The 55916-nt window shown below is 69.1% G+C and carries 58 protein-coding genes and 2 tRNA genes (1 of these 60 running past the window's edge); 45 read left to right on the top strand and 15 right to left on the bottom strand.

Annotated elements, in window-relative coordinates; all coding sequences use genetic code 11:
- Both ABTX24_RS24385 and ABTX24_RS24380 read left to right on the top strand, forming a co-directional pair.
- On the top strand, nt 1-844 hold the 3' portion of the coding sequence (locus ABTX24_RS24385; RefSeq protein ID WP_350843294.1) for an endonuclease/exonuclease/phosphatase family protein. It extends 515 nt beyond the left edge of the window; the window shows 844 of its 1359 coding nt (coding positions 516-1359); the start codon falls outside the window, past its left edge; its stop codon occupies nt 842-844.
- 123 nt (nt 845-967) lie between these two features.
- Nucleotides 968-2161, top strand: a complete 1194-nt coding sequence (locus tag ABTX24_RS24380) for an acyl-CoA dehydrogenase family protein (protein WP_160027343.1) — start codon at nt 968-970, stop codon at nt 2159-2161.
- 88 nt (nt 2162-2249) lie between these two features.
- On the opposite strand, the gene ABTX24_RS24375 is transcribed toward ABTX24_RS24380, so the two are convergent.
- Nucleotides 2250-2627: a MerR family transcriptional regulator gene (locus ABTX24_RS24375; protein ID WP_160027345.1), complete on the bottom strand. Its 378-nt coding sequence runs from the start codon at nt 2625-2627 to the stop codon at nt 2250-2252.
- A gap of 102 nt (nt 2628-2729) precedes the next feature.
- Here ABTX24_RS24375 and ABTX24_RS24370 point away from each other — a divergent pair, with 102 nt between their 5' ends.
- From ABTX24_RS24370 to ABTX24_RS24320, 11 genes are all read left to right on the top strand, one after another.
- Complete coding sequence (locus tag ABTX24_RS24370) at nt 2730-3824, top strand: alkene reductase (RefSeq protein ID WP_350843291.1); 1095 nt, start codon at nt 2730-2732, stop codon at nt 3822-3824.
- Between the two features lie 178 nt (nt 3825-4002).
- A complete protein-coding gene (locus ABTX24_RS24365) occupies nt 4003-4173 on the top strand; it encodes a DUF5302 domain-containing protein (protein WP_160027349.1) in 171 nt (56 codons plus the stop codon).
- Nucleotides 4174-4229: 56 nt separating this feature from the next.
- On the top strand, nt 4230-5381 hold the full coding sequence (locus ABTX24_RS24360) for a hypothetical protein (RefSeq protein ID WP_350843290.1): 1152 nt from the start codon (nt 4230-4232) through the stop codon (nt 5379-5381).
- A gap of 32 nt (nt 5382-5413) precedes the next feature.
- Nucleotides 5414-6343, top strand: a complete 930-nt coding sequence (locus ABTX24_RS24355; RefSeq protein ID WP_350843288.1) for a glycosyltransferase family 2 protein — start codon at nt 5414-5416, stop codon at nt 6341-6343.
- Between the two features lie 55 nt (nt 6344-6398).
- Nucleotides 6399-7433 (top strand): MaoC family dehydratase, encoded by a 1035-nt coding sequence (locus tag ABTX24_RS24350; protein ID WP_350843286.1) that lies wholly within the window; start codon nt 6399-6401, stop codon nt 7431-7433.
- 10 nt (nt 7434-7443) lie between these two features.
- On the top strand, nt 7444-8238 hold the full coding sequence (locus ABTX24_RS24345; protein WP_160027357.1) for an SDR family oxidoreductase: 795 nt from the start codon (nt 7444-7446) through the stop codon (nt 8236-8238).
- A gap of 37 nt (nt 8239-8275) precedes the next feature.
- Entirely contained in the window at nt 8276-8830 is a 555-nt protein-coding gene (locus ABTX24_RS24340; protein ID WP_201451227.1) for a histidine phosphatase family protein, read from the top strand.
- Between the two features lie 61 nt (nt 8831-8891).
- Nucleotides 8892-9551, top strand: coding sequence for a DUF6758 family protein (locus tag ABTX24_RS24335; protein ID WP_160027361.1), 660 nt, complete (start codon nt 8892-8894; stop codon nt 9549-9551).
- 9 nt (nt 9552-9560) lie between these two features.
- Complete coding sequence (locus ABTX24_RS24330; RefSeq protein ID WP_160027363.1) at nt 9561-10436, top strand: PHP domain-containing protein; 876 nt, start codon at nt 9561-9563, stop codon at nt 10434-10436.
- Complete coding sequence (locus ABTX24_RS24325; RefSeq protein ID WP_160027365.1) at nt 10433-11032, top strand: MarC family protein; 600 nt, start codon at nt 10433-10435, stop codon at nt 11030-11032. Before ABTX24_RS24330 ends, ABTX24_RS24325 begins: the two co-directional genes overlap by 4 nt.
- A gap of 178 nt (nt 11033-11210) precedes the next feature.
- The gene (locus tag ABTX24_RS24320; RefSeq protein ID WP_350843283.1) at nt 11211-12200 is read left to right on the top strand and encodes a hypothetical protein; all 990 of its coding nucleotides are present in this window, start codon (nt 11211-11213) and stop codon (nt 12198-12200) included.
- 69 nt (nt 12201-12269) lie between these two features.
- Here ABTX24_RS24320 and ABTX24_RS24315 read toward each other — a convergent pair whose 3' ends face one another.
- Nucleotides 12270-13034: an SDR family NAD(P)-dependent oxidoreductase gene (locus tag ABTX24_RS24315; protein WP_350843281.1), complete on the bottom strand. Its 765-nt coding sequence runs from the start codon at nt 13032-13034 to the stop codon at nt 12270-12272.
- Between the two features lie 190 nt (nt 13035-13224).
- Between ABTX24_RS24315 and ABTX24_RS24310 the strand changes: the two genes are divergently transcribed.
- A complete protein-coding gene (locus ABTX24_RS24310) occupies nt 13225-13869 on the top strand; it encodes a L,D-transpeptidase (protein WP_350843279.1) in 645 nt (214 codons plus the stop codon).
- A gap of 6 nt (nt 13870-13875) precedes the next feature.
- Here the strand turns inward: ABTX24_RS24310 and ABTX24_RS24305 are convergent, their stop codons facing one another.
- Nucleotides 13876-15345, bottom strand: coding sequence for a DEAD/DEAH box helicase (locus ABTX24_RS24305; RefSeq protein ID WP_350843278.1), 1470 nt, complete (start codon nt 15343-15345; stop codon nt 13876-13878).
- 172 nt (nt 15346-15517) lie between these two features.
- Between ABTX24_RS24305 and ABTX24_RS24300 the strand changes: the two genes are divergently transcribed.
- Both ABTX24_RS24300 and ABTX24_RS24295 read left to right on the top strand, forming a co-directional pair.
- Nucleotides 15518-16219, top strand: coding sequence for a ferritin-like fold-containing protein (locus ABTX24_RS24300; RefSeq protein ID WP_160027375.1), 702 nt, complete (start codon nt 15518-15520; stop codon nt 16217-16219).
- Complete coding sequence (locus ABTX24_RS24295) at nt 16209-17270, top strand: C39 family peptidase (protein ID WP_350843276.1); 1062 nt, start codon at nt 16209-16211, stop codon at nt 17268-17270. The genes ABTX24_RS24300 and ABTX24_RS24295 overlap by 11 nt, the downstream gene beginning before the upstream one ends.
- Nucleotides 17271-17340: 70 nt before the next feature.
- On the opposite strand, the gene ABTX24_RS24290 is transcribed toward ABTX24_RS24295, so the two are convergent.
- The 3 genes from ABTX24_RS24290 to ABTX24_RS24280 all read right to left on the bottom strand — a co-directional run bounded on the left by ABTX24_RS24290 (nt 17341) and on the right by ABTX24_RS24280 (nt 18757).
- Nucleotides 17341-17652 carry a DUF1129 domain-containing protein gene (locus ABTX24_RS24290; protein ID WP_160027379.1) on the bottom strand — a complete coding sequence of 104 codons (312 nt, stop codon included), beginning with the start codon at nt 17650-17652 and terminating at the stop codon, nt 17341-17343.
- A gap of 152 nt (nt 17653-17804) precedes the next feature.
- Entirely contained in the window at nt 17805-18026 is a 222-nt protein-coding gene (locus ABTX24_RS24285; protein WP_091052608.1) for a DUF3107 domain-containing protein, read from the bottom strand.
- A 98-nt stretch (nt 18027-18124) separates the two neighbouring features.
- A complete protein-coding gene (locus tag ABTX24_RS24280; protein ID WP_160027381.1) occupies nt 18125-18757 on the bottom strand; it encodes a TetR/AcrR family transcriptional regulator in 633 nt (210 codons plus the stop codon).
- A 127-nt stretch (nt 18758-18884) separates the two neighbouring features.
- Between ABTX24_RS24280 and moeZ the strand changes: the two genes are divergently transcribed.
- From moeZ to ABTX24_RS24225, 11 genes are all read left to right on the top strand, one after another.
- Nucleotides 18885-20099: an adenylyltransferase/sulfurtransferase MoeZ gene (gene moeZ / locus ABTX24_RS24275; RefSeq protein WP_160027383.1), complete on the top strand. Its 1215-nt coding sequence runs from the start codon at nt 18885-18887 to the stop codon at nt 20097-20099.
- Nucleotides 20100-20240: 141 nt separating this feature from the next.
- A complete protein-coding gene (locus tag ABTX24_RS24270; protein WP_160027385.1) occupies nt 20241-20531 on the top strand; it encodes a hypothetical protein in 291 nt (96 codons plus the stop codon).
- Complete coding sequence (locus ABTX24_RS24265) at nt 20528-21160, top strand: class F sortase (RefSeq protein WP_350721132.1); 633 nt, start codon at nt 20528-20530, stop codon at nt 21158-21160. Before ABTX24_RS24270 ends, ABTX24_RS24265 begins: the two co-directional genes overlap by 4 nt.
- A gap of 60 nt (nt 21161-21220) precedes the next feature.
- Nucleotides 21221-22090, top strand: coding sequence for a S1 family serine peptidase (locus ABTX24_RS24260; RefSeq protein ID WP_350843274.1), 870 nt, complete (start codon nt 21221-21223; stop codon nt 22088-22090).
- Nucleotides 22091-22111: 21 nt separating this feature from the next.
- The gene (locus ABTX24_RS24255) at nt 22112-22432 is read left to right on the top strand and encodes an MGMT family protein (RefSeq protein ID WP_160027391.1); all 321 of its coding nucleotides are present in this window, start codon (nt 22112-22114) and stop codon (nt 22430-22432) included.
- Nucleotides 22432-23097, top strand: coding sequence for a lysophospholipid acyltransferase family protein (locus ABTX24_RS24250; protein WP_160029466.1), 666 nt, complete (start codon nt 22432-22434; stop codon nt 23095-23097). The genes ABTX24_RS24255 and ABTX24_RS24250 overlap by 1 nt, the downstream gene beginning before the upstream one ends.
- A 73-nt stretch (nt 23098-23170) precedes the next feature.
- On the top strand, nt 23171-23869 hold the full coding sequence (locus ABTX24_RS24245; protein ID WP_350843272.1) for a hypothetical protein: 699 nt from the start codon (nt 23171-23173) through the stop codon (nt 23867-23869).
- A complete protein-coding gene (locus ABTX24_RS24240) occupies nt 23850-24299 on the top strand; it encodes a cupin domain-containing protein (RefSeq protein ID WP_350843271.1) in 450 nt (149 codons plus the stop codon). The genes ABTX24_RS24245 and ABTX24_RS24240 overlap by 20 nt, the downstream gene beginning before the upstream one ends.
- A 3-nt stretch (nt 24300-24302) precedes the next feature.
- Nucleotides 24303-24605, top strand: a complete 303-nt coding sequence (locus ABTX24_RS24235) for a DUF1905 domain-containing protein (protein WP_350721139.1) — start codon at nt 24303-24305, stop codon at nt 24603-24605.
- Nucleotides 24606-24638: 33 nt separating this feature from the next.
- Nucleotides 24639-27857 carry an ATP-dependent helicase gene (locus ABTX24_RS24230; protein WP_350843269.1) on the top strand — a complete coding sequence of 1073 codons (3219 nt, stop codon included), beginning with the start codon at nt 24639-24641 and terminating at the stop codon, nt 27855-27857.
- A 20-nt stretch (nt 27858-27877) separates the two neighbouring features.
- Complete coding sequence (locus ABTX24_RS24225) at nt 27878-31090, top strand: ATP-dependent helicase (protein WP_350843267.1); 3213 nt, start codon at nt 27878-27880, stop codon at nt 31088-31090.
- A 621-nt stretch (nt 31091-31711) separates the two neighbouring features.
- On the opposite strand, the gene ABTX24_RS24220 is transcribed toward ABTX24_RS24225, so the two are convergent.
- A complete protein-coding gene (locus ABTX24_RS24220) occupies nt 31712-33517 on the bottom strand; it encodes a hypothetical protein (RefSeq protein ID WP_350843265.1) in 1806 nt (601 codons plus the stop codon).
- A gap of 37 nt (nt 33518-33554) precedes the next feature.
- Between ABTX24_RS24220 and nudC the strand changes: the two genes are divergently transcribed.
- The gene (gene nudC / locus ABTX24_RS24215; protein WP_350843263.1) at nt 33555-34466 is read left to right on the top strand and encodes an NAD(+) diphosphatase; all 912 of its coding nucleotides are present in this window, start codon (nt 33555-33557) and stop codon (nt 34464-34466) included.
- A gap of 6 nt (nt 34467-34472) precedes the next feature.
- On the opposite strand, the gene ABTX24_RS24210 is transcribed toward nudC, so the two are convergent.
- Nucleotides 34473-34718, bottom strand: a complete 246-nt coding sequence (locus ABTX24_RS24210) for a mycoredoxin (protein ID WP_091051217.1) — start codon at nt 34716-34718, stop codon at nt 34473-34475.
- Between the two features lie 91 nt (nt 34719-34809).
- Between ABTX24_RS24210 and ABTX24_RS24205 the strand changes: the two genes are divergently transcribed.
- The 4 genes from ABTX24_RS24205 (at nt 34810) to ABTX24_RS29670 (ending at nt 37924) form a co-directional block, all read left to right on the top strand.
- Nucleotides 34810-36861 carry an ATP-dependent DNA helicase UvrD2 gene (locus ABTX24_RS24205; RefSeq protein ID WP_350843261.1) on the top strand — a complete coding sequence of 684 codons (2052 nt, stop codon included), beginning with the start codon at nt 34810-34812 and terminating at the stop codon, nt 36859-36861.
- A 138-nt stretch (nt 36862-36999) separates the two neighbouring features.
- Entirely contained in the window at nt 37000-37215 is a 216-nt protein-coding gene (locus ABTX24_RS24200) for a hypothetical protein (RefSeq protein ID WP_160027406.1), read from the top strand.
- A 104-nt stretch (nt 37216-37319) separates the two neighbouring features.
- Complete coding sequence (locus tag ABTX24_RS24195; RefSeq protein ID WP_141802912.1) at nt 37320-37619, top strand: WhiB family transcriptional regulator; 300 nt, start codon at nt 37320-37322, stop codon at nt 37617-37619.
- The gene (locus tag ABTX24_RS29670; protein WP_502890790.1) at nt 37529-37924 is read left to right on the top strand and encodes a putative WhiB-interacting protein; all 396 of its coding nucleotides are present in this window, start codon (nt 37529-37531) and stop codon (nt 37922-37924) included. The genes ABTX24_RS24195 and ABTX24_RS29670 overlap by 91 nt, the downstream gene beginning before the upstream one ends.
- 109 nt (nt 37925-38033) lie before the next feature.
- Here ABTX24_RS29670 and ABTX24_RS24185 read toward each other — a convergent pair whose 3' ends face one another.
- Complete coding sequence (locus ABTX24_RS24185; protein WP_350843259.1) at nt 38034-39680, bottom strand: GMC oxidoreductase; 1647 nt, start codon at nt 39678-39680, stop codon at nt 38034-38036.
- Nucleotides 39681-39807: 127 nt separating this feature from the next.
- Here ABTX24_RS24185 and ABTX24_RS24180 point away from each other — a divergent pair, with 127 nt between their 5' ends.
- The 3 genes from ABTX24_RS24180 (at nt 39808) to ABTX24_RS24170 (ending at nt 41631) form a co-directional block, all read left to right on the top strand.
- Entirely contained in the window at nt 39808-40908 is a 1101-nt protein-coding gene (locus tag ABTX24_RS24180; protein ID WP_350843257.1) for an NAD(P)H-dependent amine dehydrogenase family protein, read from the top strand.
- The gene (locus ABTX24_RS24175; protein ID WP_350717394.1) at nt 40905-41387 is read left to right on the top strand and encodes a carboxymuconolactone decarboxylase family protein; all 483 of its coding nucleotides are present in this window, start codon (nt 40905-40907) and stop codon (nt 41385-41387) included. The genes ABTX24_RS24180 and ABTX24_RS24175 overlap by 4 nt, the downstream gene beginning before the upstream one ends.
- A gap of 79 nt (nt 41388-41466) precedes the next feature.
- The gene (locus ABTX24_RS24170) at nt 41467-41631 is read left to right on the top strand and encodes a hypothetical protein (RefSeq protein WP_168381087.1); all 165 of its coding nucleotides are present in this window, start codon (nt 41467-41469) and stop codon (nt 41629-41631) included.
- Between the two features lie 2 nt (nt 41632-41633).
- On the opposite strand, the gene argS is transcribed toward ABTX24_RS24170, so the two are convergent.
- From argS to ABTX24_RS24155, 3 genes are all read right to left on the bottom strand, one after another.
- A complete protein-coding gene (gene argS / locus ABTX24_RS24165; RefSeq protein WP_350843322.1) occupies nt 41634-43331 on the bottom strand; it encodes an arginine--tRNA ligase in 1698 nt (565 codons plus the stop codon).
- A gap of 158 nt (nt 43332-43489) precedes the next feature.
- Nucleotides 43490-44263 (bottom strand): hypothetical protein, encoded by a 774-nt coding sequence (locus ABTX24_RS24160; protein WP_350843255.1) that lies wholly within the window; start codon nt 44261-44263, stop codon nt 43490-43492.
- 205 nt (nt 44264-44468) lie between these two features.
- Nucleotides 44469-44627, bottom strand: coding sequence for a DUF5679 domain-containing protein (locus ABTX24_RS24155; protein WP_091051197.1), 159 nt, complete (start codon nt 44625-44627; stop codon nt 44469-44471).
- Between the two features lie 554 nt (nt 44628-45181).
- Here ABTX24_RS24155 and ABTX24_RS24150 point away from each other — a divergent pair.
- Both ABTX24_RS24150 and ABTX24_RS24145 read left to right on the top strand, forming a co-directional pair.
- A complete protein-coding gene (locus ABTX24_RS24150; RefSeq protein WP_350843253.1) occupies nt 45182-46207 on the top strand; it encodes a PHP domain-containing protein in 1026 nt (341 codons plus the stop codon).
- A gap of 11 nt (nt 46208-46218) precedes the next feature.
- A complete protein-coding gene (locus ABTX24_RS24145) occupies nt 46219-46764 on the top strand; it encodes a M48 metallopeptidase family protein (protein ID WP_141795322.1) in 546 nt (181 codons plus the stop codon).
- On the opposite strand, the gene ABTX24_RS24140 is transcribed toward ABTX24_RS24145, so the two are convergent.
- Complete coding sequence (locus tag ABTX24_RS24140; RefSeq protein ID WP_350843251.1) at nt 46683-47342, bottom strand: dihydrofolate reductase family protein; 660 nt, start codon at nt 47340-47342, stop codon at nt 46683-46685. The two genes, ABTX24_RS24145 and ABTX24_RS24140, sit on opposite strands and share 82 nt — an antisense overlap.
- A 65-nt stretch (nt 47343-47407) precedes the next feature.
- Between ABTX24_RS24140 and ABTX24_RS24135 the strand changes: the two genes are divergently transcribed.
- Complete coding sequence (locus tag ABTX24_RS24135) at nt 47408-48274, top strand: AraC family transcriptional regulator (RefSeq protein ID WP_350843249.1); 867 nt, start codon at nt 47408-47410, stop codon at nt 48272-48274.
- Here the strand turns inward: ABTX24_RS24135 and ABTX24_RS24130 are convergent.
- Entirely contained in the window at nt 48271-48810 is a 540-nt protein-coding gene (locus ABTX24_RS24130) for an NUDIX hydrolase (protein ID WP_350843247.1), read from the bottom strand. The genes ABTX24_RS24135 and ABTX24_RS24130 overlap by 4 nt on opposite strands.
- Nucleotides 48807-50141, bottom strand: coding sequence for a zinc-dependent metalloprotease (locus ABTX24_RS24125; RefSeq protein ID WP_160027426.1), 1335 nt, complete (start codon nt 50139-50141; stop codon nt 48807-48809). The genes ABTX24_RS24130 and ABTX24_RS24125 overlap by 4 nt, the downstream gene beginning before the upstream one ends.
- A 56-nt stretch (nt 50142-50197) precedes the next feature.
- On the opposite strand from ABTX24_RS24125, the gene ABTX24_RS24120 reads away from it, so the two are divergent.
- From ABTX24_RS24120 to ABTX24_RS24090, 7 genes are all read left to right on the top strand, one after another.
- Nucleotides 50198-50635, top strand: coding sequence for a molybdenum cofactor biosynthesis protein MoaE (locus tag ABTX24_RS24120; protein WP_160027428.1), 438 nt, complete (start codon nt 50198-50200; stop codon nt 50633-50635).
- Nucleotides 50636-50670: 35 nt separating this feature from the next.
- Nucleotides 50671-50907 (top strand): hypothetical protein, encoded by a 237-nt coding sequence (locus tag ABTX24_RS24115; RefSeq protein WP_160027430.1) that lies wholly within the window; start codon nt 50671-50673, stop codon nt 50905-50907.
- Between the two features lie 33 nt (nt 50908-50940).
- A complete protein-coding gene (locus tag ABTX24_RS24110) occupies nt 50941-51987 on the top strand; it encodes a YlbL family protein (RefSeq protein ID WP_350843245.1) in 1047 nt (348 codons plus the stop codon).
- Complete coding sequence (locus ABTX24_RS24105) at nt 51984-52595, top strand: PPA1309 family protein (protein WP_201451229.1); 612 nt, start codon at nt 51984-51986, stop codon at nt 52593-52595. The genes ABTX24_RS24110 and ABTX24_RS24105 overlap by 4 nt, the downstream gene beginning before the upstream one ends.
- Nucleotides 52592-55492, top strand: coding sequence for a UPF0182 family membrane protein (locus ABTX24_RS24100; protein WP_350843243.1), 2901 nt, complete (start codon nt 52592-52594; stop codon nt 55490-55492). Before ABTX24_RS24105 ends, ABTX24_RS24100 begins: the two co-directional genes overlap by 4 nt.
- Before the next feature lie 55 nt (nt 55493-55547).
- Nucleotides 55548-55621: transfer RNA gene (locus ABTX24_RS24095), tRNA-Met, on the top strand.
- A 160-nt stretch (nt 55622-55781) separates the two neighbouring features.
- Nucleotides 55782-55888 (top strand) — tRNA-Met (locus ABTX24_RS24090).
- The last annotated feature ends 28 nt before the right edge of the window (nt 55889-55916 follow it).

Here is a 55916-nt window from a genome sequence, read left to right as displayed (position 1 = left end):
CGGCGACCTGGTCCGTCCCTCGGCCCGCGCGCTCAACGTGCTCGTCAAGGCGCTGGCCAGACGCGGCCCGGTGATGGTGGGCGGCGACCTGAACGTGCAGTACGAGGGCTCTCGCTACCCGAGCGACATCTTCGCCGCGCAGCACCTGACCCCGAGCTACGACGTCACTCAGCAGGTACCGGTGACGCACGGCCGGGCCTCGACCATCGACTACGTGCTCGCTCGTGGGATCGCGCGGTTCGCCACCGGCAACCAGCGCGCCTTCGGGCTCGAGTCCGACCACCACGCGGTACGCGTCGACTTCTCGCCGCTGCCGGTCACCTCCACTGAGGGCTCCTCGCGGGTCAGGTTCGGGCCGGGTGTCGTGGTCACCGACCCGGGACTGAGCACCGCCGAGGAGCAGAGCGTGCTGCGTACGGTCCTGAAGTCGGTCAACAGCACCAAGCGGGGTCAGGTCGTCCACCTGGCCACCCGTGCGCTGTGCAACGCCAAGGTGCTCCGGGCGCTGAAGCGGGCCAAGTCGCGTGGGGCGCAGGTCCAGGTCGTCACCGCGGAACGGACCACGACCGCCGAGATGCGCTCGCTGCAGCGCGTCCTCGGCAAGGACGTGAACAAGGAGAGCTGGGCCGTACGGCGCCCGAGCGGCTATGACCGCGCCGGCCTGAGGGCGACCGTGCTGCTGATCAGCAGGACCGGTGCCACCCCGGCGTTCGCCTTCAGCTCCAGCACCCAGATGTCCACCTCGGCCGGCTCCGGGAAGCGGTCGGGCTACGTGAGCGTCACCAGGGCGTCGTACGACAAGCTCTTCAAGCCGTTCTTCTCGGCAGTCGGACGGCGGGTTTGAGCGACGTAGGATCGCGGTGTGGTGGGAGTCACCCTGTCCCCGATGGTTACTGATTGGTAACCTGCCGCAGTGACACGTCGTGGTGGTCTCGACAGGCTCGACCACCGAGAGTAGGAGTGAAGCATGGGTCGCCTTGCCGAGACCGAAGGTCTCACCGATATTCAGGAAGAGATCCTGAAGACCGTCCGTCAGTTCGTGGACGAGAAGGTCATTCCGGTGGCCCAGGAGCTGGAGCACGCCGATGAGTATCCGACCGAGATCGTCGAAGGTCTCAAGGAGCTCGGCATCTTCGGTCTGATGATCCCGGAGGAGTACGGCGGGCTGGGTGAGTCGCTGCTGACCTACGCGCTGTGCGTCGAGGAGATCGCGCGCGGTTGGATGTCGGTCTCCGGCGTCATCAACACCCACTTCATCGTGGCCTACATGCTGATGCAGCACGGCACCGAGGAGCAGAAGCAGAAGTACCTGCCGAAGATGGCCACCGGCGAGGTACGTGGCGCGTTCTCGATGTCCGAGCCCGGTCTCGGCTCGGATGTGAGCGCGGTGTCGACCAAGGCGACCAAGCTCGAGGACGGGTCCTACAGCATCACCGGCCAGAAGATGTGGCTGACCAACGGTGGCTCCTCGACCCTGGTCGCGGTGCTGACCAAGACCGATGAGGGCGCCGAGAGCGTCTACAAGAACATGACCACCTTCCTGGTGGAGAAGACCCCGGGCTTCGGCGAGACCGCGCAGGGCGTGACCGTGCCCGGCAAGATCGACAAGATGGGCTACAAGGGCATCGACACGACCGAGATGATCTTCGAGGGTCACAAGATCTCGGCCGACCAGATCCTCGGTGGCACCCCGGGCAAGGGCTTCTTCCAGATGATGGACGGTGTCGAGGTCGGCCGGGTCAACGTCGCCGCCCGCGCCTGCGGCCTGGCGATCCGTGGCTTCGAGCTGGGCATCGCCTACTCCCAGCAGCGCCAGACCTTCGGCAAGAAGATCGCCGAGCACCAGGCCATCCTGTTCCGTCTGGCGGAGATGGGCACCAAGGTCGAGGTCTCCCACAACATGATGGTCCGCGCCGCGCGTCTCAAGGACACCGGCAAGCGGATGGACGTCGAGGCCGGGATGGCCAAGATGGTCGCCTCCGAGTACGCCAACGAGGTCGTCGAGGACTCCTTCCGCATCCACGGTGGCTACGGCTACTCCAAGGAGTACGAGATCGAGCGCCTCATGCGCGAGGTCAAGTTCATGCTCATCGGTGAGGGCACCAGCGACATCCAGAAGATGATCATCGGCCGCTCTCTGCTCAAGGACTACAAGTCCTGAGCCTCCGGCGACCCCTTCCGCCGAATCTGTAGAAGTGGGCGACGAAACTGTGGTTTCGTCGCCCACTTCTGCTGTCTCGGCCGGTCGGTCAGCGGGCTGAGTCGCTCGCGAGGGTCGCGTTGTGGCGGCGGTTCGTGGCGATCAGCTCATCGAGCATGTCGCGGGTCCGGAGCAGGTCCTCGATGTGGGCGCTGAGCCGGTCACGCTCGCCGACCATCATCTCGAAGGCGGCCTCGGAGGTGTCGGAGCTCGGCCGGTCGACGCAGGGGAGGACCTCGCCGATCGTACGGCTCGAGAGTCCGCCCGCGTAGAGCCGCTGGAGGAGGATCACCCGGTCGACGGCCGCCTCCGGATAGTGCCGCTGCCCGCTGCTGCTGCGCTCGGACTCGAGCAGCCCCTGCTCCTCGTAGTAGCGCAGCGAGCGGACGCTCACGCCTGCTCGCCTCGCGAGCTCGCCGATCCGCATCGAACCCCTCCTGGGTGATCTCCGGCACAAGACTTGCCTCTGACGTCAGTGTCAGGTTCTAGCGTACGTGGCGACCCACTGTCACTCCCAAGGAGCTCACCGGTGACCAGCCTCTTCGACCGCCACCACCTGGGCCCGCTGACGCTGCCGAACCGGATCGTGATGGCGCCGATGACCCGCGCCCGAGGCACTGCTGACGGCCTGGCGACGCCGTCGATGGCGACGTACTTCGCTCAGCGGGCGACCGCCGGCCTGCTCATCTCCGACGGGATCGCTCCCAACACTGTCGGCACCTCGAACCCCAACACCGCCGGGCTGCGTACGGACGCGGAGGCCGCCTCGTGGCGGCAGGTCACCGACGCCGTCCACATCAACGGTGGCCGGATCTTCGCCCAGCTCATGCACGGCGGCCGGGTCTCGCACGAGTCGATCTCGGGCCTCCGGCCGGTCGCCCCGTCCGCTGTCGCGTTGGCGACCGACGTCTTCACGCCGACCGGGCCTCTGCCCGCACCGGTGCCGCGTGCCCTGGAGACGGCTGAGGTCGCCGAGCAGGCCGAGTCGTACGCCGAGGCCGCCCGCCGCGCGGTCGGCGCCGGGTTCGACGGGGTCGAGCTGCACGGGGCCAACGGCTACCTGATCAGCCAGTTCCTCTCAACCAACGCCAACCTGCGCACCGACCGCTACGGCGGCTCGGTGGCCAACCGGATCCGGTTCGCCGTCGAGGCGGTTGCGGCGACGGTGGACGCCGTCGGCGGCGACCGCGTCGGCATCCGGCTCTCGCCCGGCGCCGGGCTCTGGGACGTTACCGAGCCCGATCATGCCGAGGTCTATGCGGCGCTGCTCACCGAGCTCAACCGGCTCGGGCTGGCGTACGTCCACATCGAGGCCACCACCGACGAGGCGACCATGCTGGACCTGCGCAAGCGGTGGGACGGGACCATGATCGTCAACCCGAGCTCGTGGCTGACCCGCGGCGCGGCGCCGTTCGGGGCCAGGCCGACAGACCTGGCCTCCGCGGACCGCTGGCTGGGGTTGGGTGCCGACCTGGTGAGCTTCGGCCGGGCGTACCTCGCCAATCCGGACCTCGTCGAGCGCCTTCGTCGTCGGCTTCCCCTGGCCGAGGCCGACCCGGCGACCTACTACGCCGGCGGCGATGCCGGCTTCCTCGACCTCCCGGCCCATCACCACGTCGCCTGACTCGTCTCGATCGAGTCCGCACGAACGGGCGCCGAATCCGTAGTTGTGGGCGACGAAAGTAGACCTTCGTCGCCCACAACTCCGGTCTCGTCCGGAAAAACTGGGGATTCGTCGGGGCGGGTGTCGTAGGTTGGTCGTTACCCGACCTACGACTCACAACGCCGAATTAGGGAGAGCGATGACCAACGACGATCTCAAAGCCAAGATGCGCGAGGCGCTGGAGAAGAAGAACAACCACGACCACGCACGCGCCGAGAGCGCGGGGGCCAAGGAGAAGGCGCACGGGTCCGAGGTGGTCGGTGGCGCGCCGAAGATGCACCGCCGGAAGGCGGGCGGCGGCGGGTCCTGACGCTACGATGCCCCCTCGGGGGTGTCGGGTCGGTCTGGTCGAGAGGTAACGAGAAGTTGGCGCGCCGGGTAGTGCTCCATGTCGGGGCGATGAAGTCGGGGACGACCTATCTGCAGGGTGCCCTTTACAAGAACAAGGCTCTCCTCGCGGAGCGTGGGTTCCTGGTCCCCGGCGCGCGCTGGCGCAACCAGATCGAGGCCGTGCTCGACGTGAAGGGCCGCCGGAAGCACCCGCAGGGCAACTCGGTCGCCGGGGCCTGGGATCGTCTGGTCGCCGAGGTCGACGAGTGGGACGGCACGGCGCTGATCTCCGTCGAGCTGCTGGCGCCGGTCGGCCCGGAGACGGTCGAGCGGGTGGCGACGAGCTTCACGGGCGTGACCCCCGAGATCGTGCTCTCGCTGCGAGACATCAACCGGCAGATACCGTCGATGTGGCAGGAGCTCGTCCAGAACGGCGTGGACTGGACCTGGTCGGACTTCCTCACCTCGGTCAACAAGAGCCGTCCGGGCTCTCCCGAGCGCCGTCACTCCGGCCCCGGCAAGCGGTTCTGGTCCGAGCAGGACATGGTCGCCATCGCCCGGCGCTGGGCCCAGGCCGGGCCTCTGCACCTGGTCACGGTTCCGCCTCCGGGCAGCCCGGCGACCCTGCTGCTGGAGCGTTTCGGTGTGGCGATGGGCTTCGATCCCGAGGGGATGAAGAGCCCGCCGCCGAAGAACACCTCCCTCGGCTCCGCGACCGTCGAGGTGCTGCGCGGCCTCAACGCCGAGCTGGACCGGCGTGGCCTGGCCTACCCGGCGGCGATGGGGCTGCGCAAGCACGTTCTCGGCAAGCGGCTGATGCCCGAGCTGACGGTCGACGACCCGCGTATCGGGCTCCAGGCACCGCGCTGGACCGCCTCGTTCACCCGTGACCAGGCTGCCGAGCTGAGCGGTCTGGACGCGACCATCCACGGGGATCTCGATGACCTGGCCCCTGTGGACGTACGCGGGATCGACCCGCGCAAGGTCACCGACAAGCAGGTTCGAGACGCCGCGGTGGCTTCCTACGCGGCGCTGCGTACGGACCTCGACAAGAAGCTCGCCGACCCGACCATCCCTGGTGAGGCCATCGACCCGGGGGAGGGCCGCAAGGCCCCGGCGCGCGCCGTCTCCGCCCTGGCCGACCTCGTGGAGTGGTCCGTCCGGCGAGAGGAGCTGGTCCGCACGTAGGGCCTCAACACACACACATTCGGGGGAACTCTTTGTCAAGCAGCTGGAGCCTGCGCCGTCGTCGCAGACTCGCCGAGGAGACGGGCGGCACGTCGGCCGCGCCGCCACGGATCGCGGTGCTCACCATCGCCCGCGACGAGGGCGAGATGCTCACCCGCTGGGTCGACCACTACGGCCGGGCGGCGGGTCTCGAGAACCTGATCGTCTTCGACGACGGTTCGACCGACGGTTCGACCGACGACCTCTCGTGCACGGTCCAGCGCCTGCCGGGCTTCCGGAAGGGCAACTTCGAGGCCGGCCGGATGGGCCTGGCCAGCGGGGTCGCCCAGGGTCTCCTGGGGGTCTACGACGTGGTCATCTTCACCGACGTGGACGAGTTCCTGGTCCCGGACCCGGCGAGGTACGCCAACCTCTCCGACTACCTGGCCCGACGCCCCGAGCGGGTGATCGCCCCGTTCGCCCTCAACGTCGTCCACCACACCGCGGTCGAGGGAGCGCTGGTCAGCGGCAAGCCGATCGTCGGCCAGCGGGCGTACGCCCAGTTCGCGCCGTTGATGTGCAAGCCGTCGGTCAAGCGGGTGTCGGCCGCCTGGACGCTCGCCTCCCACGGGATCAAGGCGCCCTACGTGCCCGATCCCGGGCTGTTCATGCTCCACATGAAGTTCGCCGACCTGGACCTGCTGCGCCGACAGGCCGACCGCCGCAACGAGCTCGCCAAGGCGGTGGGTCGCGGCAAGGGCAGCTCGTGGGGACGCTCCGGTGACGATCTCGCCGGCCTGCTGACCACCGCGACCGCCTCGGTGAGCGCTGACGTCGAGGAGTTCGACCCGGCCTCGGTCCTGCCGGCCAGGCTCGTCCGTGAGGAGGACGGAGTGCACCGCGCCGTCGGCCCGGGCCACATCGACAACCTCCGCAACCAGCCGCTGTTACGCATCCCGGAACGCCTCCACGGGATCGTCTGAACTAGGTTACTGTCCGGTAATCCCGCACCGCCAGATTCACCGACGAGAGGCCGCAATGAGCAAGACGAACCCCGGCAACTTCTTCGAGGACTTCCAGGTCGGCCAGGTCATCGAGCACGCCACGCCGCGCACGGTGACCGAGGGCGACCGGGCTGCGTACGGGTCGCTCTACCCGACCCGCTTCGCGGTGCCCTCGAGCGCTGCCTTCGCGGCCTCCGTCGGGCTCGAGCAGCACCCGGTCGAGGAGCTGATCGGCTTTCACATCGCCTTCGGTAAGACTGTCCCGGACGTGTCGCTGAACGCGGTCGCCAACCTCGGCTACGCCGAGTGCCGCTTCCACCAGCCGGTGGTGCCGGGCGACACGCTCTCGACGAAGTCCGAGGTCATCGGCCTCAAGCAGAACTCCAACGGCAAGTCCGGCGTCGTCTACGTACGCTCGACCGCCACCAACCAGCGCGGCGAGGTCGCCATCGACTGGGCGCGCTGGGTGATGGTGCACAAGCGGGACCAGGACGCCGCGGCCCCCGAGACCGTGATCCCGGAGCTGGCCGCGGTCGTCGACGCGAAGAACCTGATCGTGCCCACCGGCCTGGACTTCTCCGCCTACGACTTCACCGCCGCCGGCGAGCCGCACCGGCTGGCCGACTACGAGGCCGGCGAGAAGATCGACCACGTCGACGGCGTCACCCTCACCGAGTCCGAGCACCAGCAGGCCACGCGGCTGTGGCAGAACACCGCGAAGGTGCACTTCAACGTCGAGGCCCGGCCCGACGGCCGCAACCTCGTCTACGGCGGCCACATCATCTCGCTGGCCCGTGCGCTGTCGTTCAACGGCCTCGCCAACGCCCAGCTGATCGCCGCGATCAACGCCGGCGCGCACACCTCGCCGGCCTTCGCGGGCGACACCGTCTACGCCTGGTCCGAGGTCCTCGACAAGGTGGAGACCGACGCCCCAGGTGTCGGCGCGCTGCGGCTGCGCCTGGTCGCCACGAAGGGCCGCGACGAGTCGATGACCCTGCGCGGCGAGGATGGAAAGTACGCCTCCGGCGTGCTGCTCGACCTCGACTACTGGGCGCTCATCCCTGCGTAAGGAGCACGTCATGGCAACCAGGAAAGCTCTCTTCGTCTCCGGATCCGCCCAAGGGATCGGCAAGGCGATCGTGGAGAAGTTCGCGAGCGAGGGATGGTTCGTCGGCGTCTACGACATCGACGCCGACCTCGCGCGTGACGTCGCCGCGATCCTCGGGTCCGACAACGCCATCGGTGGCACGCTCGACGTCACCGACCCGGCGTCCTGGAACGCGGCGCTGGAGGAGTTCGCCACCGCCGCCGGCGGTCGCCTCGACCTGCTGGTCAACAACGCCGGCATCCTGCGTGCCGGCCGCCTGGCCGAGGTCGACCTGGCTCAGCACCACCAGACCATCGAGATCAACGTCAACGGAGTGATCAACGGCTGCCACACCGCGTACCCCTATCTCCGGGCCACGCCCGGATCCGGCGTGATCAACGTCTGCAGCGCGAGCGCGATCTACGGGCAGCCGGAGATCGCCTCCTACAGCGCGTCGAAGTACGCCGTGCGCGGACTCACCGAGGCGCTGGAGCTGGAGTGGCGCAAGGAGGGCATCCGGGTGCAGGCGGTCTGGCCGCTGTGGGTGAAGACCGCTCTGCTCGACGGCAACGCCGCCTCCTCCCACGAGACCCTGGGCATCCGGCTGACCGTCGAGGACGTCGCCGACCAGGTCTGGGAGATGGCCCAGCCCCGCAAGGGTCTGCGCGGGCGGCTGCCGAAGGTGCACACCACCGTTGGCTTCCCGGCCAGGGCCCTCTCGACCGCCGCCGACCTCGCCCCCAACCTGTTCGTCCGCGAGGTCAATCGGTTCATCACTCGGGCCTGAGGATCCGGCCGGGCCGATGGCTGGTTGGATGGGGGGCATGGCCCTCTACCTCGTCAGGCACGGCACCACCGAGTGGTCCCTCAACGGCCGGCACACCTCCCACACCGACCTTCCCCTCCTGCCCGAGGGGGAGGAGGCCGCCAAGGTGCTCGCGTCACGCCTTCAGGACCAGAAGTACGCCGCGGTGCTGACCTCCCCGCGACAGCGGGCGATGCGTACGGCTGAGCTCGCGGGCTTCCCCGACGCGGTCGTCACCGACGACCTGGTCGAGTGGGACTACGGCGACTACGAGGGCATCACCACCGACGAGATCCACCGCACCGACCCGGGCTGGAGCCTGTGGACCGCGAAGACACCCGGCGGAGAGGCTGCTGCCGCCGTCCAGGAGAGGCTGGGCCGGGTCGTCTCGGCCGCCCGCGAGCGCGAGGGTGACACCCTGGTCTTCTCCCACGGACACGCGCTGTGCGCTCTGGCCGCGGTGTGGCTGGGACTCCCGGTCACCGAGGGCCGTCTCTTCCGGCTCGACACCGCGACCGTCTCGCTGCTCGATGCCTACCGCGGGCAGCCGGTCGTCAAGCACTGGAACACCTAGTCGGGGCCGATGCCTGACCGTACGTCTTGACCAGACGGATACCACGGGTCACCGTTGTGGGGTGGCTCTTGCGGTTGGCTGTCCACGCTGCGCGACGCCGGTGGCGAGCATCGGTGCCGGCGGCAGCAAGTCGTGTCCCGAGCACGGGGTGGTGACCCCGCTGTGGCGTTCCGATGCCGCCTCCTACGAGGACCTCGTGCAGATCCTCTCGCTGGCCGGTGAGGTGCCCACCTACGTTCCCTGGCCGGTCGAGTCGGGCTGGTCGATCGCCGACCTCGCCGTGGTCGGCGACGAGAACAAGGGTGCGGCGACGCTGCTCACGCTGACGGGAGTGACCCCCGACGACGGGCCGGTCGAGATGACCGTCGTCACCGAGGAGGCCGGCGTCGGGCTGGGGGCGCGGTGCGCGCGTACGGAAGGACCGGACCCGGGGATCGACGCCTGTGCCGGCCCGCCCACGACGAGGGTCCGGGTCGCCGGGCAGCGGCAGCTGGTGCCGTTGTGGCCGATCACCCAGTGGACCAACGGCGCCGAGGAGTGGGAACGGTCCGTGGTCGTCGGTGAGGCAGCCGGCCGCTGGCTGTGGCTGGTCTTCCGCCCGGCCACGGCGATGCTGATGCTCCAGGACGGCTGGCACCTGCGCCAGGTCCGGGACCTGGGCGTACAGATGGTCGAGCTGCCCTTCGGTGGCCCCGGTGGATCTTGGTGGAACTCGCCCTAGGATGGGCGGGTGCGCATCGACCTCCATACTCACTCGCGAGTGAGCGACGGGACCGATTCGCCCACCGAGCTGGTCCAGGCGGCGAAGGCCGCGGAGCTCGACGTGGTCGCGATCACCGACCACGACACCGCCGCCAGCTGGGACGAGGCGGCAGCCGCGGCCACCGAGGCCGGGATCGAGCTGGTCCGCGGCATGGAGATCAGCACCGACCACCTCGGCCACAGCGTGCACCTGCTGGCCTACCTGCCCGACCGGACCCACCCGCCGCTGGTCGCCGAGCTCGCCCGAATTCTGGCCGGCCGGGACGGACGGCTGCCGCTGATGCTGGCCCGGCTGGCGCGCCTCGGCATCGAGGTGTCGCTCGAGGAGGTCGCCGCCGTCTCCGGTGACGCCGCTGCCTCCGGGCGCCCGCACCTGGCCGACGCGCTCGTCGCGAAGGGCTACGTGCGCAGTCGCGACGAGGCGTTCAACCGCTACCTCGGGGCCGGCAAACCGGCGAACGTCAGCCGTTACGCGGCCCCGCTCGAGCCGATGATCCGCACCGTCGCCGCCGCCGGCGGAGTCACCGTGATCGCCCACCCGTGGGGCCGGTCCGGACGCGAGCAGCCCGACGAGGCAGCCATCTCCGCACTGGTCGACGCGGGCCTGTCCGGGCTCGAGGTCGACCACCAGGATCACAGCCCCGAAGTGCGCGAGAAGCTGCGGGTGATCGCCCGGAACCTCGACCTCGTGGTGACCGGATCCAGCGATTACCACGGCACCGGGAAGGTGGGTCACCATCTGGGAGTGAACACCACTGCACCCGCTGAGTACGAGCGGCTCCTGGAGCGCGCCGCCGCAGCTGCGGCCGCCTCCGGACGAGCCACCCCCGAGGTCGTACGTTGACCGAGATCTTCGTCTCCACGTTCGTGACGCTCTTCGTGATCATGGACCCGGTCGGCACGATCCCGATCTTCCTGTCGCTGACCGCGGGGCAGTCGCCGGGCAAGCAGCGCCGTGCGGCGCTCCTCGCGGTGGCCGTCTCGTTCCTGGTGATCACGATCTTCGCGCTGTTCGGACAGGCGATCCTGCACTTCCTGCACATCTCCCTCGAGGCGTTGCAGTGCGCCGGCGGCCTGCTCCTGCTGCTGGTCGCCCTCGAGCTGCTCACCGACAACTTCGACGACCCCGTCGCCGCCGCCGGAGCGAACGTGGCGATGGTGCCGCTCGGCACCCCGCTCCTGGCCGGCCCCGGTGCGATCGTCGCCACCATGGTCTTCACTCAGGAGGTCGACTCCGTCGGGACCGCCTTCGGGCTCGGCCTCGGACTCGTCGTCGTCCACCTCGCCCTCCTGGTGGCGATGGTCTTCTCCATCCCGATCCTGAAGGTCCTCAAGGAGTCCGGCGTCCTGCTCATCACCAGGATCGCCGGTCTGCTCCTCTCCGCGATCGCCGTTCAGATGGTCGCCGACGCGGTCACCACCTTCATCGCGAACGCCTGAAGCTGGGTAGTCCGAGACGTTCGGGCCCGGCTACCGGGCGGTAACGGGCCGAAACGTCTCGGACTACCCGGTGGGCGGCAACTTGTCGGTGGTCGCGGACATCATGCGGGCCGTGGCTTCTCGTGCCTCTCACTTCAGGCCGTCCGACATACCCGGGCGGCCTGGGCTGGTGCGTCCTGTGCGGACGGATCCCTCGGGTGCGCTCGGTCCGACGCCGAAGCAGGCGAGGGGACGGGCGTGGCGGCGTTCGTCGCGGGGGCTCTACGTGCCTGCGTACGTCCCGGACTCACCGCAGCAGCGGGTTCTCGAGGCCTCCGCAGTGGTGCCTGCGGACGGCGCGGTGACGGGTTGGGCTGCGCTGGCATGGCAGCGGGTGCGCTGGATCGACGGTTGCGACGCGGACGGGAGCGAGCTTCCGGTGACCATTCTCACCCCGGGATCGCAGGCACGTGCGCAGGCCGGGATCGAGGTGAGCAAGGAGCGCATGCTGCCGAGAACGCGTCAGGTCGTGGACGGGGTGGTGCTCACGGATCCGCATCGGTCGGTGGCGTTCGAGGTCCGTAGGGCAGAGACGCCGTTGTCGGCCGTACGCTGGCTCGACCTCGTGGCGGCCAGCGACCTGATCTCATTGGCGGAGATGGCGGCCTACGCCGAGACCCTCAGCGGTTGGACCGGCATCGATCGCCTGAGACGTGCGATCTCGCTTGCCGATGAGAACGTGTGGTCGCCGTCGGAGACCGATCTGCGACTCACCCTCAAGGTGCGGATGGGGATCGCGGGGGTGGTCAGCAACCGCCCGGTCTTCGACCTCGATGGCCGGCACATCGGAACCCCGGATGTCATCGACTTGGAGCGGGGTGTGGTTGCGGAGTACGACGGTGCCCTGCATCTGGCGGGCAGGCAACGGGCGAAGGACTTGCGGCGCGAAGGAGCCTTCCGGCGGGTCGGTCTGGAGTACGTCACCATGGTGGCCGCCGACCGTCGTGACCCCGCAGACTTCATCAGGAGGACGCACGAGGCTCGGGCGCGAGCAAGCCGGACACCGATGGCCGACCGGCAGCGGACGATCAACCCGCCACGTTGGTGGACGCCCACCCACACCGTCGAGATGCGTCGAGCCCTGGCGGACTGGCAGCGTGAGCGCTACCTGAGGGCCCGCGCTGGATAGTCCGAGACCTTCGGGCCCGTATACCCGGCGGTAACGGGCCAGAACGTCTCTGACTACCTGCTGGGTCGGCTACTTGCGGCCCAGCGACTGGAACTTCTGGAGTACGCCGGACGGGACCACCCGCGCCATGGTGGCCAGGGCCTTGTAGCGCTTGCTCGGGATCGAGAAGGTCTTGTCGGCGTCGTAGTCCTCGAGCGCTTCGCGGACCAGGTCGTTGACGTCGAGCCACATCCACGAGGGGGCCGAGTCGTAGCCGGAGCCGAGGCGCTCGTGGAACTCGGTCTTGGTGAACCCCGGCAGCAGGGCCATCACCTTGACGCCCTGGCCGGCGTACTCGTTGTGGGCCCACTCCGTGAACGAGTTGATCCACGCCTTGGCGGCCGAGTAGGTGCCGCGGGGGAGGTAGGAGGCGACGGAGCCGACGTTGATGATGCCGCCGTGGCCGCGGGCGGCCTGGGCGCCCAGGGCGGCGTGGGAGAGGCGCAGCGGGGCGATGATGAGCACCTCCGCCATCGCGGTCTCCTCGTCGGCGGTGTTGTCGAGGAAGCGGTGCTTGAGGCCGTGGCCGGCGTTGTTGACCAGCAGGTCGACCGGGTGGTCGGCGTCGGCCAGGCGGGCCTCGACCTTGGCCAGGTCGGCGCTGTCGGTCAGATCGGCGCGGAGCACCTCGACGCCGATGCCGTGAGCGTCCGCCAGGTTCTTGGCGACGCCGGTGAGGCGCTCCTCGTCACGGGCGACGAGGACGAGGTCGTGTCCGCGGGCGGCGAGCTGCTGGGCGAAGGCGAGTCCGATGCCGGCGGTTGCGCCGGTGACCAGAGAGGTGGGGTTCGACATGGGGCAATCCTGCCACCACCGGCCGCGAGGGAGATCCAGGCGCCGGGCCGTCGGTTCACACGCGGAATCACGGTTTCTGTCTGTCGTGTGACAGTTGACTTGCGGTGATACGTGTTTGGATGATGTTCGACGTGGATTTCGTAGGGGGACTCGGGCACGTGATGAAGAAGTGAGCCGCACTGCGCGCCACGTGAGATCCAGGCCTCTCCGGCGCACCAAGATGCTCTTCGCCGCGTCCTTGCTGACGTCGGCCGGTCTGTACGTCGGGATGGAGGTCGTCGCCGAGCCGGTGGCCAACGGCCGGCCCAGCGCGGCCGACAGCGGGATGAAGCTGGGCGCGGACGCCGGGCGCACCCCGGTCTGGCCACACGACAGCCAGCGCGAGGCCGCGATCGACCGTCACGTCGACGCGCGGACGGCCGCCGCGGAGAAGGTGCTCCCGGACGACTCCGGCACCGGTCGCCGGGCCGTCTTCTCGATCAGCCGCCAGCGGGTCTGGATCGTCTCCGCGGCCGACCAGACGCGGCGTACGTATCCGGTCTCGGGCAGCATCTACGACAACCTCGAGCCCGGCACCTACAAGGTCTTCTCCCGCTCCGAGCACGCGCGGGGGATCGACGACTCGGGCCGGATGAAGTGGTTCGTACGCTTCACCAAAGGCCCCCGCGCCGCGATCGGCTTCCACAACATCCCGGTGGACAAGGGCAAGCGCGTACAGACCCGCGCCCAGCTCGGCACACCGCTGTCGCACGGGTGCATCCGCCAGGCCGAGCCGGACGCGAAGGCGATGTGGCGCTTCGCGCGGCTCGGCACCAAGGTGGTCGTGATCCCCTAGGCAGGCTCAGGCGTCGGCCTTGGGCGCGGAACCGCCCGAGCCCGAAGAACGGCGACGGCGGCGGCGACGGGGCGCGGAGCCCTCGGCCTTGGCCTCGCCGTCGGCGGGCTTCGTCGACTCGGCGGACTCGGCAACCGGAGCGGCAGACTTGTCGACGACCTGGCCGCCGCGCGAACGGGTGCGCTGACGGTCGCGGTTGCGGGGAGCGCGCTCCCGCTTCTCGCCGTCCTTGTCGGAGTCCTTGTCCTTGGGCTTCGCAGGCGCGGCGGCCTTGATCCGGCCCTTGGTGCCCTTCGGGATGCCCATGTCGTGGAGGAAGTGCTCCGAGGAGGAGTAGGTCTCCTGCGGCTCGTCGAAGGGAAGGTCGAGAGCCTTGTTGATCATCTTCCACTTGTGGAGATCGGCCCAGTCGACGAACGTGACCGCGACACCGGAGGCGCCGGCGCGGCCGGTGCGTCCGATGCGGTGGACGTAGGTCTTCTCGTCGTCGGGGGTCGTGTAGTTGACCACGTGGGAGACGCCGGTGACGTCGATGCCGCGGGCGGCGACGTCGGTGGCCACCAGGACCTCGACCTTGCCGTCACGGAACTTCTGCATCACCCGCTCGCGGGCGGCCTGCTGCATGTCGCCGTGCAGGGGAGAGGCCGGGAAGCCGCGCTCGGCGAGGTCGTCGGCCACGCGCTGTGCCTGCCGCTTGGTGCGGGCGAAGACGACGACCTTGTCGTGGTCCTCGCACTGCAGCAGGCGGCCGATCATCTCAGGCTTGTCGAGGTCGTGGGCCTGGTAGACGAACTGCGCGGTGGCAGGCACGGTCTCGCGCTCGCTCGCGGACTCGGCGCGGATGTTCATCGGGTGGCGCATGTAGGAGCGCGCCAGCGCCACGATCGCGCCCGGCATGGTGGCCGAGAAGAGCAGCGTCTGGCGGGTCTCCGGGGTGAGGGTGACGAGCTTCTCCACGTCGGGCAGGAACCCGAGGTCGAGCATCTCGTCGGCCTCGTCGAGGACGAGGGCGTGCACGTGGGAGAGGTCGAGGACCTTCCGGTTGGCCAGGTCGATCAGGCGGCCGGGGGTGCCGACCACGATGTCGACGCCCTTCTCCAGCGCGTCGATCTGGGGGTCGTAGCCCGCGCCGCCGTAGACGGTCAGCACGCGGAGGCCACGGTCCTCGGAGATCATCGAGATCTCGGCGGAGACCTGCATGGCCAGCTCACGGGTCGGAGCCACGATCAGGGCCTGCGGCTTGCCCTGCGGAAGGTCGATGTAGTCGCGGTCCTTGGGGGACACGCTGCGCTGCACCACCGGGATGCCGAAGGCCAGCGTCTTGCCGGAGCCGGTGCGGGCCTGGCCGATCAGGTCGGTGCCCTGCAGGGCGACCGAGAGGGTCATCTCCTGGATGGCGAAGGGGGTGGTGATGCCTTTGCGCTCGAGGGGAGCGCAGATCTCGGGATGAACCCCGAGCTCCTTGAACGTTGTCATGATTCGTCGCTACTCGCTTGTCTCATCGAATGCGGCGAGCGACTCACGGGTGTCTCGAGCTTGCCAAGCGAGTGCCACGCCGCGCACATACGGGATCCAGACCACCGCGATATGAAGTGCATTACAGCGGCGCTGGGTCGGTCAAAAGGCATTCTATCGGTAGGGTTCTCCCGTGGTTGCATCGTCAGAGTTCACGGGTCCTCAGGATCCGTTCGGTGATCCTGTTTACAAGGCTGCCGTCATCGACCTTCTCGGAGCGGTCGCCTATGGCGAGGTCTCGGCTGTCGAGCGGCTGACCGACGACGCCAAGATGGCGCCTTCACTGGAGGACAAGACGGCTCTGCTCGCGATGGCAGCCGCCCAGCATGCCAAGATCCAGCCGGTCCTCGACCGGCTGGTGGAGCTCGGCGCCGACCCGTACGCGGCGATGGAGCCGCTGCGTGAGGGGTTCGACGAGTTCCACATCCACACCAAGCCTGCGGACTGGTGGGAGTCGCTGGTCAAGGCGTACGTCGGTGACGGGCTCGCCAACGACTTCTACCGCGAGGTCGCGGGCTTCCTCGACGAGGACACCCACAAGCTCGTGGTCACCACCCTCGAGGACGCCGGGCGGGCCGACTTCATCGTCGATCGGGTGCGGGCCGGCATCGAGGCCGATCACCTCATCGGCGGGCGCCTGGCGCTGTGGGGCCGTCGCCTCATGGGCGAGGCGATCACTCAGGCGCAGCAGGTCGCGGCCACCCGGGAGGGGCTCAGCGAGCTGATCGCCGGTGGCCACCTCTCCGGTCTCGACCTCGGCACCATCGGCGAGATGCTCACCCGGCTCACCCAGCGTCACGTCGAGCGAATGGGCAAGCTCGGGCTTGAGCACTGACATCCGCTTCACCGGCTGGTCAGGGACACAGATCGTCCCCGACGCCGGTGTGTGGACGTCTCCCGAGGTCAGCCCCGGGTTCTGCTTCGACGAGCTGGTCGCCTCCTGGAACGTGGTGACCCCGCCCGGGACCTGGGTGGAGGTCGCGGCTCAGGTGATCGCCGAGTCGGGGGAGCGGAGCGGCTGGTTGATGCTGGCTCGCTGGTCCTCGGACCCGGACTTCACCTCGACCTCCGTCGCCGGTCAGGACGACCCGGTCGCGGTCGCGTCCGACGACACCATCCTGGGGCGGGACGGGCGCAGGTTCACGGGCTTCTCGTTGCGGCTGAGCCTGCACGGCCCCGACAGGAGCCTGCCGCGGGTGAGCCTGCTCGGGGCGATGGTCTCGGCCGACGCCCGGAACTCGGCGCCGGCGCCGGGGACGGTGCCTCGCGGGACGGTGGTGGGTGGCGTACCCGCCTATTCGCAGCAGCTCCACCGTGACCGCTATCCGCACTGGGACGGTGGTGGGCAGTCCTGGTGCAGCGCCGCCTCGACCGCGATGATCGCCGACTTCTGGGGTGTCGGGCCGACGCCCGCCGAGACGGCCTGGGTGGACTATGAGACCCCCGACCCGCAGGTGCCGTTCACCGTCCGGGAGGTCTACGACGAGTCCTTCGGTGGCGCCGGCAACTGGGCCTTCAACACCGCCTATGCGGGCGCCCGGGGGCTGGTCGCGTACGTCACCAGGCTCCGCTCCTTCGCCGAGGCCGCCCGATTCCTCGAGGCCGGGATTCCGCTCGTGCTGGCCATCTCGCACCAGGCCGGCGAGCTGACCGGCGCCGGGTACGACACCAACGGTCATCTGCTCGTGCTGACCGGCTTCGACGAGGATGGCGACCCCGTCGTCCACGACCCCGCCTCCCACCGCATCGTCAGCGACGCGGAGGTGCGGACGACGTACGACCTCGGCGAGCTCGACCGCGCCTGGGCACGCTCCGGGCGGATCGTCTACGTCATCCGGCCCTCGGACGTGGTCCCGCCGGAGCCGCCGGCGCAGCCCAACTGGTGAAGCCGGCCGCAACAGCAGAAGCGGCCCCACCCCAGAGGGGCGGGACCGCTTCGAGTGACCTGGACGAGGTTCAGGCCTTGGACTTTCCGGTGACACCGGAGGCGACGACCACCAGCACGGCGGCGATCACGACCTGCCAGATGTGACGCCACCAGTCGATGCCGTTGGTTGCGTTGTCCCACGTGGCCGCATGGCCGTCGAACGGCCCGTTGTTCTGGCCGAAGACGAACCAGTAGATGAAGCTGCCGATCAGCATGCCGCCGATACCGCAGACAATCGTCAGCCAGAACGGAATGTTGTCCTTATCGCCCGGGGCGAAGAACTTGCCGAGGGCACCGATGATGACGCCGCCGATGAGGGTGACGAGGATCGTAGAGATCATGCCTTTTCCCTTCAGGTTGTGAGTGGCGCCATGAAGGCGCCCATATTTTGATATTGCACCTGTTGGGACTGGAATGCACGGACAACATGACCTAAAAAGGGAACTTCGCCACCGGAATCAGGGCCATCCCTGAGTTGTGCAGCCCGAGTGGTTCAGCCGGCGAAGCCGACCTTGCCGACCTTGGCCGGGCCGATCTCGATGTAGGCGAGCTTCTCGGTCGGGACGATGACCTTGCGGCCCTTGCTGTCGGTCAAAGCGAGCACAGCGCCCCCGCCGAGGGCGTCGGCGATGAGCTTCTCCACCGATTCGCTGGACTCCTCGGTCTCTACGACGAGCTCACGGGCGGCCTGCTGGACGCCGATCTTGACCTCCACGGGTCCTCCTTGCGATGGGTCGATCAATGCTTCGGAATCCTCTCACACGGACTGTGAGGAACCCCGCTGTTGCGCTACGAGCGGAACTCGGAATGGAATCAGTCGGTCTTGGGATAGCCGCGGATGCCGCGCCAGGCGAGGCCGGCGACGAGGCGAGCGGCGTCCTCCTGGGAGAGGTCGCCGTTGTTGTGGAGCCAGTAGCGGGCGCTGACCTGTGCCTGGCCGACGAGGCCGACGGCGAGCAGGTGAGAGGCCGCGGCGGCGAAGCCGGTGTCCTCGGCGATGACCTCGGCGACCGCCTCGGCGCACTCGTTGGTGACCCGGTCGACCTGCTCGCGCACGGCGGGGTCGTTGGTCAGGTCGGACTCGAAGACGAGCCGGAAGGCACCGGTCTCGGAGGCCACGTAGTCGTAGAAGACCGCGACACAGCGGGCCACGCGTTCCTTGTTCTCGTCGGTCGACGCCAGGGCCTCCCGGCAGCGATCGATGATCTCGTTCGCGGACTTCTCCAGCAGGGCCAGGTAGAGGTCGAGCTTGCCGGGGAAGTGCTGGTAGAGAACGGGCTTCGAGACCCCTGCCCTCTCGGCGATGTCGTCCATCGCGGCGGCGTGGAAGCCGTAGGCGACGAAGACCTCGAGAGCGGAGTCGAGAAGCTGGGCTCGTCGTTCCGTCCGGGGCAGTCTCGCCCCTCGCGGTCGAGTGGGGTCGAGCTCGGATTGGTGCGTGGTCACCCCAGCAGCCTACCCGCTGGTACTCGGATCGCGGGACGCGTCGTTGTCTCGCCCACGGATGAGGGAACATGGAGAAGTGCCTGCGGTGTTCAAGTAGGCATACGTACGTCCGAACTGAGGAGCAGTTGTGTCCCTAGCCCCGCTCGTGGAGCCCGCTGACGAGCTGACGATCGACGAGGTGCGCCGCTACAGCCGCCACCTCATCATCCCCGACGTCGGCATGGACGGGCAGAAGCGCCTGAAGAACGCCAAGGTGCTGGTCATCGGCGCCGGCGGTCTCGGCTCGCCCGCCCTGCTCTACCTGGCCGCGGCCGGCGTCGGCACCCTCGGCATCGTCGAGTTCGACGAGGTCGACGAGTCCAACCTGCAGCGCCAGATCATCCACAAGCAGTCGACGGTGGGCCAGCCGAAGGCCGAGTCCGCCGCGGCGGCGATCAAGGAGGTCAACCCGTACGTCAACATCGTGCTGCACGACGTGCGGCTCGACAACGACAACGTGCGCGAGATCTTCACCGGCTACGACCTGATCGTCGACGGCACCGACAACTTCGCGACCCGCTACATGGTCAACGACGCGGCGTACTTCCTGGGCATCCCGTACGTCTGGGGCTCGATCTACCGCTTCGACGGGCAGGCGTCGGTGTTCGCGCCGACCCTGACCGACGACGCCCCGTGCTACCGCTGCCTCTACCCGGAGCCCCCGCCCCCGGGCATGGTCCCCTCCTGCGCCGAGGGCGGCGTGCTGGGCGTGCTCTGCGCCTCGATCGGCTCGATCCAGGTCAACGAGGCCATCAAGATGCTGACCGGCATCGGCGAGCCGCTGGTCGGCAAGCTGATGATCTATGACGCACTCGAGATGGAGTACCGCAAGCTGAAGGTCCGCAAGGACCCCAACTGCGCGCTGTGCGGCGAGAACCCGACGGTCACCGACCTGATCGACTACGACGCCTTCTGCGGCGCGATCTCCACCGAGGCGGCCGACGCCGCGGCCGGCTCGACCATCTCGGTCAACCAGCTCTCCGAGATGATCAAGGAGCGCGAGGAGGGCAGCCGCGACTTCGTCCTCGTCGACGTGCGCGAGCCGAACGAGTACGAGATCAACAAGATCCCCGGCGCCGTCCTGATCCCCAAGGGCGAGTTCCTCAACGGCAACGCGATCCCGCAGGTCGCCGAGCTCACCGGCGACGGTGCCAAGCCGCTCGTGTTCCACTGCAAGAGCGGCGTACGCAGCGCCGAGGTGCTCGCGATCGCCAAGGGCGCCGGCTACGCGGACGCGGTCCACGTGGGTGGTGGCGTGGTGGCGTGGGTCAACCAGATCGACCCGTCGCAGCCGTCCTACTGACGGGTTACTGAACTGTAGGCCAGCGGTGGCCCCTCTGGGGCCGCCGCTGGCTTTATCTGTACGCGGCGTACCCGATAGTTTTGCGATCGCAGCTGCGGGGGGCGGAGTTGCATCAATGCCCGAACCTCGGAGGATTCGACGTTGTCCACACGCGCTCGTCTCAGCGCGACGCTCGCCGGTGCCACTCTGGCCGGCGGACTGTTTCTCGGTGCCCCTGCCAACGCGAGCGACCAGGCCCCGGAGCCAGCCTCCGGCGCGGCCGTAGGTTCTGCGATCGACCCGGAGAGGCTGGAGTCGAACGTCGCGGACCCGACCCGCGGCGTACCGCCGTCCTATGTCTTCGCCGGGGTCGGTGCGCTGCTGATGGGGGCAGGGGCCGGAATGGCCGTGCGTCGCAAACGAGCTGAGGCTGTGGCACGCTCGGCCGAGTGAGCAACGGTCAACCCAACCTGAGGACCTTCCTCGGGGAGATCTTCGTCGTCGTCCTCGTGGTGGCGGTCGCCGTGCTCGGCTATGCCGCGTACGACTACTACACCAAGCTCGACGACGCGAAGAAGAGCAACGCGACCGCGACCCCGCCCGGGACGACCTCCTCGATCCCGGCCGAGGCGCTGGCGGAGGTGCCGAAGAAGAAGGGCAAGGTACGCGGCGTCTCGATCGAGTCGCTCAACGTGCATGCCGACGTGGTGCCGCTGGCCATGGAGGACGGCACGCTCACCCCGCCTGCCGACGCCTCGCTGATGGGCTGGTGGAAGGGCGGCGCGAAGCCGGGGGCGGATGACGGCACGGTGCTGATCGTCGGCCACACCCTGCACAACGGCGGCGGCATCCTCGACCGGCTGGGCGAGGTCAACGAGGGTGACGAGATCGTCGTGCGGACCAAGAACGACGAGTTCAGCTATACCGTCCGCTCGGTGCGCGACCTCTCCAAGGAGCAGGTGGCCAAGCGCAGCAAGCGGCTCTTCGACACCGACGGCAAGCCGAAGCTGGTCGTGGTGACGTGCGACGACTGGGACGGCACCTCGTTCCAGGGCAACACCGTGGTGGTGGCCGATCCGTAACCCAGGGCAGGCGAGCCTCGTTACTTGTGAGTCACATCACCTACAGACCGAGGCCCCCACATGCTCCGCACTCGCCGTTCCGTACGCCGCGCCGCAGCCGTCGCCGCCGGCACCCTGACCGCCGCGCTCGTCCCGGCCCTGATCCCGTCTGCGGCCCACGCCTGGGCCCCTGCCGACACGGCCACCATCACCCCGGGCGTGATGATGTACACCGATGGTGCCCAGTGCACCGCCAACTTCGTCTTCGCCGACTCCGCCTCGAACGTCTACGTCGGCTACGCCGCCCACTGTGCGGGTCTCGGTGAGGCCACCGACACCAACGGCTGCGCCGCCAAGTCGCTCCCGCTGGGCACCGAGGTGACCTTCAACGAGGGCGGCTCTCTGCTGAGCGAGGGCACCGTGCTGGGCAAGGGCAAGCTGGCGTACTCGTCCTGGCTGACCATGCAGCAGTCGGGCACCAAGGACGAGAACACCTGCGCCTACAACGACTTCGCCCTGGTCAAGGTGAACGCCGCCGACGCCGGCAAGGTCAACCCGAGCGTGCCGATCTGGGGCGGTCCGACGGGCATCGACACCGACGGCACCGTCGCCGGCGACAAGGTCTACTCCTACGGCAACTCCTCGGTGCGCGCCGACGTGGACCTGCTCTCGCCGAAGATCGGCCTCTCGCTCGGTGACAGCGTCAACGGCACCCGCTGGTCCCACCCGCTCTACAACCTCACCCCCGGCATCCCCGGTGACTCCGGCTCCGGCTTCCTGAACGCCGACGGCAAGGCGGTCGGGACCCTGTCGACCCTGGGCCTGCTCCCGCTCGCCGGGTCCAACAACATCGGTGACATGGACCTCGAGCTGAAGTACGCCCAGGCGCACTCGGGCATCTCCGGGCTGCGCCTGGTCAACGGCACGGAGCCGTTCAGCCCGATCCTGTGAGACCGCGCTAATGTGCGCGGCATGACCGATCGGGAGGCGTACGTCGAAGCCGTTCTGCGTCTTGTCGAGCAGATCCCACGCGGGCAGGTGACGACGTACGGCGCGATCGCCGATGCCCTCTTCGACGAGTTCGGAGGCGGGCCTCGGCAGGTCGGCTCGGTGATGGCGCGCGAGGGCGCGGGGATGCCGTGGTGGCGGGTGGTGCGGGCCGATGGCTCGCTCCCCGCCTCACACGGTGAGGAGGCGCGGCAGGCCTATCTCGAGGAGGGCACGCCGCGCCGCGTCTCGGGGGCGGTGGACCTGCGCGCGGCGATGTGGCTGCCGCCTACGATGAGCACGTGATGTATCGCGTCCTCCACGCCGTCGTGCCACCCCTGCTACGGGCCGTCTGGCGCCCCACGGTGACGGGGGCAGAGAACGTCCCGCGCACCGGGGGCGTGCTCCTGGCCAGCAACCACCTCAGCTTCGCCGACTCGATCGTGATCCCGTCGGTCTCGCCTCGGCCGGTGCACTTCCTGGCCAAGTCCGACTACTTCACCGGCACCGGGCTCAAGGGCGCTGCCCAGAGGGCATGGTTCGAGGGCATGGGGATGCTGCCCGTGGACCGCGACGACCCGCAGGCCGCGCTCGGCTCGCTGGAGGTGGCCCTGGAGGTCCTCAACAAGGGTGAGGCGTTCGGGATCTACCCGGAAGGCACCCGGTCGCGCGACGGCAGGCTCTACCGCGGACGCACCGGGGTGGCGCACCTGGCGCTGACCGCCGGTGTGCCCGTGGTGCCGGTGGGCCTGCGGGGGACCGCGGAGCTCCAGCCGGTCGGGTCGAGCCTGCCGCGGCTGGCGAAGGTCACGGTCGAGTTCGGGAAGCCGATCCAGGTGGCCGGCCGCTTCGACGGCGTACCTCTTGGCAAGGCCCGCCGGGCTCTCACCGACGAGGTCATGGAGGCGATCGCCGCGCTGAGCGGCCAGGACGTGGCCGGGGTCTACAACGAGCGGCCAGCCGACATCTGATTGCCTGTTGCGCACGGCTGAGAAGGGGCGCACTCTGGAGGGTGGACCCTCTCTAGCAGCCGAGGTGAGGCAGATGGCCACCACGACCGTGTTGCAGGAAGAGCTGCGACACAAGCACGACGAGCTCGCCGGGCGCCTGGCCCGCGCACGGAGCATCATCCTCAAGCCCGAGCAGACCCGGCGGGGCTGCCCACCGATCGACCAGTTCAACGCCGGTACGGCCCGACACCTGCACGCGGTGGACGAGGCGCTGCTGCCGGCGGTCTCCGCCCACGTCGAGAACGGATCCGCTCTGGTCCACGAGTACCTCCCCACGGCGCGGCACCTGGAGGTGCTGCTCTTCCACGTGAAGGCGCACGAGTACGGCTCCACCTGGGAGACCACCCATGCGTGGCCCACCCTGTGGGGCGAGGTCGAGGAGGCGCTCATCGACCAGGAGGTGAGGGAGGACGAGCTGGTCTCGCGCCTCGCCGAGGAGGCCTCCGACGACGTGCTCGTGCTGGTCGCCGAACGGCTCGCGGTGTCCGAGCGCCGGGCACCCTCGCGTCCGCACCCCCACCTTCCGCACACCGGCCTGTCCGGAAAGGTCGTACGCCGCGTGGCCCGTCCCGTCGACGCGATCTGGGACGCGGTCGAGGGCCGGTCGGTCGGTGGTCCGAAGCCGTTGCCGCACAAGGAGCCGGGATTGTTCTGGCAGTACTTGCTCGGCGACCCGCGCTTCCCCGACGACCCGGCCGACGAGACCCGGCACAATGAGCCGGGTGACCGCTGACTCCATCACCTCCGCTCTTGACCTCGCGCCGCACCCCGAAGGCGGTGCCTTCCGACAGACCTGGGCTGCCGCCGAGACCGTCACCCTGCCCGACGGCCGGGTGCGCCCGACCGCGACCTTGATCTACTTCCGGCTCCTGGCCGGGGAGTCGTCCGCGTGGCACCGCGTCACCTCGGACGAGATCTGGCTGGCGCACACGGGCGTCGTGTCGCTGCAGTTCGGCGGCGCCGGTTCGGCGCCGGTCGAGGGGGAGACCGTGCTCGTCGGGGTGGACGTCGCCGCCGGCCAGGTGCCGCAGGCGGTCGTGCCGGCGGGGGTGTGGCAGCGTACGGTCCCCTCGGCCGAGGACGCGCTCGTCTCCTGCGTGGTCTCACCAGGTTTCGACTTCGACGACTTCGAGCTCGTCGCGGAACCAGGCGCTGCGGAGTAGGAGATGGAGTACGCGTTCGAAGGAGCCGTCATCGAGTGGCGGGGGCCGGCGCCGTTCTACTATGTGCCGATGCCCGTCGAGGACGCCGAGGACCTTAAGGAGGATGCCAAGGGTCTGGAGTACTGGGGCCAGGTCGCCGTCACCGCCACCATCGGCGCGACCACCTTCACCACCGCGCTCTTCCCCAAGGACGGCACCTATCTGCTGCCGTTGAAGGTGGTCGTCCGGAAGGCGGAGGGGATCGATCTCGACGACGTGGTCGCGGTGCGGATGCGGCTCGGGCACGAGGCACGAGGGGACGCCTGAAAACTGTCGGTGCAGTCTGATTGGGTGGGACCCGTGAGTGTCGCCTACCGCCTTGCCCCGCCGCCGAGCGCTGCCGGCGTGCCGGTGCTCGACGAGCACCAGCGGTCGGTCGTGGAGCACCCCGGCGGACCGCTGCTGGTGTTGGCCGGACCAGGGACCGGTAAGACGACCACGCTGGTGGAGGCGGTGGTCGACCGGATCGAGAACCGCGGCGTACGTCCTGACCAGCTGCTGGCGCTGACCTTCTCCCGCAAGGCCGCCGAGCAGCTGCGCGACCGGGTGACCGCTCGGCTGGGGCGGACGCTGTCGGGGGCGGTCTCCTCGACCTTCCACTCCTTCGCCTACGGGCTGGTGCGCCGCTACGCACCGGCCGAGCTCTACGCCGCCCCGCTGACGCTGCTCTCCGCGCCGGAGGCCGATGTGGTGCTGCAGGAGCTGCTGGCCGACCACCCGGAGTCGGTGAGGTGGCCGGAGCGGTTCCGGATGGCGATCGGCACCCGCGGGTTCGCGCGTGAGGTGCAGACCGTGATCGCGCGGGCGCGCGAGCGCGGGCTCGACCCCGACCAACTGGTGGCGCTCGGCAGGGAGGAGGGCATCGAGGAGTTCGTCGCTGCCGGGTGGTTCCTGGAGCAGTATCTCGACGTGCTCGGTGCGCAGTCGGCGATCGACTACCCCGACCTGATCATGCGTGGGGTGATCGAGGCCGAGCGGCACGCTGCCGAGCTCCGGGCCGAGTTCGCCTGCGTGTTCGTGGATGAGTATCAGGACACCGACCCGAGCCAGGTCGCGCTGCTGCAGGCGCTGGCCGGTGATGGGCGCGACCTGATCGTGGTGGGTGACCCCGACCAGTCGATCTACGGGTTCCGGGGCGCGGACGTGAACGGGATCCTCGACTTCCCCTCGCAGTTCCTCACCCGGGAGCGCCGGCATGCGCCGGTGGTGGCGCTCGGGACGACCCGCCGGTTCGGGTCGCGGCTGCTGCGGGCGTCGCGGTCGATCGCGGCGGGCATCTCGGTGCGCGGCTCGATCCCGGCCGCGGCCTACGACACCTTCCGCAACCCGCACCCGCTTGCCCAGGACCCCGGCCGGGCCGAGGTGCTCACCTTCGACACCGACCGTGCCGAGACCGAGCACATCGCCGACCTGCTCCGTCGCGCGCATCTCGAGGACGGCATCGACTGGTCCGACATGGCTGTCCTGGTGCGCTCGGGGCGCACCTCGATCCCGCAGCTGCGCCGGTCGCTGACCGCCGCCGGCGTACCGGTCGAGGTCGCCGCCGACGAGACCCCGCTGGTCCGCGAGCCCGCCGCCGCGGTCCTCCTCGACGCGCTCGGGATCGTCGTCGACGCCGACGTCGAATCCGACCTCGACGAGCGCTACGTACGCCCCGACCGCTGCGAGGAGCTGCTCACCGGTCCTCTCGGCGGCCTCGACGCCACCGATGTCCGCGCGCTCACCCGCACCCTGCGGGCGAGGTTCCCCGACGTCGCCGCCCACGATCTCGTGCGCCGTGCCGTGCTCGATCCGTCGCTGCTCGACCCGGAGGAGAACGGGGACGGTGAGGAGCGGGTGCTGGGGCGCGTACGCCGGCTCGCGGTCCTTCTCGCCGAGGCCCGGGCCGCGCTGAAGGAGGGGGCCGGAGCGGAGCAGGTGCTGTGGACGCTGTGGGACGGTGCCGAGTGGGGGCAGCGGTTGCGGGCGCAGGTGGAGTCTGGCGGTGCCGCGGCGCGGCTGGCCCACCGTGACCTGGACGCGGTCGTGGCGCTCTTCGACACCGCCGCCAAGATCGAAGGCCGCCAGGAGTTCACCTCGGTGGAGACCTTTTTGGCCACGCTCCGTGCCCAGGAGATCCCGGCCGACACCCTGGCCGACAAGGGTGTGCGCGGCTCGGCGGTGCGGCTGCTCACCGCCCACCGCTCCAAGGGGCTGGAGTGGGGTCTCGTGGTCGTCGCCCACGTCCAGGAGGGCGCCTGGCCCGACCTACGCCGGCGCGACTCGCTCCTCGGGCCCGACCGGATCGCCCCGGCGCTGCCGGACGGCCGTCACGGCGGGCTGCTGCCGCCACTGACCCGGACTGCGATGCTCGCCGAGGAGCGCCGGCTCTTCTACGTCGCCGCCACCCGCGCCCGGTCCCGGCTGGTCGTGACCGCGGTGAAGTCGCCCGACGACGACGGTGACCAGCCCTCGCGGTTCATCAACGAGCTCGGCCTGCGCGAGGACCAGATCCGTCACCGCGTCGGCCGGCCGACGCGACCGCTGTCGCTGGCCGGTCTGATCGCCGAGCTGCGCCGCACCGCCGCCGATCCGGCCCAACCCGACGCGCTGCGCGAGGCGGCCGCGAGAAGGCTGCAGAAGCTGGCCGCGACCGAGGTGCGCGGCAAGCGGATCGCGCTCGCCGCGGACCCGTCGACCTGGTGGGGGCTGCGGGCCCCGACGTACGCCTCGGCCGCGGTGCGTCCCGAGGACCGTCCGATCACGCTGAGCGCATCGGCGCTGGAGGCGATCTTGACCTGCCCCGCGCAGTGGTTCCTGGCCCGCGAAGCGGGCGGTGCCGTCACCGACTCCTCGAGCCAGGGGTTCGGGAAGGTCGTGCACGCGATCGCCGAGCAGCTCGCTCGCGGCGACCTCGACGCCGCCACCGTCGAGGACCTGATGCCGTTCGTGGACGAGGTCTGGGGCCGCCTCGAGTTCCGTACGCCGTGGTCCGCTGCCCGCGAGCGCGAGGCGGTCCAGGATGTGCTGGCCCGGTTCCTGACCTGGCACCGGCGCCCCGGCGCGCGGACCGTGATCGGTTTCGAGGAGCAGCTGACCGCGAAGGTATCGCTGCCCAGCGGGGAGACGGTGCGGCTGAACGGGTATGCCGACCGCCTCGAGCTGGACGAGAGTGGCCGGATCGTCGTCGTCGACCTGAAGACCGGGAAGTATCCGCCCACCGCGCAGGAGGTCAAGGAGCACGGCCAGCTCGGCCTCTACCAGCTGGCCGTCGAGCACGGCGCCGCGTCCGAGCTCGCGCCTGGGGCGACCTCCGGGGGAGCGGAGCTGATCCAGCTGCGCCATCCGGCGGGTTCGGGCAGCGAGCTGCCGAAGGTGCAGGTGCAGGCACCCGAGCCGCCCGAGATCATCACCCAGCTGGAGAAGGCGGTGGCGACGGTCCGGGCCGAGGAGTTCGTGGCCAGGCCCGGCAAGCAGTGCGACCGGTGCCAGTTCGTCGCGCTCTGCCCGGCGCAGACCTCGGGATCGGTGCTGTCGTGACCACTGAGATGAGTTCCGCCATGAAGGTCGAGACCCCCGAAGAGCTCGCCAAGCTGATGGGCCACGACTGGCTCTACAGCGAGGAGCAGTTCCGCGCGATCACGGCTCCGCTGGAGCCGGCCGTGGTGATCGCCGGTGCCGGATCCGGCAAGACCGCGGTGATGGCCGCTCGAGTCGTCTGGGTGGTCGCCACCGGCCGCGTACTTCCCGGCGAGGTGCTCGGTCTGACCTTCACCACGAAGGCGACCGCCGAGCTGGCCACCAGGATCAAGGAGTCGCTGCAGAAGGCGGGGCTGTGGCCCGAGCGACGCGAGGGTCCGCCGCGGCCCGGTGAGGAGGACGACGAGCCCACCGAGCCGACCGTGGCGACCTACCACTCCTACGCCTCCGGCCTGCTCTCCGAGCACGGGCTGCGGATCGGCCACGAGCCCGACACCAGACTGATCGCCGACGCGACCCGCTACCAGCTTGCGGCTCGAGCCGTAGCCCGGCACACCCACCCGGTGGAGAAGCTGACCGACTATCCGAAGCTGGCCGTCCAGCAGCTGCTCGCGCTCGACTCCGAGCTCTCCGAGCACCTGGTCGACCCCGCCACGCTGCGGGCCTACGACCGCAACGAGCGGTCGCTGTTCGCGCTCGAGGTGGCCGACCTCAACGCCCAGCTGGCCGACGGAAAGCGGGTCAAGACCAAGCTGACCAAGGTCGAGAAGGCGATCGACGCGATCGACAAGCGCTACGAGCTGCTCGACCTGGTCGACGGCTATCGGCGGCTCAAGGACCGGCTCGGGCTGATGGACTTCTCCGACCAGATCGCGCTGGCCGCCCGGCTGGCCGTGGAGACACCCGAGGTCGGTGAGATCGAGCGCGGGAAGTTCAAGGTCGTGCTGCTCGACGAATACCAGGACACCTCGGTGGCCCAGGCCCAGATGCTCGCCCGCCTCTTCGGCGACGGACATCCCGTCACCGCCGTCGGCGACCCCAACCAGGCGATCTACGGCTGGCGCGGCGCCTCAGTGAGCAACATCCTCGAGTTCGGCCGCGACTTCCCGACGAAGGACGGGCGTCGGCCGGCCTACTCCCTGACCGTCAACCGCCGCTCCGACGCGCGCATCCTCGATACCGCCAACCATCTGGCCGCCCAGCTCTACGAGGGCCGCGAGAAGGAGCGCCTGGTTGCCGCCGAGGGCGCGCGCGACGGTGAGGTGCAGGTGCACGTCCACGAGACGTACGACGATGAGCTCCTCTGGCTCGCCGACAAGGTGATCGAGGCCCACGAGGCGGTCGGGGAGTGGAAGGAGATCGGAGTCCTGACCAGGGACAACTCGCAGGCGGCAGCGGTCTTCGACGCGCTCACCGCTCGCGAGATCCCGGTCGAGATCGTCGGCCTGAAGGGGCTGCTCCGGCTGCCCGAAGTGGCCGAGGTCGTGGCCACCATGGAGCTGCTCCACGATGTCACCGCCAACGCCGCGCTGCTCACGCTGCTCGCCGGTCCGCGGTGGGCGATCGGGCCGCGCGACCTGGCCATCCTGGGCCGGCGCTCCCGCGACCTGGCCGGCGTCGTCGGCGGCGCGGAGGAGTTCGCCGATATCGAGCGGCAGCTGGAGGCGGCGGTCGAGGGCACCGACCCCACCGAGATCCCCTCGCTCAACGATGCCCTGGAGGATCCGGGCGACCCCTCCGACTACGACTACTCCCCGCAGGCCAGGGAGCGGTTCAAGCTCCTCGCCGAGGAGCTCCGTGGGCTGCGTCGCGCGGTCAACGAGCCGCTCCTCGACCTGGTCCGGCGGATCATCGACGTCACCGGCATCGACGTCGAGCTGGCCGCCTCGGTCTCTCCGGCGGCCTCGGCCAGGCGCGACAACCTCGACCTCTTCGTCCAGGCGGTCGCCGACTTCGAGGGTCTCGACGGCCAGGTCACCCTCGCCGCGCTGTTGGCCTACCTGGAGGCGGAGGACGAATACGGCCAGGGTCTCGACGTCGCCACGCCCTCGGAGGCCGACTCGGTCAAGCTGCTCACCGTCCACCGAGCCAAGGGGCTGGAGTGGGACGTCGTCTTCCTGGTCGGAGTCACCCACAAGAAGTTCCCCACCGGCCAGACGCGCTCGTCGTGGCTGACCGTCCCCTCGGTCATGCCTGCCGCGCTCCGCGGCGACCGCGACGACCTGCCGCAGCTCCAGGGTCACGACGCCGACTCGATCGACGAGCTCCTCGCCGAGCGCAAGGAGCACGAGCGCGTCGAGGAGCTCCGGCTGGCGTACGTCGCCTGGACCCGCGCCCGCCACATCCAGTTCGTCTCGTGCTGGCGCTGGTCACCCTCGCTCAAGGAGGGGCGTGGGCCGTCGGTCTACGTGGAGAAGACCCGCGAGGCGCTGCTCCAGTGGGGAGCCAAGCCCGACCGGTGGGCGGACGTTGTCGTGAAGGGTGAGGAGGAGAATCCGTACGCCGCGCAGGAGGTCGACCTGCCCTGGCCGATCAACCACCACACCCCCGAGGTGGAGCGCCGTCTGGAGGCGGCGAGGCTGGTTCGGGAGGTGGGGCCGGGGCCCGACGATCTCGATGACCTCACCCTGCTCGAGACGGTGAACCAGTGGGACGAGGAGATCGAGCGACTGCTCACCGAGGCGGAGCGCGAGCGCGCTCCCGAGGTGGTCGTACCGCTCCCCTCGTCGCTGTCGGCCACCGCCATGTCGAAGCTGCGCGACGACCCGCTCGGCTTCGCCGCCGACCTGGTCCGCCCGATGCCCCGCAAGCCGTCCTCCCAGGCCCGCTTCGGCACCCGGTTCCACGCCTGGGTCGAAGCCCGCTTCGGCCAGCAGGACCTCTTCGACCCCGACGACCTACCCGGTCGCGCCGACCACGGTATCGAGGACGAGTCCGGTCTCGAGGAGGTCATCGCCGCCTTCGAGCAGGGCCCGTTCGCCGACCGCCCGCCGTACCGGGTCGAGGCGGCCTTCGCGATCGTCCTGGCAGGTCAGGTCGTACGTGGCCGGATCGACGCGGTCTACCAGGAGCCCGACGGGGGTTTCCTGATCGTGGACTGGAAGACCAACCAGACCCAGAACGCGGATCCTCTCCAGCTGGCTCTCTATCGGCTTGGGTGGGCTGAGCTGATGGGGGTGCCGTTGTCGCGGGTTCGGGCTGCGTTCTACTACGTGCGCTCTGGTCGACTGGTCGAGCCTTCTGCTCTTCCTGGGCGGGAGGAGTTGGAGGGGATCGTGGGTGGGGATCGGTAGGGCCTTCGTTTTCGGCGCTCGTTTTGTCGGCGCTTATTTGTGGTTGGGGTTTGCCGCCGACCCGTTCTTGGAGGGTGTTCTCGCCGAACCCCGGAGTCAAGGACGGCCTTCGGCCGCCGGCTTCGCCGGTCGCCTTCGGCGATCCTTGACACCGGGCTTCGTCGAGAATTTTGGCTGGCTATCGGGTCGGCGGCAGGGGTTTGGCGCAGCGGTATGGGTTGGGTAGGGGCTTGGGGACTGGGGTGAGCCGACCGGTGGAAGGAATTTTCTTTCCGCCCGGGGACCAGCTCTGCAGCTAGTTCGGTGAGGCGAACGAATTTTCGTTCGCCTCAGAGGGAGCCTGGCCTGGGGTGGGGTTGGCGCGTGGAAGAAAATTTTCTTCCACCCGGAGACCCCATGTCTGGTCCAGGCGTGGAGCGGTCACCTGCCGTGGGTGCGTGTGCCGTGGCCACACCCGGGCCGCCGCCCCGATAGCCAGCCAACTCTTTTTCTCGACATGGTCCGGTGTCAAGGATCGCCGAAGGCGACCGGCGCAGCCGGCGGCCGCAGGCCGTCCTTGACTCCGGGCCAGGTTGAGAAGACCCTCGAAGAACGGGTCGGCGGCCCAGCCCAACCCCGAAGCTACTCGACCGTCCGAGCAACCTCCGGCAACTCCCCAGACTCACGCAACGAGTCGAGCAGATCGCCAGGCAGGATCCAGACGGTCGCATACGGGAACGGCCGCTCGCGCAGCATCACCGCGCCGGTGACGAACGCCGGCTCGCCGGAGGGGCACGAGAAGACGATGTCGTCGCCCCACTCCCACTCGCGCTCGACGATCGTGGGCAGCATCCACCACATCAGCCAGTTGCGCTCGGAGTTCATCGCCGAGGGGCGGCGGGGGCAGTTGTCGTCGTAGGCGACGACCGCGTCGGGGTGCTCGGCCAGGATCGAGCGCAGGTCGTCGACGACCGGGGTGGCGTGGTCGAAGCGGTCGTGGAAATCGTCGGAGGCGACGTCGGCGACGGCAGAGCCGGCGGTGCCCACGACCAGGACGAGCGCGGTGACGACGACCGAGCGCACTCGGTCAGCCGTCGGTGAGCTCAGCCGAGGGCTGAACCGGGAGAGGGCCGCGAGGAGGGTCCAGATCGCCAGCGGCACCAGGGCGCACAGGGTCGCGATCAGCCAGAAGCGGTTGTCGTTGGTGAACGACGGGATCGGTCCCGGCTGCGGGAACTCTCCGTCCGGAAGCGCCCACCACCACGGGATCGCGCCGGGGATGTGCGCTGGGGTGGTGTAGGCCCAGGTGGGGGCGTCGGGGGCGACGACGAGGATGGTCACCAGCGAGATCCCGGCGACGATCACCCACGTCCAGACGAGGACCGCGCGGGAGCGTACGGCCTGGATCGCCGCGCACACCCCGGCCAGCACCAGGACGGCGAAGACGGGGTCGATGTAGCGGCCGTAGATCCAGTAGTCGAAGCGCCGCCACTCCATGGTGAACAGCGAGTACTCGGTTCCCCAGTTCAGGCAGCTGAGGACGTACATCGACCCGGCCGCGATCAGCACGAACCCGGCCGGCCCCACCTGGCGCGAGCGGAGCTCCTTCCAGAACAGGGCGGTCACCACGACGAGCCCGACGACCACGACGCCGAAGCTGCCGATCATCTGCGTCCAGGCCTCGCCGGCGAAGGTGTCGACCCAGTAGCGCGGGTTGGCCTGGGTGACCTTCTCGAAGAATCCCTGCGCCTGGATGAACTTCCACGGCACCAGCTGCGCGTGGAACCAGAGCGCGGCCTTGTTGGCGACCAATGCGAGCACGCCGGTGGCGATCAGCCCGACGAGGGCGACCTGCCACCTGCGCACGAGGAAGAAGATCAGCCACAGGCAGACCGCGGCCACGAAGACCTGCATCCGGGCGTGGGAGAAGAGAGCGAGCGCGGTGAGCAGGCTGAGCAGGAGTACGCCGCGGTAGGTCGGCTTCTCCCAGAGCCGGAACGCGACCAGGGTGGCCAGGACGACGAGCAGCGTGACCAGCCGCTCGGAGAGGATGTAGTCGGCCTGGATCGCGCGGGGCGGCAGGGCCATCACGATGGCGCCGGCGACCACACCCTGCGCCGGGGTGACCCCGCTGAGCCGCACCGCGACCCGAGCCAGCGGCCAGATCGTGAGCATGCTGATCACCAGACCGACGACGATCGCCAGCTTGTAGAACGTGAAGACGTTCGACGTGACCAGCCACAACGGCGCCAACAGCACGCCCCACCCGGGGTAGTAGCCGGGGGTGTTCAGCTGCGGCGAGTCGAGCCCGAGGACGGTCCGTCCATGGATGACGGTCCCGATCTCGTCGTACATGAACGAGAGGTTGGAGCCCCAGGCGATGTAGACGTTGATCGCCAAGGCGACCACGACGGAGACGACAGCGGCGATACGCCAGAACCGATCCACGCCGCGGAACTTATACCCACCTCCTAGGCTCTGACGGGTGGACTCCCCGAAGCTGCCCATCCATCTGCGAATCATTCAGGATCCCCACGACCGCTCCGGCCATCTGCGCGCCGACGACGGCTGGGTCGACAAGGCTTGGTCGGACGAGACCACGAGGGTCCTCGTGGTCGCGGGCAACAGGGTCGAGCCGTCAGGCAGGACCGGCGTGAGGTGGCGTACTCCGGAGGAATCTCCGGAGGGGATCCGGCTGCTCCTCGGCGACACCGCCGAAGGTGCCCGGTTCGCGGTGCTCACCGGGCGCGAGGAGGCCGATGAGACATGGCGTGACCTGCGCGGGCTCTTCCCCGCGCTGCTCGCCGACACGACCGAGGCGAGCTTCCTGATGCACGCGATCGGCCTGGCCGAGTGGCACCGGGCGACCCGGTTCTGCTCCCGGTGCGGCGGCAGCCTCGACCCGCGCGCAGCCGGCCACGAGCTGGCCTGCGCGAATGGACACGTGAGCTTCCCGCGTACCGATCCGGCGGTGATCATGCTGGTGACGTCGGGAGAGCCCGGGAGCGACGAGGAGCGTTGTCTGCTCGGCAACCACACCCGCTGGCCCGCGCCCAACTTCTCCACCCTCGCCGGCTTCGTCGAACCGGGGGAGTCGCTCGAGGACGCGGTCCGTCGCGAGGTCGCCGAGGAGGTCGGCGTACGAGTCGGGCAGGTCGACTACTTCGGCAACCAGCCCTGGCCGCTGCCGGCCAGCCTGATGCTCGGCTTCTTCGCGCGTGCGGCGTCGGACGAGATCACCGTCGACGAGGACGAGATCCGCGAGGCGCGCTGGTTCACCCGCGCGGAGCTCGCCGCGGTCGCGGAGAGCGGTGAGATCAAGCTGCCCAGCGGCATCTCGATCAGCCGCTCGCTGGTCGAGGAGTGGTACGGCGGGGAGCTACCCGGCTCGTGGTGACCGGTGTCAGACCAGCTCGGCGAGCTTCGCCTTGACCTGAGCGATCGACGGGTTGGTCATCGCGGTGCCGTCGGCGTAGACGAGGGTCGGGACGGTCTGGTTGCCACCGTTGACCTGCTCGACGATCTGCGCGGCCTCCGGGACCTGCTCGATGTCGACCTCGTCGAACGTGATGTCTTCACGGCCGAGCTGACCCTTGAGTCGCTGGCAATATCCACACCAGGGTGTGGTGTACATCGTGAAGCTGCTCATCGGGGGCTCTCCTCATCAGAACTGTCGGTGCGAGCCAATAGTCTTGGCCTGCAAGGCATAACGTTCCCACCCCGAGGAGTTCTTCCCGCCCATGACCCCCGAGTCCCTCCTCGCCGCCCTCGACCCTGAGCAACGCCGGGTGGCGGAGGCACTGCGGGGTCCGGTCCGGGTGCTGGCGGGTGCGGGGACCGGCAAGACCCGGGCGATCACCCACCGGATCGCCTACGGCGTCGCCACCGGCGTCTACGCGCCGCAGGAGGTCCTCGCGGTCACCTTCACCACCCGGGCGGCGGGGGAGATGCGGCAGCGGCTGAGGGCGATGGGTGCCGGCGCGGTCCAGGCACGGACCTTCCACTCCGCGGCGCTGCGCCAGCTGCGGTTCTTCTGGCCGAAGGTCTACGGCACCGAGCTGCCCAACCTGACCGAGTCGAAGATCCCGCTCATCCGCGCGGCCGCCCAGCGCCAGCGGATCAACGTCGACCAGGCCCAGGCGCGCGACCTGGCCTCGGAGATCGAGTGGTCGAAGGTCTCCAACGTCCACCCCGACGACTACCCGAAGTCGGCCGAGGCTCGGGGCCGGGAGGTCGGCGGTCTGACCCCATCGATGGTGGGACACATCTATGCGGCCTACGAGGACGTCAAGCGCACCCAGGCGCGGATGGACATGGAGGACGTGCTGCTCCTGACCGCCGGGCTCCTGGAGCACGACGAGCGCGTCGCGGCGCAGGTCAGGCGGCAGTACAAGTGGTTCACCGTCGATGAGTTCCAGGACGTCTCGCCGCTGCAGTCGGCGCTGCTGGACCTGTGGCTGGGCGGGCGCAGCGAGCTCTGCGTCGTCGGCGACCCGGCGCAGACGATCTACACCTTCGCCGGAGCCGACGCCGCCTACCTGCGTGACTTCCCGAAGAAGCACCCCGGCGCCACCTCGGTCGAGCTGGTCCGCAACTACCGCTCCTCGCCGCAGGTCGTGAGGGCCGCCAACAAGATCCTGGAAGGTACGCCGAGCGCCGGTGTCCAGCTGCAGGCGCAGCGCGACTCGGGGCCGGCGGTCGAACACGTCGAGCAGCCCGACGAGGTCGCCGAGGCCGAGGGCGTCGCCGCCGAGATCCTGCGTCTGCACCAGTCCGGCAAGCCCTACAACGAGATGGCGATCCTGTTCCGGATCAACGCCCAGTCCGAGGCGTACGAGGACGCGCTCACCGCGCGCCGGATCCCGTACGTCCTGCGCGGGGCCGCCCGATTCTTCGACCGACCCGAGGTCCGCGAGGCGGTGACCCGGATCCGCGGCGCGGCGCGAGGCGGCCAGGGTGCCGTGATCGGTGACGAGCTGCTGGAGTCGGTCCACGGGATCCTCGCGGGGATGGGCTGGACCTCCGAACCGCCCGAGGGGCGGGGGCAGACCCGCGACCGCTGGGAGTCGTGGCAGGCGCTGATCGACCAGGCGCGCACCTTCTCCGCGGCCGGCGGCGACCTGGCCGGCCTCGTCGCCGAGCTCGACCGCCGTGCGTCCGAACAGCACGCGCCGGTCCCGTCGGGTGTGACCCTGGCGACCTTCCACGCCGCCAAGGGTCTGGAGTGGGACTCGGTGTTCCTGGTCGGCCTCCAGGACGGCACGATGCCGTTCATCCTTCGCGGCGAGGAGCCGACCCCGGCCGAGATCGAGGAGGAGCGGCGACTGCTCTACGTCGGCCTCACCCGGGCGCGGGTGGACCTGACCCTGTCCTGGGCGCTGGCGCGCCAGCCGGGCCAGGCCGCGCGGCGCAGGCCGTCGCGGTTCCTAGACCCGCTGCGGCCGACTCGGTCCGCGGTGCCGACGCGGCGCCCCGGCTCCGGGAAGGCCCGGATGTGCAACGCCTGCGGCGGGCCGCTCGGCTCGGCGGCCGAGAAGCGGATGGGCCGTCACGAGGGCTGTGACGCGCCCTACGACGAGGAGCTCTACGGCCGGCTGAAGCAGTGGCGCAAGGAGACCGCCGAGGCGATCCGTAAGCCTGCGTTCGTGGTCTTCACCGACGCGACCCTGGAGCAGATCGCCGAGCAGAAGCCGGGAACCCTCCAGGATCTGCAGCGCATCGCCGGCATCGGCCGCAGCAAGGTGGAGACGTACGGCTCGGAAGTCCTTGATGTGATCGCCGCGGACGCCTGAAAACCCTTCAAAGAAATTCCTCGAAATCAACCGGTTTAATCGTTTGCGGCCGACATGCCCGGCCGGTTACTGTTCCTTCATCAAGTAAAACCGCGCGCCGTTGAAGCGCGCCCGACAGCCCCGAAGGAGGTGGCCCCAGTGAAGATCAACCAGATCAAGACGCCGATCAATGGCATCGCCATGTCCGCGTGCGGCCACCCCGAGCTGTCCAGCCCGACCTGGGCCACCCCGGCTGCCGGTGCCTTTATGGGCGCCGGTTACGGCACGCGCGTCGAGGGACTCGTGTCCCCGCAGGCGGATGCCATCAAGGTCAAGTCCCACGGGATTCGAGCCTGGAGCTGTCCGACTACGTAGAACCACGTAGTCACAGCAGCCTCCAGGCCGCGGAACCCGAAACCCGGGATCCGCGGCCTTTCTGTTTCTCAAAACCCGCGATCAGTCACAAAGGAGGTGTACATATGACCAGCATTCTCGAGCCCGAGGTCACTCTCGGCGTTCTCCATGACCGCGCCAACCGCTACGACGAGGACCAGCTGCCCTGCCGGGTCAACAACCCGGAGCTGTGGTTCGCCGAGTCTCCTGCCGACGTCGAGTTCGCCAAGGCACTCTGCGCGACCTGCCCCGTGCAGCCGCTCTGCCTCGCCAGCGCCCTCGACCGGCGTGAGCCCTGGGGCGTCTGGGGCGGCCAGCTGCTCCTGCAGGGGAAGGTGATCCCCCGCAAGCGGCCCCGTGGCCGGCCCCGCAAGGACGCCGCCTGATCAACACCATCAACCCCAACGCCGTTTCAAAGACGAAAGGCAACAGCCATGAACACGATCGTGATGACCATGGGCGCCGGAGCCCGCTGACCAGCAGGAGAACAACAGACATGAACACCAACCGAGTACGGAGCACTCAGATGAACTTGCTTTACGAAGACCTGGCGCGCGCGCAAATGTCCGCGCGCCTGGGAGAGGCGCGTGAACTGCGGCGAGGACATGCCCTCGTCAAGGCCGCTCGCCTGGGCCGCAAGGCCGAGCGAGCCGCCGTCCAGGCGAAGCTGGCTCTTGCCCGCGCGCTGTAAGTCCCCGATGGGACCCCATGCCTCACCCCTCTGATCGCGGGTGTGGAAGATGACCGGCCAGTCCGAGAAACCCTCGGACTGGCCGGTCCTATGTTGTGCCCCGATCCGGTCAGAGGTCGGTGGCGATGATCCTCTCGATGTTCCGCTCGGCGAGGGCGGTGATCGTGACGAACGGGTTGACGCTCGTGTTGCCCGGAATGAGCGAACCGTCGATGACGTAGAGACCGTTGTAACCGTGCAGCCGGCCGTAGTTGTCGGTCGCCTTGTTCAGAACGGCGCCGCCGAGGGGGTGGTAGGTCAGGTGGTCGCCCCAGATCTTGTTCGTGCCGAACAGGTCGGTCCGGTAGATCGTCCCTTCCGTGCGGTTGATCTTGTCGAAGATGGTCTTCGCCATCGTGATGGAGTCCTGCTTCCATGCGGTCTGCCACGACAGGTCGACCTTGCCGGTGGACGAGTTGTAGCTGAACGCCGCCCGGCGCTGGGTCTTGGTGATCGCGAGATAGAAGGACGCGAACGTCTCGATTCCGGTGGGGAGTGGCGCGACCTCGGCGAAGGCGCCGCCGGCGTCCCAGTTGTCGATGCCGGAGCACGGGATCGTCGACTGCACGTCACCGGTCGGGTCCCACATGTGGTTGGCGCGCCCGACCATCACGTTGCCGTTGTCACCCCATCCCTGGCCGACGTCGCTGTTGAGTGCCGGCAGCGCGCCGGTCGCCTTCATCTTCACCAGCAGCTTGCTCGTGCCGACGCTGCCGGCCGCGAAGAACACCTTGCCCGCGTTGACCGTCTTCGTCGCCACCACGTCGCCGGCGGTGTTGATCTGTTCCAGGACGACGTCATACCCGCCAGCCGCCGCGGGCCGGACCGAGGTGGCCCGGTGCAGAGAGGAGATGGTGACCTTCCCGGTGGCGGTCGCCTGAGCGAGGTACGTCTTCGGCAGCGTCCTCTTGCCGTGGTTGTTTCCGTAGATGACCTCCTGGGCCAGCGCCGACTTCGGCACGCTGCCGTTGTCCTCGGCCACCATGTAGTTCCAGTCGTACACGTCCGGGACGAACGTCCACGCGAAGCCTGAGCGCTGAGCGTGCTTCCGGCCCACCCGCGAGTACTGGTAGTAGGAGGTCCGTTCGAACCAGTCGGGGTCGACGGATCCGACGCCGAGGGCGGCATTGGCCCGCGGGTAGTAGGTGGAGTACATCTCCGCGGCGTCCACCGAGGGGAGGACGGCTCCGAAGTTCGCCCGCTTCGGCGTGACGGCCATGCCGCCGTTGACGAGCGAGCCGCCGCCGACGCCGCGTCCCTGGTAGACGGAGATGCCGGCGAAGTCCTCGGCGTCCAGGATGCCGGCGTACTTCGGGACGTCCTTGTCGATGGGGAAGCCGAGGAAGTTGCTGAGCGGCTGTTTGGTCCGCGTACGCATCCAGAAGGACCGATAGTCCGGAGCGCTCACCTTCGGGTGGATCTTGCCGTCCGGGCCGGGCGCGACGGTGGACCAGTCCTGCCCCATCTCGACCATGTGGACGTTGATGCCGGCCTGGGCCAGCCGCAGGGCCGCGACCGAGCCCCCGTAGCCGGTGCCGATGACCAACACCGGGACCTGCGCGCCGTTACCGATCGACGACGCCGCAGCTGATGCCCATGTCGGGCTGGCTCCGAATGCTCCTCCCAGCATCCCGACACCAGCCAGTGAGCCTGCGCCGAGCACGAACCCTCGGCGTGACAGGCCCGGCGACCTGTCCTCTCGTGGTGTGTTGCTCAAGATGACCTCCCTTTTCATCACTGATTGCTAGAACATGTTCTAGTATGCCGGTGGGGGTGTCACAGGTTCGCAACATTCACGCAATCCGGCAGAGCAAACCAACAGGGCAACCGGCAAGGGAGATCGCATGGTCAGCGCATGCGTTTGGGGCACGGGAAACATCGGTCGACTCGCCATCCGCGCGGTCGACGCACATCCACGACTCGAGCTGACGAGCGTGCTCGTCCACGACCCCGAGAAGGTCGGCCGGGACGCAGGCGACCTCGCGGAGCTCGGCCGTGATCTCGGCGTCGCCGCCACCGACGACATCGACGCGGTGCTCGCGACACGTCCGCAGGCGGTGGTGTACGCCGCATCGGGCGACATCCGTCCGGACGAGGCCCTCGCCGACATCGTGCGAGCTCTCGGAACCGGGGCCGTGGTGGTCACGCCGGCCCTCTATGCGCTCTACGACCAGCGCAACGCTCCGCCGGAGATGCGCGAGCCGGTGCTGGCCGCGATCGCCGAGGCCGGCGGGTCGCTCTTCGTCTCCGGCGTCGACCCGGGGTGGGGCAACGACGTGCTGCCGCTGCTGGTCAGCGGCCTGGGCAGCACCGTGGACGTCGTCCGGTGCCAGGAGATCTTCGACTACTCCACCTACGACCAGCCCGACTCCGTCCGCTATCTCGTCGGGATGGGGCAGCCGATGGACTACGACGCCCCGATGCTCATGGAGACCGTGCCGACCATGGTGTGGGGCGGCCAGGTCCGGTTGATCGCACGCGGGCTCGAGGTCGAGCTCGACGAGATCCGGGAGACCGTCGAACGGCTGCCGCTGGACGAGACCGTGACCACGGAGTCGATGGGCGACTTCGAGAAGGGCACCCAGGGCGCGGTGCGCTTCGAGGTCCAGGGGATCGTCGCCGGGGAGCCGCTCATCGTCGTCGAGCACGTCACCCGCATCCACCCCTCCTGTGCCCCGCACTGGCCGACGCCACCCGACGGCGACGGCGCCCACCGGGTGATCATCGAGGGCGACCCGAGGATCGAGGTGACGGTCGAGGCGACCGACAAGGCCGGCAACCGGGCAGCGGGCGGCAACGCCACCGCGGTCGGGCGGCTCGTCGGCGCGATCGAGTGGCTCGTCGACTCGGCCCCCGGCCTCTACGACGCGCTCGACGTACCGCTGCAACCGGCGACCGGCAGGCTCGGCGCGGCCAAGGCCGCCCAGGAAGGTGTGACCGCATGATCGTCGACGTCCCCGACGGGCGGGATCCGATCGAGTACGTCTGGGGCGAGATGGTCCCTGGCATCGGGCCGGCGGCCGCCGGGCTCTCGCTCGCGGTCTACGAGCACACCACGCTCGGGCTCCGCGAGTTCGAGGCCGCCCGGTTGCGGATCGCGCAGATCAACGGCTGCGTCTTCTGCCTCGACTGGCGCACCGAACGAGACGGGGAGAAGGTCGAGGAGTCCTTCGCCGAGGCGGTCGAGCAGTGGCGTACGACCGACGCCTTCGACGACCGCACCCGGCTCGCCGCCGAGTTCGCCGAGCGCTACGCGATCGACCACCACGGCATCGACCAGGACTTCTGGGACCGGATGTCGGCCCACTACACCGATGCCGAGATCGTCGAGCTGAGCATGTGCCTCGGATCGTGGCTGGCGTTCGGCCGTCTCAACCACGTTCTGGGCCTCGACACCGCCTGTGTCCTGCCTTCCCGGAGGTAACACGGCGCTGACATTCAGGTGATGCAGAATTTCGGTGTTGCACCCTCTGAACCGCAGGATTTCGACCTATCGTTGAGACATGAAGACCTGCGATTTCTGCGGATGCTACGAGGCCGACCCCAACCGCCTCCTCGCGTGGACCACCGCGGTTGAGCGTGGGCGTTCGAAGTCGTTCTGCGAGGCCTGCTCGCGACGTCACGTGCGCTCCATGGAAGCCAAGCTCGACTCCGACTGGTGGGCGTGAGCTCACATCCTTCGAGGCGCCTCGATCCCGAGGAGCCTGAGTCCCTCTGAGAGCACTCGCCGGGTCGCCTCGCACAATGCGAGCCGGGTCTGCCTGACCTCACCCTCGGCCTTGAGCACCGGACAGTTCTCGTAGAACGCCGTCAGCGCGGTCGCCAGGCCATAGAGGTACGCGGTGAGGTGATGCGGCTCCAAGGTGCCGGCGACCTTGGCGACCACCGGGGCGAAGCCGGTCAGCTCCAGCGCCAGCCGCTGCTCGGCCGGGTGGGAGAGGTCGTTGACGGCGTACGTCTGCTGGGGAGCCTGCGCGAGGATGCTGCACACCCGGGCATGGGCGTACTGCAGATACGGGCCGGTCTCGCCGGTGGTGGCCGACATCCGGGCGAGGTCGAAGACGTAGTCGCGGGCGAGGTTGTTGGAGAGGTCGGCGTACTTCACCGCGGCGTTGGCCACGGCGCGTACGACTTCGGGGCCGGCGTAGCTGGCCGCGGCGGCCTCCTCGGCGGCGTCCAGGAGCGCGGTCAGGGAGACCGTCTCTCCCGAGCGGGTCTTGAACGGCCGGCCGTCGGGGCCGAGCACGGTGCCGAAGCCGATGTGCTGGACCTCCACCGATTCGGGCAGCCAGCCGGCGGCGCGGGCGACGGCGAAGACCATCTCGAAGTGCTGGCTCTGCCGGTGGTCGACGATGTAGACGATCCGGTCCACGGCGAGGTCGTCGACCCGGTGCCGGATCGTGGCGAGGTCGGTGGCGGCGTACCCGAACCCACCGTCGGCCTTCCGCACGATCAGCGGTAGCGGCGCGCCGTCGCGGCCGGTGAAGCCGTCGGGGTAGACGACCTGTGCGCCGGCCGACTCGGTCAGCAGGCCCGATGCCCGCAGGTCGTCGACGACGCCCGGAAGCTGCGGGTTGTAGCGGCTCTCGCCGTCGAAGTCGTCAGCGGTCAGGAGTACGCCGAGCCGGCCGTAGGCGACCTCGAACTCGGCCATCGAGGCGTCGACGAGTGCCTGCCACAGCGCCAGGGTGGTCGGCTCGCCGGACTGGAGCGCGACCACCCGCTGCCGGGCGGCCACGGCGAAACCCGGATCGTCGTCGAAGCGCGCCTTGGCCCGCTGGTAGAGCGCGAGCAGCTCGGTCATGTCCAGGTCGGCGACGGCCGCCGGATCGGTGAGCCCCTCGCCGAGCAGCTCCTCGACCAGCATGCCGAACTGCGTGCCCCAGTCGCCGAGATGGTTCTGCCGTACGACCTCGTGGCCGGCGTAGGCCAGCACCCTGGCCAGGGAGTCGCCGATGACCGTGGAGCGCAGGTGGCCGACGTGCATCGGCTTGGCGACGTTGGGGGAGGAGTAGTCGACGACGACCCGCTGCGGGCTCTCCGGGGTGGGTACGCCCAGGTGTGGGTCGGTCAGCAGGTCGCCGACGACCGAGCTCAGGACGTCGGGGGACCAGGTGAGGTTGAGGAACCCGGCGCCGGCCAGCTCGAGGGTGCCGAGGCGATGTATCGAGCTTGTCGAGATGTCGCCGAGGTCGATGGCGTCGATGAGGCGGGCGCCGATCTCCCGCGGCGGCAGGCCGAGCGGACCGGCCAGCCGCAGCGGCAGGTTGGACTGGAGGTGGCCGAACTCGGGCCGCGTGGCCGGCCGCAGCTCGGGATCGATACCGGCATAGGCGTCGCCGAAGCAGGTGACGACGGCGTCCTGCAGGTGTGCCGACAGGGCAAGAGTGTGCTCGTGCACGAGAGTGGTCCTAGGAGGTGAAGAGGGCAGGCTGACGCAAAGGCGGGGTCAGAGACCCATGCCTCGTCGTCGCAGTGCGCTCTTCGTGACCATGTCCGCAAGAGTGCCGGAGGCGTCGGTGCAGGTCAAGCCGGTTCGCCCGCGCCCGGTCCGGCCGAGGCGATGAGGTCCCAGGCGCAGCCGCAGTACGGATGCCGCAGCCAGGGCCGCACGGTGGGCGCGTCGTCACGCGTGAGGACCACCGACGCCGACCACGACGCGGGGGTGCGTCCGGCGAGGTAGGTGCGGGCGTCGCGTACGGCCCAGGAGAGCGCGAGGGACTGCAGCAGCGGGTCGCTCGGCACCTCGTTGCCGACGAGCTGGCTCACGACCACGGCCCTCCGCTCATCCTCCTCGGCGAGCGTCGCGTCGACACAGCGAAGGCAGGCGGTGACCCCGGGCACGACCAGCGGGCCCACCGTCCAGGTGTCGGGTCCGCTCTCGACGACGAGGTGTGCCCGGCCCTCGCGCACCAGCTCGTCTGCTCTTTCGCGGTCGAGCGGTCCCTCGGAGAGGAGCACGACGATGTCCGGGGTGCTCGGCGTTGCCGGCGCCGGTCCGATCAGCGCCCGTGCCGCCGAGAGCAGGGCAGGCGGACCGTCGAAGCCCACCCGTGGCGGCGGGTCGCCGCCGTCCGCGTCCATCAGCAGACCCGCGTTGCCCAGCTGCTGCATCGCGTGCCGCCCGGGCAGGTGGTCGGGCTCGACCGCCCGGCCCGCGGCGAGGTCGGTCAGCAGGCGGCGTACCTCCACGCCGTCCTGCACGATCGCCCGCCGTGGCGGGTCGATGCCGATCTGGAGTCGGTTCTCATCACGTCGTACGGCCACATACCCCGGCCGAATCCGGTAGCGCGTGCTCATGCCGGGAGTCTCACACCGCGCTGGATTTCCTGCAGCAGCAATCCACAGGGCCTGTGGATAACCTGCCGAGGCGCCACCCGCGTCGGCCGAGTTGGCACGTGGGTGACGCCTCGGCCGACGGGGCTGACGCTTCGGCAAAACGTGGCGGCGGCGCCGCCGGACATGCCGGGGACGCCGCCGCGTGGGCTCAGGATGAACTGAGTGGTCAGGCCTTACCGAGAATGCGGTTGAGATTGGTGCTGCAGACGGGGCAGACGGCCTTGGCCATCTTGGTGCCCTTGTCGTTCACCCGGATCTCACCGGTCGCCTCGCGCTTCTCCTTGCACTTCACGCAGTAGAACTCGCCGCTCCAGGTCTCCGCCATGACGGCCTCCTTGCCTATATGTAACTGGTCGTCGCGACGGGGTTGTCAGGGAAGCCCGTCGGAAGCTCGTCATGACGAGCCAACTCGACCCTACGACACGCGGCGCTTCCTGCGGCAACACGGGCTATCAAGCGAGTGTCGGCGTGTTGGCGTCATACCGGGGGATTCGGGGCTTTCGACGACGCATCGAAGGTCTGCCGAAGGCGCTCGCGAAGGTCTCGGGATGAGGAGAAAACTGGAGGGACCCCCGGTGCCTGGATCGTCCTTCGCCTTCCCCTTGCGAAGGCCGTCCGGCGGCGCCGGGGGTCCCACTGACATCGAACTTAAAGAGGATGTGGGAGCGCGTCAACGTCCCACTCCGTGTTGCTTGTGGACAAGATGTGGACAACCCCGCTTTGCTTGGGGACAGCCGGTGGAAGACACGCGCTTTCCTGTGAGTAACCAAGTGACCGGAAGGAGAATATTCGGTTGAATCAGGACCTTGACCAGGGAAAAGCATTCTCCACCGGTTGTGGAGGCAAAAATAGTTGGAGGAAGATTTGGTAGGCGAGCCGTTGTCCCCCGTCGCAGCCCTGCGGCGGATCGCATTCCTGCTCGAGCGTGGGCGCGAGGACACCTACAAGGTGAAGGCGTTCCGCGCCGCGGCGGCAGCGATCCTGCCCCTCTCCGAGGAGGACGTACGCCGCCGGGCGGCCGAGGGCACCCTGACCGAGCTGAGCGGGGTCGGGGCGAGCACGGCCAAGGTCATCGCCGAGGCCGCGCGCGGCGAGGTTCCGCAGCGGCTGCAGGACACCGAGCGCGTCCATGGCGGTCCGCTGACCGCTGCCGGAGCGGGGGAGAGGCTGCGGAGCAGGCTCCGCGGCGACCTGCACAGCCACTCCGACTGGTCCGACGGCGGGTCGCCGATCGAGGAGATGGCCTTCACCGCGATCGAGCTGGGCCATGAGTACCTCGTGCTCACCGACCACAGCCCGCGGCTGACGATCGCCAACGGTCTCAGCGCCGCCCGCCTGGAGCGCCAGCTCGGTGTGGTCGACGCGGTCAACGACCACCTCGCCGGGCACGGGTTCACCCTGCTGAAGGGGATCGAGGTCGACATCCTCGACGACGGCAGCCTCGACCAGAGCGACGAGATGCTCGCCAAGCTCCAGCTGCGGGTCGCCAGCGTCCATTCCAAGCTCAAGATGGAGAAGGAGCAGATGACGAAGCGGATGGTCACGGCCGTCTCCACGACCCGGATGAACGTGCTCGGTCACTGCACCGGGCGGCTGGTCACCGGAAACCGCGGCACCCGGCCCGGCAGCCAGTTCGACGCCCGCAAGGTCTTCGAGGCGTGCGCCGAGCACGAGGTCGCGGTCGAGATCAACTCCCGGCCCGAGCGGAGAGACCCGCCGACCAAGCTCATCGAGCTCGCCCGCGACGCCGGTTGCCTCTTCTCGATCGACTCCGACGCACACGCTCCGGGGCAGCTCGACTTCCTCGTCCTGGGGTGCGAACGAGCCGAAATGGCGGGTATCGAAGAGGAACGGATCATCAACACCTGGCCTCGGGATCGCCTGCTGGCCTGGGCGAACAGGTAGTTTCTTGACCTATGGACGGCCCGGAGATCGAGGTGCGACGCAGCAAGCGGCGTCGGCGTACGGTCTCCGCCTACCGTGACGGCGACCGCATCATCGTGATGATCCCGGCCGCGATGTCCCAGCGGGAGGAGGCCGAGTGGGTCGAACAGATGGTCGCCCGCCTGGAGAAGGCCGAACGTCGTCGCAAGCCCAGCGACGATGATCTGATGCGACGATCGGCCGCGCTGAGCGACCAGTACTTCGGCGGTCTGGCCAAGCCCGACTCCGTGCGCTGGGTCGACAACCAGAACAGCCGCTGGGGCTCGTGCACCCCCGGCGACCGTTCGATCCGGCTCAGCGACCGGCTCCGCGGCATGCCGAGCTGGGTCGTCGACTACGTCCTCGTCCACGAGCTCGCCCACCTCTTCGAGGCCAAGCACAACGAGGCGTTCTGGGCGTGGGTCGACCGCTATCCGCAGGCCGAGCGTGCCAAGGGCTACCTGGCGGGCTGGTCCGCAGCCGCCAAGCTCCCCGCCCCTCCGGGCGAGGAGGACGACGACGTCGAAGAGATCGACTGACCCACGGCGTAGGTGAGCGCGACCGTGCCGAGACTCGTCGAGGCGATGTCCTCGAGCCGCAGCGAGCACGGCGACGGCAGGTCGCCGAAGAGTCGCTTGCCGGTGCCGAGCAGCAACGGATGTACGAACAGCCGCAGCTCGTCGACCAGCCCGGCGCTCATCAGCTGACGGACCAAGTCGCCGCTCCCGAGCGCGACGATGGTTCCCTGACCCTCGGCCTTGAGCCCGGCGACCGCCTCGACGACATCTCCCTCGAGCACGCTCGCACCGTTCCAGGCGAGGTCGTCGAGAGTGCGGGTCGCGACGTGCTTCGGCGCGGAGTTGAGGCTCGCCGCCATCGGGTCGGTGTCGGGCTGGGTCGGCCAGAACTCCGCCATCTTCTGGTAGGTCCGCCGTCCCATGACGTACGCCGAGGTCTGCGCGCCGACGTCGGGGGAGAGGACCTCCCCGAGCGCGGCGCCGTACGGCGCGCCCCATCCGCCGTGCTCGAAGCCACCATCCCTGTCCTCGTCGGGGGAGCCCAGCCCCTGCATCACGCCGTCCACGCTCAAGAACTCCACGATCGCCAGTTTTCGCATGACGACAGCCTGCGCCCTGCACGAATCGGCTGGCTTGAACGAAATCGACCGGCGATCATCGATACATGACGGGCGTGACCCGCGAGATCGTACGACTGCCCACCCACTCCGGACTGCAGGGTCTGGTGGCGGGCATCGTCGGCTTCCGCGAGCAGTCGGCGGTGCCGCTCGAGCGGCGCCAGCCCGCAGGGACTTTGCTGCCGCTGGTTCTCTCCTTCGGCGACCCGTTCGAGATCGTCGACGTCACCGCGGGGGAGGGTGCCGGGACGTACGGGTCGTTCGTCTCCGGCTTCATGCCCGGGCCGGTCTCGACCCGGTCCGGGCGTAGCCATGCGTGCGTGCAGGTGTATCTGACGCCGCTCGGTGTCTCTCGGCTGCTCGGTGTCCCGGGCAGTGAGGTGGCCGGCAGGGTGATGGCGGCCGAGGACCTGATTCCGCAGCTCGGGGCGTCCTTCTCGGAGCGGCTCGAAGCGGCCGGTACCTGGCGACCGAGGCTCGACCTGGTCCAGTCCGCGCTGCTCGCGCGGGCCGGCGATCAGGCCGGCGATCCGGCCGACCCGCTGGTGTCGTGGCTGTGGGACCGGATCACCGAGTCCGGAGGCCAGGTGCGTATCCGGGACCTCGTGGCCGAGACCGGATGGAGCCACCGATACGTCACCACCTGCTTCCAGCGCGCCGTCGGGCTCACCCCGAAGGCGGCCGCCGGTGTCGTACGTTTCGAGCGCGCCGCCGCCGACATCTCGACAAGCTCGATACATCGCCTCGGCACGCTGCCCGTCGCCGAGGTCGCCGCCCGTCACGGCTATGCCGACCAGAGCCATCTGACCCGCGACGTCGTGAGGTACGCCGGTGAACCGCCCGCCGCGCTCGCCGTCAGCCGCCGTCCGACCGCCCACACGGCACTCGGCACGACCCCGGGAGGCCGGCGCTAGAGGCGAGCCTGGGCGAGCTTGATGAGCTCGAGCAGGTCGTCCTCGGGCTCGGGGATCGCGTCGACCGGCCACCAACGTACGTCCAGCGACTCCTCGCTCACCGCCGGAACCGCGCCGGCGGGAGCGACGGCCATGAAGCGTACGTCGAGGTGGTGGACGTCGCCGGACGGAGCGCAGAAGGGGACCGGATGCTCGGAGAGCTGCACCAGCCCGGGCAGCGGCGCCAGGTCCGGCACTCCGGACTCCTCACGCAGCTCGCGGGCGGCGGCCGCCCACAGGGTGGGGTCGCCCTGCTCGAGATGACCACCGAACTGGAACCAGCGCCGGGCCTTGCGGTGGTGGGTCAGCAGCACCGCGGAACCGTCGTCGGAGAGCACCACGCACGAGGCTGTCAGGTGGTCGGGGACGCAGGACTTGAAGACCCCGGTGGGCTCGGCCTCGAGATGGGAGACGTAGCGCTGCCGCAAGGTCTCCTGCGGAGCCGACGGCGCCTCCCACGCCCGCAGCGTGGCGAGCGCATCAGCGTGCAAGCTCACTCGTCAGCGTCTCCGCCGAGCAGCTTCTTGAGCTCCGCGTCGAAGTCGATCGAGTCGACATCGGGAGCCTCGGCGCCCTCACGGAAACCGAGCGGGTCGTCGAGATCGGCCGAGGTGGGCAGCAGCGCCGGGGACATCCAGACGCCGTCGCGGGCCTCGATGCCCTGCCGGGTGCGCAGCGAGCCCCACAGCGCGGCCGCGTCGCGCAGCCGTCGCGGCCGGAGCTCGAGGCCGACCAGGGTCGCGAAGGTCTGCTCGGCCGGACCGCCGGCAGCCCGGCGGCGGCGTACGGCCTCCTGCAGTTGTGCCGCGACCGGCATCCTCTCGGCGGTGGCCAGGGCGACGACCTCGTCGACCCAGCCCTCCACGAGCGCCAGCACGATCTCGAGCCGCTCCAGCGCCGCCTTCTGCGCGGGCGAGTCCGGCACCTCGAACATGCCTTCCTCGAACATGTTCTGCAGCTGCGACGGGTCCTGCATGGCGGAGAGGTCCAGGCCGCGCATCTGCTCCTCGATGCGCTGCTGCATGGCCTCCATGTTGAGCTCGACGCCGCGCGCGTAGTCGGTCACGGCCGAGACCACGTGGTCACGCAGCCACGGCACGCCGGCGAAGAGCCGCTGGTGGGCGGCCTCGCGCAGGGCCAGGAAGAGCAGCACGTCGTCGGTGCTGACGCCCAGACCCTCAGCGAAGGGCTCGACGTTGACCGGAAGCAGCGCGGCCTGACCGGGCTCGGTCAGCGGGATGCCGATGTCGGAGACGGAGATGACCTCGCCGGCGAGGTGACCGAGGCCGGTGCCGGCCTGGTTCGCGTACAACGCGCCCATCGCCTTGCCCACGAACCCGATCATCGGTCCCATCTGGGCCTTCATGTCCTCGGGGAGCTGGCCGCTCATGGCGGCCGCGGTCGAGGCCGCGACCGGCTCGATCAGCGGCTTCCATGCGTCCAGGGTGTTGACCAACCACTCGGCCTTCGACCAGGCCGTGGCGGACTTCACGCCGGAGGGGAACGACGTCGTCTCCTCCAGCCAGTGGTCGGCCAGCTGGATCGCATCGGCGACCGCGTCCTTCTGCTTCTGTGAAGGCGTGGGGTCGGGCGTGGACGCGGCTACCTTGCGGGCGAGGTCCATCGCGACGTCCCAGTTCAGCGGGCCGTCATAGGGCTGTAGCAGCGACTGGATCTGACCGAAGATCTGGCTCAGGTCAGGCATGCCGCCGGGGCCTCCGCCGACGCCGCCGATGGGGAAACCACCGAAGAACGCTTCGAAGGGCGTGCCCTTGAAGGGGTTCTCCGGCTCCTCCGGCTCGTCGGGGCCACCTGGGGTCTGACTCATGTGTCCAGCCTACGCGGTTACGGAAGCCCGCTGTCAGCAAGGACTAGGCTGGTTCCATGGCTGAACCGAAGAATGGCGCCGTCAAGCTTCTCGACATCCGGGAGACCCCTCTCGATGTCGCCGAGGTGCTGGCCGCCCTCGATGACGACGCTTCCGGCGGGGTGACGCTCTTCGTCGGCCGCGTACGTGACCACGACGGCGGCAAGGGCGTGACCGGCCTCGACTACCAGGCCCATCCGAGTGCCCTGGCCCGCCTCGCGGATGTCGCCGAGAAGGTGGCAGCCGACCATGGCGTCGCGGGTGTCGCCGCCGTCCACCGCACCGGCCACCTCGACATCGGCGACATCGCCGTCATCGTGGCCACCGCCTCCGGCCACCGCGGCGAGGCCTTCGCCGCCTCCCGCGACCTCATCGACACCCTCAAGGCCGAGGTGCCGATCTGGAAGCACCAGGTCTTCACCGACGGCACCGACGAGTGGGTCGGCGCGCCCTGATGCGCGCCGTTGTGCTGACCAAATAGGCTGCGTACGTGGACATCCTGCTCTGGCTCGTACCGTCTGCGGTCATCACCGTGCTGGCGATGGCCTGGGTCGCGTTCCTCGGACGTGAGGGGCGCGAGCAGGACCGCGAAGAGGTCGTACGCCGCCTCGGGATCGCGCTCGAGAAGGAGAAGACGCGCGAGCGCTCGAGAAGGTACGCAGCGCCCCAGCCGCCGCCCGACAGGTCGACCGGAGTCGCGGTCCGTGTCAACCGCGACGCCTCTTAGGGCGCAGTTGGTTTCGAATGAGAAGGTGACGCTATGACACAGCGCACCCTGGCCGGCCTCGTCGCCCTGCCGCTCGTGGTCGCCCTGATCGTGATCGCCTGGGTCGTTCCGCTGCCTTACACGATCTACAGCCCCGGGCCGACGGTGAACGTCCTGGGCGAGTTCGACGGCAAGGACATCGTCCAGGTCGAGGGCCACAAGAGCTATCGCGACAAGGGACAGCTGCGGATGACCACGGTCTCCGAGACCACCCGCGAGGCACGGCTCGGGCTCTGGACCCTGCTCGGCGCCTGGATGAGCGACACCGAGGCGGTCTACCCGCGCGAGGTCGCCTACCCCGACCAGGGCACCGTCGAGGACGACCGCGAAGCCGGGCAGGTGCAGATGGCCAGCGCCCAGGACGCGGCGATCGCCGCGGCGTTCACCAAGCTCGGTGAGGACGTCGACGAGGTCTCGGTCGCCGAGGTGACCAAGGACGCGCCGGCCGCCGGCAAGCTGAAGGCCGACGACGTGGTCACCAAGGTCGGCGACAAGGCGGTCGACACTCCCGAGGAGGTCGTCGCCGAGGTGCAGAAGGTCGAGCCCGGTGACACGGTCGAGCTGACCGTCGAGCGCAAGGGCAAGACGCTCACCGAGACCATCAAGACCGGCGAGAAGGACGGCAAGGCCTTCATCGGCGTCTCGCTGGGAGCGACCTACGAGTTCCCCTACGACGTCAAGATCACCCTCGACCCGGCCATCGGCGGACCGAGCGCCGGACTGATGATGGCGCTCTCGGTCTACGACACCCTCACCGAGGGGGCGCTGACCGGCGAGAAGAAGATCGCCGGCACCGGCACGATCGACGGTGACGGCAACGTCGGCCCGATCGGCGGGATCCAGCAGAAGATCCCGGGTGCGGCCTCGGACGGAGCCGAGCTCTTCCTGGTGCCCGCCGGCAACTGCCAAGACGTCGAGGGCGCCGAGAACGGTGACATGCGCCTGACCCGTGTGGAGACTCTCGACGACGCCATCAAGGCGATCGAAATCTGGACCGAGGACCCGAATGCCAAGCTGCCGACCTGTGGGAGCACGAAGTGAACGACACCCCTGAGCCCACGCCTGAGCTCAGCCGCGGTCTCGACCTGGAGACCGACCCCGCCCTTGCCGCTGCCGTCCTCGAGATCGAGGCGCACGTCGCCGGCGAGGGCTGGGACGGACCGGCGAGGCTCTTCGCGCTGGTCGACACCGCCGCGCTGGTCGAGGCCGAGCCCGCGCTCGCCACGATGATGGGCCTGGACGCTCCCGATCAGGACGGGTCGCTGACCCCGATCGAGCAGGACCAGGTGCCGGTGACGACCCAGCTGGAGGAGGTCCTCCAGACGACCGCCTGGCCCGCCGGGGTCACCGGCTGCGCGGCGGTCGTCGAGCGCCTCGTGCTGCCGCCCGACGCCGACGGCAAGATCCCCGATGACGCCGAGGCGGCCGCGGAGTTCGCCAAGGCGCACCCCGACCGGCAAGAGGTACGCATCGTGGCCGGCGCGACACGTGCTGGTGCCACGTACTGTGCTCTGCGGTTGAAGGCGCACGACGACGACCAGTCGGTCATCGGCGGCGTCGACCTGGTCCCCGAGCTCCTCGAACTGCTGCGTGTCACTCTTGAGGAGGCTCCGCTTGAGGAGAATGGCGACAGCGAGGGTGAAGCATGAGCCTCTTTGACGACGACGACCCGGCACAGGCACCGGCGCGCACACAGAGCACCGGCCGCAACCGATGGCTGGCGATCGCGGCCGTCTCGGTCATCGTGCTCTTCTTCGGCATCAGCGCCTTCGCGGCGATCTACACCGACGCGCTGTGGTACGACGCGATCGACTTCAGCAGCGTCTTCGGCACGGTCTTCTGGACGCGTACGGCACTGTTCGTCATCTTCTTCGTGCTGATGGCGATCATGATCGGGCTGCCTGCGGCGCTCGCCTACCGCACCCGTCCCTACTTCCACCCGGCCGACGACATCGGTGGCCTGGACCGCTACCGCGACGCGATCGCCCCGATCCGCACCTGGCTGCTGATCGGCATCGCGGGCGTCTCCGGGATCTTCGCCGGCTTCTCGGGCGCCGGCCAGTGGCGTACGTATCTGATGTGGCGCCACGGGCGCGACTTCGACAAGACCGATGAGTTCTTCGGCAAGGACATCGGCTTCTACGTCTTCGACCTGCCGTGGTGGCACTACCTGGTCAACTTCGCGCTGACCGGGCTGATCCTCGGCACGATCGGCGCGATGATCGTGCACTACGTCTACGGCGGCATCCGGCTCACCGCGCAGCGCGATCGGTTCACCCGCTCCGCGCAGATCCAGCTCAGCGCCATGGTCGGGCTCATCCTGCTGGTCAAGGGGCTCGACTACTGGGTCGACCGCTACGACCTGGTCAACGGCTCCGGGCCCCGCCTGGACGGGATGACCTACACCGACGAGCACGCGGTGCTCCCGGCCAACCAGATCCTGCTCGGGATCGCGGTGATCTGCGGCGTGCTGTTCATCCTCAACATGTGGCGGCGCAGCTGGCAGCTGCCCTCGATCGCGATCTCGCTGTTCGCGATCTCGGTGCTGCTGATCGGGATGATCTGGCCCGCGGTCGTGCAGGGCTTCCAGGTCCGGCCGAGCGAGCAGGACAAGGAGAAGCCCTACCTGGCGGCCAACATCAAGGCCACCCAGGACGCCTACGGCATCGCCAAGGACGACCTCGAGGTGACCGAGTACACCTCGCAGGCGGAGGCCGACGGGGCCTCGCCCGAGCAGCTCGACGAGACCGCGTCCTCGCTGCCGATCGTCGACCCCGCAGTGGTCCACCGCGAGTTCGAGCAGGTCCAGCAGGGTCGCTCCTACTACTCGGTGCACGAGCCGCTGGACATCTCCACCTACGAGGTCGGCGGCAAGGAGCGGGCGGTCGTGCTCGGCGTACGCGAGCTCAACCAGGCCGGCATCTCCGACTCCGACCGCACCTGGACCAACCTGCACACGGTCTACACCCACTCCAACGGAGTGATCGCCTCCTACGCCAACATGCGCGGCGCCGACGACAAGAACGAGTCGAACCAGATGCAGTGGGCCGAGGGCGACCGCACCGGCCAGCACGACCTGACCTCGGGCCAGGGCAAGTTCCAGGACAAGGTCTACTTCGGCGAGGACTCGCCGGAGTACTCGATCGTCGGCAAGGCCGGCAAGGGCAACCCGGTCGAGCTCGACTACAACTCCGAGGACGGCGAGACCAGGACGACGTACGAGGGTGCCGGAGGCGTCCCGATCGGCTCCAACTTCCGGCAGCTGATGTACGCCATCCAGTTCGGCTCCACGAACTTCCTGCTCTCCTCGCGCGTGAACGAGAACTCCGAGATCCTCTACGATCGCTCTCCGAAGGAGCGGGTGCAGAAGGTGGCGCCGTGGCTGACCCTCGACGACGACGTCTACCCGGTCGTCGTCGGCGGGCGGATCCAGTGGGTGGTCGACGGCTACACGACCACCGACCGCTACCCGCAGGCCGCGCGTGACTCGTTCGCCTCGATGACCGACGACGCCACCCAGACCTCGACCGGGGTGCAGACGCTGCCGACCGACGAGATCAACTACATGCGCAACGCGGTGAAGGCGACCGTGGATGCGTACGACGGCACGGTCACCCTCTACGAGTGGGACGAGTCGGACCCGATCCTGCAGACGTGGGAGGCGGCCTTCCCCGGCACTGTGATGCCGAAGTCGTCGGTCCCGAAGGAGCTGATGGAGCACCTTCGCTATCCCGAGGACCTCTACAAGGTGCAGCGCTACCAGCTGGCGCGCTACCACGTCTCCGACCCGGACGTCTTCTTCTCCGGCAACGAGCGCTGGGCCGTGCCCGAGGACCCGAACGACGACAACCACCAGCAGACGCCCTACCGGATGTTCCTCTCCGACAAGGAGGGCACCGCACGCTGGTCGCTGACGTCCGCCTTCGTGCCCTACAACCGGCCCAACCTGGCGGCGATGATGTCGGTGGACTCGGATGCCACCTCGGAGGACTACGGGAAGATCCGGATCACCACCGGCTTCCCCGACGACACCCAGGGTCCGGGCATGGTCTCCAACGAGTTCCGTACGGACAAGGCGATCGCGGACGAGGTCGCCTCGTTCAACCGCTCCGGTTCGGCGCCGGTGTGGGGCCAGGTCATCACCTATCCGACGGCGAAGAACGGCATCCTGTACGTTGAGCCGATCTACGCCCGCCGGGCGACCGCCTCGACCTCGGGCTATGCCCAGCTGGCCTTCGTGCTGGTCTCCTACGACGGACGGGTCGGCTACGGCTCGACGCTGAGCGAGGCCCTCGAGGTCGCGCTCACCGGTGCCGAGCCGACGCCTCCGACGGCCACCGATCCCGACGAGGAACCGGCCGAGACCACTCCGCCTCCATCCGGTGACTCACCGGGCGAGGTCGGCCAGCTCCTCGAGGACGCGCGTGCCCTGTTCGCCCAGGCCGACGAGGCCGGCAAGGCCGGCGACTACGCCGAGCGTGAGCGTCTCATCGCCGAGGCCCAGGACAAGGTCGACCAGGCCGCCGAGCTCATCTCCGGGGGCTGAGGGACACCTCCGATTAGGGGTTCGTTTCCCCTCGCGTGTAATGTTCTTCTTGCGACGCGGGGTGGAGCAGCTCGGTAGCTCGCTGGGCTCATAACCCAGAGGTCACAGGTTCAAATCCTGTCCCCGCTACTCCAAGACGAAGGCCCGGACCGAAAAGGTCCGGGCCTTCGTGATTTCAGGGCTCGATCGGCGTCCGCTCATCCGTGGCGCTGGCGCCGGGCTCGCCGAGACCCAGGCTTCCCGGATTGGGGTTCGGGTCAGTTCGCGGGTAGTGTTGTTCTTGCGACGCGGGGTGGAGCAGCTCGGTAGCTCGCTGGGCTCATAACCCAGAGGTCACCCTCGGTCTGGATGCCCTGGGCTTCGATCTCGTCACGGAGCTTGACCAGCTCGTCCTCAGCCAGAGCGTGCACCCGGGTGTTCGGGT

This window comes from Nocardioides sp. NPDC127514, from assembly GCF_040302125.1.
Lineage (GTDB): Bacteria > Actinomycetota > Actinomycetes > Propionibacteriales > Nocardioidaceae > Nocardioides.
Note: the sequence above shows the minus strand (reverse complement) of the source record. Positions and strands in the feature narration are given on the sequence as shown.

What these genes read in the sequence shown, in the direction of transcription:
- ABTX24_RS24340 (WP_201451227.1), top strand. Translation starts at nt 8,276, where the DNA reads ATGGCCCTCTACCTCGTCAGGCACGGCACCACCGAGTGGTCCCTCAAC.
- ABTX24_RS24160 (WP_350843255.1), bottom strand. Translation starts at nt 44,263, where the DNA reads ATGAGCACGCGCTACCGGATTCGGCCGGGGTATGTGGCCGTACGACGT.
- ABTX24_RS24305 (WP_350843278.1), bottom strand. Translation starts at nt 15,345, where the DNA reads ATGACAACGTTCAAGGAGCTCGGGGTTCATCCCGAGATCTGCGCTCCC.
- ABTX24_RS24175 (WP_350717394.1), top strand. Translation starts at nt 40,905, where the DNA reads ATGATCGTCGACGTCCCCGACGGGCGGGATCCGATCGAGTACGTCTGG.
- ABTX24_RS24170 (WP_168381087.1), top strand. Translation starts at nt 41,467, where the DNA reads ATGAAGACCTGCGATTTCTGCGGATGCTACGAGGCCGACCCCAACCGC.
- ABTX24_RS24350 (WP_350843286.1), top strand. Translation starts at nt 6,399, where the DNA reads ATGAGCAAGACGAACCCCGGCAACTTCTTCGAGGACTTCCAGGTCGGC.
- ABTX24_RS24345 (WP_160027357.1), top strand. Translation starts at nt 7,444, where the DNA reads ATGGCAACCAGGAAAGCTCTCTTCGTCTCCGGATCCGCCCAAGGGATC.
- ABTX24_RS24210 (WP_091051217.1), bottom strand. Translation starts at nt 34,718, where the DNA reads ATGAGCAGCTTCACGATGTACACCACACCCTGGTGTGGATATTGCCAG.
- ABTX24_RS24125 (WP_160027426.1), bottom strand. Translation starts at nt 50,141, where the DNA reads ATGAGTCAGACCCCAGGTGGCCCCGACGAGCCGGAGGAGCCGGAGAAC.
- ABTX24_RS24110 (WP_350843245.1), top strand. Translation starts at nt 50,941, where the DNA reads ATGACACAGCGCACCCTGGCCGGCCTCGTCGCCCTGCCGCTCGTGGTC.
- ABTX24_RS24155 (WP_091051197.1), bottom strand. Translation starts at nt 44,627, where the DNA reads ATGGCGGAGACCTGGAGCGGCGAGTTCTACTGCGTGAAGTGCAAGGAG.
- ABTX24_RS24180 (WP_350843257.1), top strand. Translation starts at nt 39,808, where the DNA reads ATGGTCAGCGCATGCGTTTGGGGCACGGGAAACATCGGTCGACTCGCC.
- ABTX24_RS24315 (WP_350843281.1), bottom strand. Translation starts at nt 13,034, where the DNA reads ATGTCGAACCCCACCTCTCTGGTCACCGGCGCAACCGCCGGCATCGGA.
- ABTX24_RS24100 (WP_350843243.1), top strand. Translation starts at nt 52,592, where the DNA reads ATGAGCCTCTTTGACGACGACGACCCGGCACAGGCACCGGCGCGCACA.
- ABTX24_RS24120 (WP_160027428.1), top strand. Translation starts at nt 50,198, where the DNA reads ATGGCTGAACCGAAGAATGGCGCCGTCAAGCTTCTCGACATCCGGGAG.
- ABTX24_RS24255 (WP_160027391.1), top strand. Translation starts at nt 22,112, where the DNA reads ATGACCGATCGGGAGGCGTACGTCGAAGCCGTTCTGCGTCTTGTCGAG.
- ABTX24_RS24205 (WP_350843261.1), top strand. Translation starts at nt 34,810, where the DNA reads ATGACCCCCGAGTCCCTCCTCGCCGCCCTCGACCCTGAGCAACGCCGG.
- ABTX24_RS24235 (WP_350721139.1), top strand. Translation starts at nt 24,303, where the DNA reads ATGGAGTACGCGTTCGAAGGAGCCGTCATCGAGTGGCGGGGGCCGGCG.
- ABTX24_RS24195 (WP_141802912.1), top strand. Translation starts at nt 37,320, where the DNA reads ATGACCAGCATTCTCGAGCCCGAGGTCACTCTCGGCGTTCTCCATGAC.
- ABTX24_RS24135 (WP_350843249.1), top strand. Translation starts at nt 47,408, where the DNA reads ATGACGGGCGTGACCCGCGAGATCGTACGACTGCCCACCCACTCCGGA.
- ABTX24_RS24225 (WP_350843267.1), top strand. Translation starts at nt 27,878, where the DNA reads ATGAAGGTCGAGACCCCCGAAGAGCTCGCCAAGCTGATGGGCCACGAC.
- ABTX24_RS24240 (WP_350843271.1), top strand. Translation starts at nt 23,850, where the DNA reads ATGAGCCGGGTGACCGCTGACTCCATCACCTCCGCTCTTGACCTCGCG.
- ABTX24_RS24250 (WP_160029466.1), top strand. Translation starts at nt 22,432, where the DNA reads ATGTATCGCGTCCTCCACGCCGTCGTGCCACCCCTGCTACGGGCCGTC.
- ABTX24_RS24365 (WP_160027349.1), top strand. Translation starts at nt 4,003, where the DNA reads ATGACCAACGACGATCTCAAAGCCAAGATGCGCGAGGCGCTGGAGAAG.
- ABTX24_RS24260 (WP_350843274.1), top strand. Translation starts at nt 21,221, where the DNA reads ATGCTCCGCACTCGCCGTTCCGTACGCCGCGCCGCAGCCGTCGCCGCC.
- ABTX24_RS24140 (WP_350843251.1), bottom strand. Translation starts at nt 47,342, where the DNA reads ATGCGAAAACTGGCGATCGTGGAGTTCTTGAGCGTGGACGGCGTGATG.
- ABTX24_RS24375 (WP_160027345.1), bottom strand. Translation starts at nt 2,627, where the DNA reads ATGCGGATCGGCGAGCTCGCGAGGCGAGCAGGCGTGAGCGTCCGCTCG.
- ABTX24_RS24380 (WP_160027343.1), top strand. Translation starts at nt 968, where the DNA reads ATGGGTCGCCTTGCCGAGACCGAAGGTCTCACCGATATTCAGGAAGAG.
- ABTX24_RS24145 (WP_141795322.1), top strand. Translation starts at nt 46,219, where the DNA reads ATGGACGGCCCGGAGATCGAGGTGCGACGCAGCAAGCGGCGTCGGCGT.
- ABTX24_RS24290 (WP_160027379.1), bottom strand. Translation starts at nt 17,652, where the DNA reads ATGATCTCTACGATCCTCGTCACCCTCATCGGCGGCGTCATCATCGGT.
- ABTX24_RS24245 (WP_350843272.1), top strand. Translation starts at nt 23,171, where the DNA reads ATGGCCACCACGACCGTGTTGCAGGAAGAGCTGCGACACAAGCACGAC.